The organism is Psychrobacter sp. NPDC078631, from assembly GCF_050268165.1.
GTDB lineage: Bacteria > Pseudomonadota > Gammaproteobacteria > Pseudomonadales > Moraxellaceae > Psychrobacter.
Window position 1 is genome coordinate 369,308 of the sequence record NZ_JBNNGG010000003.1, and the last position, 57,671, is coordinate 426,978.

The 57,671-nt window shown below is 42.3% G+C and carries 51 protein-coding genes, 1 tRNA gene and 1 pseudogene; 25 read left to right on the forward strand and 28 right to left on the reverse strand.

The features are described from left to right. Positions 1-39 precede the first annotated feature (39 nt). Positions 40-114 (reverse strand) — tRNA-Gly (locus tag ACQKCP_RS10360). A 530-nt stretch (positions 115-644) separates the two neighbouring features. Here ACQKCP_RS10360 and ACQKCP_RS10365 point away from each other — a divergent pair. From ACQKCP_RS10365 to ACQKCP_RS10380, 4 genes are all read left to right on the forward strand, one after another. After that, positions 645-1,457, forward strand: coding sequence for a M48 family metallopeptidase (locus ACQKCP_RS10365; protein WP_057761502.1), 813 nt, complete (start codon positions 645-647; stop codon positions 1,455-1,457). Positions 1,458-1,741: 284 nt separating this feature from the next. Beyond that, positions 1,742-2,062, forward strand: a complete 321-nt coding sequence (locus ACQKCP_RS10370) for a BolA family protein (protein ID WP_427612264.1) — start codon at positions 1,742-1,744, stop codon at positions 2,060-2,062. A gap of 74 nt (positions 2,063-2,136) precedes the next feature. Beyond that, positions 2,137-2,496, forward strand: coding sequence for a SirB2 family protein (locus tag ACQKCP_RS10375; protein ID WP_057761505.1), 360 nt, complete (start codon positions 2,137-2,139; stop codon positions 2,494-2,496). Positions 2,497-2,661: 165 nt separating this feature from the next. Continuing rightward, positions 2,662-3,057: a hypothetical protein gene (locus ACQKCP_RS10380; protein WP_057761508.1), complete on the forward strand. Its 396-nt coding sequence runs from the start codon at positions 2,662-2,664 to the stop codon at positions 3,055-3,057. A gap of 187 nt (positions 3,058-3,244) precedes the next feature. On the opposite strand, the gene trxC is transcribed toward ACQKCP_RS10380, so the two are convergent. The 3 genes from trxC to ACQKCP_RS10395 form a co-directional block, all read right to left on the reverse strand. Continuing rightward, positions 3,245-3,682: a thioredoxin TrxC gene (gene trxC, locus ACQKCP_RS10385; RefSeq protein ID WP_427612265.1), complete on the reverse strand. Its 438-nt coding sequence runs from the start codon at positions 3,680-3,682 to the stop codon at positions 3,245-3,247. A 148-nt stretch (positions 3,683-3,830) separates the two neighbouring features. Continuing rightward, positions 3,831-4,451, reverse strand: a complete 621-nt coding sequence (locus tag ACQKCP_RS10390; protein WP_427612266.1) for a class I SAM-dependent methyltransferase — start codon at positions 4,449-4,451, stop codon at positions 3,831-3,833. A 159-nt stretch (positions 4,452-4,610) separates the two neighbouring features. After that, complete coding sequence (locus ACQKCP_RS10395) at positions 4,611-5,483, reverse strand: MBL fold metallo-hydrolase (protein ID WP_427612267.1); 873 nt, start codon at positions 5,481-5,483, stop codon at positions 4,611-4,613. A gap of 378 nt (positions 5,484-5,861) precedes the next feature. Here ACQKCP_RS10395 and ACQKCP_RS10400 point away from each other — a divergent pair, with 378 nt between their 5' ends. The 6 genes from ACQKCP_RS10400 to ACQKCP_RS10425 all read left to right on the forward strand — a co-directional run bounded on the left by ACQKCP_RS10400 (position 5,862) and on the right by ACQKCP_RS10425 (position 11,052). Beyond that, positions 5,862-6,149: an ArsR/SmtB family transcription factor gene (locus ACQKCP_RS10400; RefSeq protein WP_057761516.1), complete on the forward strand. Its 288-nt coding sequence runs from the start codon at positions 5,862-5,864 to the stop codon at positions 6,147-6,149. A 46-nt stretch (positions 6,150-6,195) separates the two neighbouring features. Then, the gene (locus tag ACQKCP_RS10405) at positions 6,196-7,899 is read left to right on the forward strand and encodes a SulP family inorganic anion transporter (RefSeq protein WP_427612268.1); all 1,704 of its coding nucleotides are present in this window, start codon (positions 6,196-6,198) and stop codon (positions 7,897-7,899) included. A 236-nt stretch (positions 7,900-8,135) separates the two neighbouring features. Further along, a complete protein-coding gene (locus ACQKCP_RS10410) occupies positions 8,136-8,462 on the forward strand; it encodes a beta-lactamase hydrolase domain-containing protein (protein WP_427612269.1) in 327 nt (108 codons plus the stop codon). A gap of 63 nt (positions 8,463-8,525) precedes the next feature. Then, positions 8,526-8,858, forward strand: a complete 333-nt coding sequence (locus ACQKCP_RS10415) for a TIGR01244 family sulfur transferase (protein ID WP_057761521.1) — start codon at positions 8,526-8,528, stop codon at positions 8,856-8,858. A 379-nt stretch (positions 8,859-9,237) separates the two neighbouring features. After that, positions 9,238-10,095 (forward strand): bile acid:sodium symporter family protein, encoded by an 858-nt coding sequence (locus tag ACQKCP_RS10420; protein WP_427567007.1) that lies wholly within the window; start codon positions 9,238-9,240, stop codon positions 10,093-10,095. 198 nt (positions 10,096-10,293) lie between these two features. Then, positions 10,294-11,052 (forward strand): glutathione S-transferase family protein, encoded by a 759-nt coding sequence (locus tag ACQKCP_RS10425; RefSeq protein ID WP_427612270.1) that lies wholly within the window; start codon positions 10,294-10,296, stop codon positions 11,050-11,052. 84 nt (positions 11,053-11,136) lie between these two features. Here ACQKCP_RS10425 and ACQKCP_RS10430 read toward each other — a convergent pair whose 3' ends face one another. Beyond that, entirely contained in the window at positions 11,137-12,585 is a 1,449-nt protein-coding gene (locus ACQKCP_RS10430) for an alanine/glycine:cation symporter family protein (RefSeq protein ID WP_427612271.1), read from the reverse strand. Positions 12,586-12,842: 257 nt separating this feature from the next. Beyond that, positions 12,843-14,420, reverse strand: coding sequence for an alkyl hydroperoxide reductase subunit F (gene ahpF, locus ACQKCP_RS10435; protein ID WP_427612272.1), 1,578 nt, complete (start codon positions 14,418-14,420; stop codon positions 12,843-12,845). 439 nt (positions 14,421-14,859) lie between these two features. Between ahpF and ACQKCP_RS10440 the strand changes: the two genes are divergently transcribed. Then, on the forward strand, positions 14,860-15,108 hold the full coding sequence (locus ACQKCP_RS10440; RefSeq protein ID WP_057761532.1) for a YdcH family protein: 249 nt from the start codon (positions 14,860-14,862) through the stop codon (positions 15,106-15,108). Positions 15,109-15,277: 169 nt separating this feature from the next. Here the strand turns inward: ACQKCP_RS10440 and ahpC are convergent, their stop codons facing one another. Further along, on the reverse strand, positions 15,278-15,844 hold the full coding sequence (ahpC, locus tag ACQKCP_RS10445) for an alkyl hydroperoxide reductase subunit C (RefSeq protein ID WP_057761534.1): 567 nt from the start codon (positions 15,842-15,844) through the stop codon (positions 15,278-15,280). A gap of 267 nt (positions 15,845-16,111) precedes the next feature. Between ahpC and ACQKCP_RS10450 the strand changes: the two genes are divergently transcribed. Beyond that, positions 16,112-17,023: a hydrogen peroxide-inducible genes activator gene (locus tag ACQKCP_RS10450; RefSeq protein ID WP_201568716.1), complete on the forward strand. Its 912-nt coding sequence runs from the start codon at positions 16,112-16,114 to the stop codon at positions 17,021-17,023. 40 nt (positions 17,024-17,063) lie between these two features. Beyond that, entirely contained in the window at positions 17,064-17,735 is a 672-nt protein-coding gene (locus ACQKCP_RS10455; protein WP_427612273.1) for an HD domain-containing protein, read from the forward strand. On the opposite strand, the gene ACQKCP_RS10460 is transcribed toward ACQKCP_RS10455, so the two are convergent. The 7 genes from ACQKCP_RS10460 to ACQKCP_RS10490 form a co-directional block, all read right to left on the reverse strand. Beyond that, the gene (locus tag ACQKCP_RS10460) at positions 17,713-18,315 is read right to left on the reverse strand and encodes a methyltransferase domain-containing protein (RefSeq protein ID WP_427612274.1); all 603 of its coding nucleotides are present in this window, start codon (positions 18,313-18,315) and stop codon (positions 17,713-17,715) included. The genes ACQKCP_RS10455 and ACQKCP_RS10460 overlap by 23 nt on opposite strands. Before the next feature lie 204 nt (positions 18,316-18,519). Next, positions 18,520-19,053, reverse strand: a complete 534-nt coding sequence (locus ACQKCP_RS10465; protein WP_427612360.1) for a M48 family metallopeptidase — start codon at positions 19,051-19,053, stop codon at positions 18,520-18,522. 215 nt (positions 19,054-19,268) lie between these two features. Continuing rightward, complete coding sequence (locus ACQKCP_RS10470; RefSeq protein WP_427612275.1) at positions 19,269-20,825, reverse strand: DUF1513 domain-containing protein; 1,557 nt, start codon at positions 20,823-20,825, stop codon at positions 19,269-19,271. A 3-nt stretch (positions 20,826-20,828) separates the two neighbouring features. Further along, positions 20,829-21,980 (reverse strand): imelysin family protein, encoded by a 1,152-nt coding sequence (locus ACQKCP_RS10475; RefSeq protein ID WP_427612276.1) that lies wholly within the window; start codon positions 21,978-21,980, stop codon positions 20,829-20,831. 83 nt (positions 21,981-22,063) lie between these two features. After that, positions 22,064-23,632: a di-heme oxidoredictase family protein gene (locus ACQKCP_RS10480; protein ID WP_427612361.1), complete on the reverse strand. Its 1,569-nt coding sequence runs from the start codon at positions 23,630-23,632 to the stop codon at positions 22,064-22,066. 381 nt (positions 23,633-24,013) lie between these two features. Beyond that, positions 24,014-25,474, reverse strand: coding sequence for an imelysin family protein (locus ACQKCP_RS10485; protein WP_427612277.1), 1,461 nt, complete (start codon positions 25,472-25,474; stop codon positions 24,014-24,016). Between the two features lie 354 nt (positions 25,475-25,828). After that, entirely contained in the window at positions 25,829-26,485 is a 657-nt protein-coding gene (locus ACQKCP_RS10490; RefSeq protein WP_057761553.1) for an OmpA family protein, read from the reverse strand. 375 nt (positions 26,486-26,860) lie between these two features. Between ACQKCP_RS10490 and ACQKCP_RS10495 the strand changes: the two genes are divergently transcribed. The 5 genes from ACQKCP_RS10495 (at position 26,861) to minE (ending at position 31,593) form a co-directional block, all read left to right on the forward strand. Continuing rightward, positions 26,861-27,823, forward strand: coding sequence for an acyltransferase (locus ACQKCP_RS10495; protein WP_427612278.1), 963 nt, complete (start codon positions 26,861-26,863; stop codon positions 27,821-27,823). A gap of 381 nt (positions 27,824-28,204) precedes the next feature. Further along, the gene (locus ACQKCP_RS10500) at positions 28,205-29,302 is read left to right on the forward strand and encodes a hypothetical protein (protein ID WP_427612279.1); all 1,098 of its coding nucleotides are present in this window, start codon (positions 28,205-28,207) and stop codon (positions 29,300-29,302) included. Between the two features lie 71 nt (positions 29,303-29,373). After that, positions 29,374-30,198 carry a septum site-determining protein MinC gene (minC, locus tag ACQKCP_RS10505; RefSeq protein WP_427612280.1) on the forward strand — a complete coding sequence of 275 codons (825 nt, stop codon included), beginning with the start codon at positions 29,374-29,376 and terminating at the stop codon, positions 30,196-30,198. A 289-nt stretch (positions 30,199-30,487) separates the two neighbouring features. Beyond that, complete coding sequence (gene minD / locus ACQKCP_RS10510) at positions 30,488-31,300, forward strand: septum site-determining protein MinD (RefSeq protein WP_057761560.1); 813 nt, start codon at positions 30,488-30,490, stop codon at positions 31,298-31,300. Positions 31,301-31,302: 2 nt separating this feature from the next. Beyond that, the gene (gene minE, locus ACQKCP_RS10515) at positions 31,303-31,593 is read left to right on the forward strand and encodes a cell division topological specificity factor MinE (protein ID WP_057762631.1); all 291 of its coding nucleotides are present in this window, start codon (positions 31,303-31,305) and stop codon (positions 31,591-31,593) included. A 78-nt stretch (positions 31,594-31,671) separates the two neighbouring features. Here minE and ACQKCP_RS10520 read toward each other — a convergent pair whose 3' ends face one another. The 9 genes and pseudogenes from ACQKCP_RS10520 to pilG form a co-directional block, all read right to left on the reverse strand. Continuing rightward, positions 31,672-32,199: a cytochrome b gene (locus ACQKCP_RS10520; RefSeq protein ID WP_427612281.1), complete on the reverse strand. Its 528-nt coding sequence runs from the start codon at positions 32,197-32,199 to the stop codon at positions 31,672-31,674. Between the two features lie 138 nt (positions 32,200-32,337). After that, entirely contained in the window at positions 32,338-32,835 is a 498-nt protein-coding gene (locus ACQKCP_RS10525; RefSeq protein ID WP_427612282.1) for a hypothetical protein, read from the reverse strand. A gap of 17 nt (positions 32,836-32,852) precedes the next feature. Beyond that, on the reverse strand, positions 32,853-33,848 hold the full coding sequence (locus tag ACQKCP_RS10530) for a chemotaxis protein CheB (RefSeq protein WP_427612283.1): 996 nt from the start codon (positions 33,846-33,848) through the stop codon (positions 32,853-32,855). Continuing rightward, positions 33,838-40,701, reverse strand: coding sequence for an Hpt domain-containing protein (locus tag ACQKCP_RS10535; protein ID WP_427612284.1), 6,864 nt, complete (start codon positions 40,699-40,701; stop codon positions 33,838-33,840). Before ACQKCP_RS10535 ends, ACQKCP_RS10530 begins: the two co-directional genes overlap by 11 nt. 30 nt (positions 40,702-40,731) lie before the next feature. Further along, a complete protein-coding gene (locus ACQKCP_RS10540; RefSeq protein ID WP_427612285.1) occupies positions 40,732-41,667 on the reverse strand; it encodes a CheR family methyltransferase in 936 nt (311 codons plus the stop codon). A gap of 70 nt (positions 41,668-41,737) precedes the next feature. Beyond that, positions 41,738-43,012: pseudogene (locus tag ACQKCP_RS10545) on the reverse strand (methyl-accepting chemotaxis protein); the annotation flags it as partial. Between the two features lie 315 nt (positions 43,013-43,327). Next, the gene (locus ACQKCP_RS10550) at positions 43,328-43,858 is read right to left on the reverse strand and encodes a chemotaxis protein CheW (RefSeq protein ID WP_427612286.1); all 531 of its coding nucleotides are present in this window, start codon (positions 43,856-43,858) and stop codon (positions 43,328-43,330) included. 3 nt (positions 43,859-43,861) lie between these two features. After that, positions 43,862-44,224, reverse strand: a complete 363-nt coding sequence (locus ACQKCP_RS10555) for a response regulator (protein ID WP_296208133.1) — start codon at positions 44,222-44,224, stop codon at positions 43,862-43,864. A 179-nt stretch (positions 44,225-44,403) separates the two neighbouring features. After that, positions 44,404-44,781, reverse strand: coding sequence for a twitching motility response regulator PilG (gene pilG, locus ACQKCP_RS10560; RefSeq protein ID WP_114701589.1), 378 nt, complete (start codon positions 44,779-44,781; stop codon positions 44,404-44,406). Between the two features lie 679 nt (positions 44,782-45,460). Between pilG and ACQKCP_RS10565 the strand changes: the two genes are divergently transcribed. From ACQKCP_RS10565 to ACQKCP_RS10595, 7 genes are all read left to right on the forward strand, one after another. Further along, complete coding sequence (locus tag ACQKCP_RS10565; RefSeq protein ID WP_427612287.1) at positions 45,461-46,684, forward strand: efflux RND transporter periplasmic adaptor subunit; 1,224 nt, start codon at positions 45,461-45,463, stop codon at positions 46,682-46,684. 260 nt (positions 46,685-46,944) lie between these two features. After that, complete coding sequence (locus tag ACQKCP_RS10570) at positions 46,945-47,667, forward strand: response regulator transcription factor (RefSeq protein ID WP_057761578.1); 723 nt, start codon at positions 46,945-46,947, stop codon at positions 47,665-47,667. Positions 47,668-47,752: 85 nt separating this feature from the next. Then, positions 47,753-49,882 carry an ATP-binding protein gene (locus ACQKCP_RS10575; protein ID WP_427612288.1) on the forward strand — a complete coding sequence of 710 codons (2,130 nt, stop codon included), beginning with the start codon at positions 47,753-47,755 and terminating at the stop codon, positions 49,880-49,882. 256 nt (positions 49,883-50,138) lie between these two features. Beyond that, complete coding sequence (locus tag ACQKCP_RS10580; protein WP_057761581.1) at positions 50,139-50,909, forward strand: methionine ABC transporter ATP-binding protein; 771 nt, start codon at positions 50,139-50,141, stop codon at positions 50,907-50,909. 19 nt (positions 50,910-50,928) lie between these two features. Then, complete coding sequence (locus tag ACQKCP_RS10585; protein WP_057761583.1) at positions 50,929-51,615, forward strand: methionine ABC transporter permease; 687 nt, start codon at positions 50,929-50,931, stop codon at positions 51,613-51,615. Positions 51,616-51,785: 170 nt separating this feature from the next. After that, positions 51,786-52,763 carry a MetQ/NlpA family ABC transporter substrate-binding protein gene (locus ACQKCP_RS10590; protein ID WP_427612289.1) on the forward strand — a complete coding sequence of 326 codons (978 nt, stop codon included), beginning with the start codon at positions 51,786-51,788 and terminating at the stop codon, positions 52,761-52,763. 326 nt (positions 52,764-53,089) lie between these two features. Further along, positions 53,090-53,938, forward strand: coding sequence for an aldo/keto reductase (locus tag ACQKCP_RS10595; RefSeq protein WP_427612290.1), 849 nt, complete (start codon positions 53,090-53,092; stop codon positions 53,936-53,938). Positions 53,939-54,038: 100 nt separating this feature from the next. Here the strand turns inward: ACQKCP_RS10595 and ccmE are convergent, their stop codons facing one another. The 5 genes from ccmE to ccmA all read right to left on the reverse strand — a co-directional run bounded on the left by ccmE (position 54,039) and on the right by ccmA (position 57,503). Continuing rightward, positions 54,039-54,539: a cytochrome c maturation protein CcmE gene (gene ccmE, locus ACQKCP_RS10600; protein ID WP_427612291.1), complete on the reverse strand. Its 501-nt coding sequence runs from the start codon at positions 54,537-54,539 to the stop codon at positions 54,039-54,041. 243 nt (positions 54,540-54,782) lie between these two features. Then, the gene (gene ccmD / locus ACQKCP_RS10605; RefSeq protein WP_427612292.1) at positions 54,783-55,004 is read right to left on the reverse strand and encodes a heme exporter protein CcmD; all 222 of its coding nucleotides are present in this window, start codon (positions 55,002-55,004) and stop codon (positions 54,783-54,785) included. A gap of 16 nt (positions 55,005-55,020) precedes the next feature. Next, positions 55,021-55,809, reverse strand: a complete 789-nt coding sequence (gene ccmC / locus ACQKCP_RS10610) for a heme ABC transporter permease CcmC (RefSeq protein WP_057761594.1) — start codon at positions 55,807-55,809, stop codon at positions 55,021-55,023. Between the two features lie 272 nt (positions 55,810-56,081). Beyond that, complete coding sequence (locus ACQKCP_RS10615) at positions 56,082-56,789, reverse strand: heme exporter protein CcmB (protein WP_427612362.1); 708 nt, start codon at positions 56,787-56,789, stop codon at positions 56,082-56,084. An 84-nt stretch (positions 56,790-56,873) separates the two neighbouring features. Further along, positions 56,874-57,503: a heme ABC exporter ATP-binding protein CcmA gene (gene ccmA / locus ACQKCP_RS10620; protein WP_427612293.1), complete on the reverse strand. Its 630-nt coding sequence runs from the start codon at positions 57,501-57,503 to the stop codon at positions 56,874-56,876. Positions 57,504-57,671 lie beyond the last annotated feature (168 nt).

Sequence of the window (57,671 nt, forward strand, 5' to 3'; positions counted from 1 at the left end):
CTGTGAAGTGAGGCTTTTTGCGCTTTTTCAAGCCATATTTGGAGCGGGAAAAGAGATTCGAACTCTCGACCCCAACCTTGGCAAGGTTATGCTCTACCACTGAGCTATTCCCGCTTAGTATCAATCCGTAGCGTTGTTAACAACTACTCCGTCTCGATAGGCTGGCTATTTTAGCAAATATTCTGTGGGTGTCAACACCTTTTTTAGAATTTATTTTTAATATTTTTAGCTAAATGCCCTTTTTATTAGATAAATCAACATAAGCAATTGATTTAAAAACAAGAATTAATTTTAGCTAAATAAAAAATATTTCACATTAATTATAGAACTTTAAGTCTGAGATCTACTTCCCTTAGCTTTATAACGGTCATAAGAAAATCGATAAAAGAAAAACGCACTATTTTCACTCTAGTAAAAACATATCGCACTTACAATCATACGCTTTATTGTTACTTTTCCTATCTTGGTTTTAGGTGGTTAACATTATTATACTTATGTCCAATGGCAGTTAAGGTAAACTTTTACTGTTTAAGCGGATGGATGAGCACTACTAAAAGATCAATAAATACGGCTCCAACATTTGCTGCACTATTTTTCAACTTGTTTGACTTTACGTTTTTCCATCTTATAGAGAGGATATTTTTATGAAGAAGTTATTAACCACGACAGTGATGGCCGCTTCGTTGTCAGCACTGACTTTAACTGGTTGTACCAGCACTACCAATTCTGGCGCAGTTGGTGTTGATCGTCAGCAGTTACTATTAGTGTCTAGTGAGCAAGTATTGGCGCTATCTGCCCAAAGCTATGCCAAAACAATACAAGACGCAAAATCAAAAGGTGTGCTAGATACCAATACCGCTCAGCTAAACCGCTTAAAAAATATTGCGAACCGTTTGGTTGGTCAAGTTGGCGTCTACCGCGCAGATGCAGCCAAATGGCAATGGGAAGTACACACCATCAAGTCTAACGATTTGAATGCCTTTGTGGTGCCGGGTGGTAAGATTATGTTTTATTCAGGCATCATCGATCGTTTGAACCTCACTGATGATGAGATTGCTGCCATCATGGGTCATGAAATCTCTCATGCACTACGTGAGCATTCACGCGAGCGTCTGTCACGCGAGTATGCAACCCAAACTGGTATTGGTCTGGCTGCTAGTATATTTGGCTTATCACAAGGACAGGCTGAGTTAGCTGGTACTGCGGGTAATTTAGGCTTGAGCCTACCCCACAGTCGCACTCAAGAAAGCGAAGCTGATCAGATCGGTCTTGAGCTGATGGCACGTGCAGGTTATAACCCTCAGGCGGCTGTTACGCTTTGGCAAAAAATGCAAAAAGCAAGCCAAGGTGAGCCACCACAATTCCTTAGCACTCACCCAACGAGCAGCAGCCGTATCGCAGAGTTACAGTCATTGATGCCAAAAGTTACGCCTCTATATCAACAGTCGCGCCGCTAATAAGTAGCTAATTAGCTACTTTTAGGTTTTAGCAGTGCCTGTTTAAATATCATAGAAGCAAAGTGCAGCCAAAGCGTTGTGCTTTGCTTTTTTAGTTATAGCCAGACATTACAGGCTTTATCATTGATAAGCATTGCAGTTGATAAGCATTGTAATCAGCAGGGTTTGCAATTGTTCGATTTGGCAATCGCACTCTATCCCGCCTACCGTGTCTGTTATAATGCTGATAAATATTATTTGCAGATTGCTCAATCAAATTGCGCAAAATACATTGAAGGATTGTTATGAGTACCACACCTACTGCCGACACACTTCATACCGAATTACAAGCACTTGCGCCGCAGCATATCGAACTGATCAATGAGTCGATGTCGCATGCCGGTTACTTTGAAGGTAAGGAAAGCCACTTTAAGCTCACTATCGTTAGCGATGCATTTGAAGGCAAAAGACTGGTCGGGCGTCATCAGCTGATATATGGCTTAGTCACGCCTTTGCTCACTTCGAAAGGCGGCCAAGTACATGCCCTCGCTATCCATGCCTATACTCCGACAGAATGGCAAGGTCAAAGTCCTGCGAGTCCCTTATGTGCTGGTCAAAACAAATAGCCGATGATGTTTGAATCGCAACTACATATTTTAAATTAGCCTATATACTGCAGTTTTAGAGGGAGCAATATTCAATGAAACATCTACATATGCTGATGGCAGCGCTGACTGTTGCGCTATTTTTATATCAAAGCTACTTAGTACTCAGCGCAGATAGACGCGCACCACGAGCAGTCAAAATAGCCACACATATTATCTATGCCCTGCTTATCCTGTCAGGTGCGATGATGCTAATGCAATTGATGGGTGCCAATGCTCCTGTACAGTGGGTGTTTGCCAAAATCATCTTACTTATCGCTGCTATTAGCTCAAGCATTAAAGCGTTTAAGGTTGATGCGACACCTGTGCAAAGAAAAACAGGTATCCTTATCGCTGCCGTTGCCTATATCGGGATCGTAATACTTGCCTTTGCCAAGCCAGCAAACTTATTTTAATAAGCGATTTTCTATTTTAATAAGCAAACGTTTTAGAAAGCTGTCGATATTTTGATGACATGATGCGAAAATTTTTCATCATCGATGGATTTTCAATATCTTAATTGCGCTATTTTTGCTATCTTAAATAGATATAAATACAATCACTTAGCCACTGGAGCCATTATGAAAACGTTTACGACAGCGACACTACTAGCTGGCATTTTTGCGCTCTCAGGCTGTGCCTCTACTGGTAACATCACCCCGCAATATGTACCGCCAAGTACTTATCAAAATTATAATTGCCAAGCACTTAGCCAAGAGTACACTCGCGTCAACCGCTATGTCGAAGCGGCTCGCAACGAGCAATCTACCCTATCGGCATCAGGCGTCGGTGTTGGTGTCTCTGCAGGACGCTGGGGTATCTCGCCGAATATCAGTTTTGGTCTAGGCAAGAGCAACAATACCAAAGCACGTGATGCAAAATTATCACGTCTCTACGGTGAGCGTGATGCAATTGTCCAGTCAGCACGCATTCAGCGTTGTAGCTTTGCCAATGGTATCAAGATTTATGGTGAATAAGCTTAAGCAAGTGCAAAGCTATCTAAACGACTAAGATAGTACATGACACCATAAAGTAGTACATGAAATAGCAAAAAAGCCAATATGCAGATCGCGTATTGGCTTTTTTATTGCTACGGTTTTCTGTAAGAAAACATAAGTATTTGGATAAATAGCCTGGATGATAAGCAGTCTTATATAACTAGTACTACGACTGTAAGCTTTGTACCCACTGAATGATTTGATGACTTGGTAATGCGCCCGACTGTCGCGCAACTTCTTTACCATTTCTAAAAGCAACCATCGTTGGTAAGCTGCGAATATTGTAAGGAGCGGCTGCCTGCTCGTATTTATCCGTTTGTACCTTAGCGAAGACCACCTGCGGTAATTGGCTAGCAGCGCTCTTGAACTCTGGCGCCATCATGATGCAAGGTTGACACCAACTCGCCCAAAAATCCACGATAGTCAGCACATCGTTCTTTTGGATGACCTTATTGACTGTTTGCGCATTAAGCTCATGCGGACTGGCAGTCAATAATGGCTGACCACATTTACCGCACTTTGGCGCAGCGCTTAATCGTGCAGCAGGTACACGGTTGGTTGCTTGGCAATGTGGGCATACTAGATGAAAATTTTGCTCACTCATTATTTAATTCCTATTCTAATTATTTTGTCATTTCAAATACTGTTCATGAACGCTCTTATCTAAAGGCTAGTTGCGTTGCTTGTTGTAGTTATAGTCGTCATCGCGTTGATTGGTAAATAATTTTAGCATAGTTAATTGGGCTTATCCTTTATGCGAGTTGCTGTGCCACACCGCTATACACATAGCTCATCGGTCGTGGACCAGGCAAATACGCTTCGCTCAACTCATCAATAGCAAACCCACCTTCTCTAATAAGCGCCGGAATATCGCGATCTAAATGACACCCACCTGCTATAGGCTTCCAAAAAGGTGTCAATCGATGCTGCCAACGCTCAACAGAAAAATCTGGTGCCAGTCCATGCTCACAAAATAGTAAGCGACCGCTAGGTCTTAGCACGCGCGCCATTTCTCGGAGCGCGGCTACTGGGTCATCAATACTGCACAAGGTAAAAGTCATTACAATCGTATCAAATTGATCTGTATCAGCATGAATACCTTGTACATCGACAGCTATCACTTCAACCGGAATGCCAATGCCAGCCGCACGCTCACGAGCCAGCGACTGCATTTGAGCCGCTGGATCCACACCAATAATAGAAGAGACTTTATTAATATCATAAAACTGTAAATTCAGACCGCTGCCAATGCCAATCTCCAGTACTTTACCGAGCGCTTGCGGAACAATTTTAGAACGTGCTTTCATTACATTACCCGTACTACAGGCAATATCTATCATCTTTGGCAACACATAGCGCTCGTAAGGGTTCATTGCTCTCTCCAGTTATTGCCGCCCTTAGCGCTTGCAGTTGGTCATACATAGCATCTAAAAACGGACAGTCTACAGGTTAGCATTCTTATAGATATCAATCATACGATACTTGCGTAGTGCTGCATCAGGTAATGATCTTCAGTTATTAAACTGTTTAACTTATCCACCAAGGACATTGATCGGTACTTTTAGATAACGTGTACCATTGTCTTCTGGCTCGGGGAAATGTCCTGCATCAATATTGATTTGTACAGCAGGAATGATAAGGCGAGGCATATCTAAAGTCGCATCACGGCGCTCACGCATCTGTACAAACTCTGCTTCGTTTATACTGTCTTTGACGTGGATATTTTCTAGTTTTTGTGCGGCTACTGTCGTCGTTGGACAATGCTGACGACCTTTGCTTGGATAATCATGACACAGATACATGACCGTATCTCCAGGAAGTGCTAGCAGCTTTTGAATAGACTGATAAAGCGTTTTGGCATCTCCACCAGGGAAATCGCAGCGTGCTGTACCGACATCAGGCGCAAACAACGTATCCCCAACGAATACCACTGTTTTCTCATCATCAGCGGCTAGATAGGCCATATCGGCACGCGTATGACCGGGTACATACATCGCAGTGATAGTAATGTTACCAAGCTCTAAGGTCTCGCCTTCGTCTGTCAAAATATCAAACTGGCTGGCATCAGTGCGGAAGCTAGTGTCAAAGTTAAAAATTTGCTTAAAGATTTTTTGTACTTCGGTGATATGCTGACCGATGACTAACTGTCCGCCAAGGCTTTCTTTTACATGGATGGCCGCTGATAAATGATCTGCATGCGCATGAGTTTCAATAATGTACTTGAGCGTCCAATCCTGCTCACGTACAAACTCAATCACTTCATCGACACTACTGGTATTGGTTCGGCCTGACTTAGCATCGAAGTTCAATACAGGATCGACAATGGCGCATAATTTTTGCTCAGTATCAGCAAGTACGTGGGTATAGGTTTCTGTATCGCTATCTAAAAAAGAATGAACTTGCATGGTGGCCTCTTTAATTATTTATACATAAGTTATTTATACATATTTTGGTCATAGGGATTTTTATCTTTAATTAACCCTTAAGTATGATATTCAGTCGTATATAATGCGTTCCTACGACTTGTCTGATGCCACCAATATAACAACCACCATACAATTTATCAATTTATATAATGTAATTAATGATAACTTGCTATGTGGCGTGATATCATTGATAATCAACTATATATTGTTCAAAACATCATGGTATTTGTTACCCTCTAATGTAAGGAATTTGTTCTGACTATTTCTATTTCAGCCGAAGGTACACCTACTCGCAGTACCACTGACGATGGGTCATCTGATACTGCAGATTTAGTACCTGCCGATCTTGCCAAGCAAATGCAGCAAGCATCGCTACAAGCCAGCCAACTATTAAAGTCGCTATCGCACCCTGATCGCCTACTTCTTCTTTGTCAATTGACCCAAGGTGAATATTGTGTCGGTGAGCTTGAGGATTTGGTCGGGGTTGGACAGCCGAGCTTATCGCAGCAACTGGGTATATTGCGTAAAGACGAGCTGGTCGCCACACGCCGCGAAGGTAAGCAAATTTACTATAGTATCGCAAGCGAAGATGCGCTAGCTGTACTCGATCTGCTGTATCAACGTTTTTGTGCCAAAGCAGAATAACGCTGCTCTCGCCTAATTATTTGTACTATCTACTGTGGTGATTGATATGTCCTCTATCGTCGCTCGTCTGATTCCAGCTTGGCTGCGTCAATACCAGCTCTCAGCGTTGCCGACTGATCTCGTCGCAGGTATAGTGGTGGGCGTGTTGGTCATACCGCAGAGCCTAGGTTACGCGGTGCTTGCAGGACTGCCGCCTGTCTATGGCCTATATGCAGCGATCGTACCTGTCCTCGTTTATGCTTGGCTCGGCTCTAGCAACGTGCAAGCCGTAGGACCTGTTGCCATTACCGCCATCATGACCGCCAGTGGCTTACTGCCTTATGCCGAGCAAGGCACTGAACAGTATGCACTGATGGCCAGCCTATTGGCACTAATGGTAGGTGCACTGCTGTGGATTGCAGGACGGTTAAAACTTGGCTGGATCATGCAGTTTATCAGTCGCGGTGTGTCTGCAGGGTTTGTCAGCGGTGCAGCAGTACTTATATTTGTCAGTCAGCTCAAATATCTGACCGACATTCCAGTCACCGGCAATAGTTTGATTGGGTATCTATCTACCATGCAACGCTATGCCAGCCAGCTGCATCCATTAACCTTAGCTATCGGTATTACCGCATTTGCGCTATTGGTTGCCAATCGCTATGCAAGTGAATGGATATGGCAGACGTGGCTATCATCGTCGTATGCCAAATGGGCAGAGCGCTTATTTCCGCTTATTTTACTTGGTGTCGCTATTGTACTCAGTATGGCACTGCATTGGAGCACATATGGTGTCGCGACCATCGGTCGTATTCCACAAGGGCTGCCGAGCTTTACGTTACCGCATATCTCAGACCTACAAGAAGCGCTAAAGCTATTACCGACAGCAGGACTGATGGCACTGATCGTATTTGTGTCGAGCAGTTCAGTCGCCAGTACTTATGCTCGCTTGCGTGGCGAGAGCTTTGATGCCAATCGTGAACTGACTGGACTTGGGCTGGCCAACCTGTCTGGTGGACTGTTCCAAAGTTTTGCGGTTGCGGGTGGCTTTTCGCGTACGGCTATCAATGCCGATTCAGGTGCGAAGACACCACTTGCCAGTCTCGTCACCGTACTGGTAATGATTGCCGCACTCATAGCCTTTAGCAATGCGCTTGCTCCACTACCCTATGCACTACTGGGCGCAACTATCATGGCCTCTATCATTGGCCTGATAGATATTGCGACGTTGAAATCTGCATGGCAGCGTGATCGCTTAGATGGTGCTAGCTTTTTGGCCGCGTTCGTCGGTGTGCTTATATTCGGGCTCAACACAGGTCTGGTCATTGGTTTAATGGTGTCATTCGCTAGTCTCATCTGGCAGTCGAGTAAGCCGCACGTGGCTGTCGTTGGGCAATTGGGCGGTACAGGACATTTTCGTAATATCAATCGCCATGACGTCGTAACTTTTAGCAATTTATTGATGTTGCGTATCGATGAGAGCCTGTTCTTTGGTAATAGTGAATCTGTCCATCGACGCATCCTCAATGCCATGCAGCAATATCCCGATGCCAATGAAATCATATTGATTATGGCCGCCGTCAACCATATAGATCTGACCGCTCAAGAAATGCTTTGTACCTTAAACCACGAATTGGCGTTACAAAACAAGCGCTTACACTTTAGCTTTATCAAAGGTCCTGTGATGGACATCATCGGTCACACCCCATTGATTAGCGAGCTATCAGGGCAAGTCTATCTGAGTACTTTAGATGCTGTAGATGCGTTAAAATAATCTATAGTTTGACCACAATGAAATCGCTGCGACATTAACTTCTGTCAACCTCAATTACTATTGTCGCCTACAACACAATATCGCTATGATAGTGCCTGTGTTATGCTAGACGCACTAAATAGGAAATCAATTAACCTAGAAATCAGCCTAAAGAATGCTGATTTCTAGTCCTTTGATATTCTTGGCCCAACCATCAATAATAAATATACTTTAACAAATATAACTGAACCTATTTTATGACCGATGATTTAACGATTTATAAGCAAATATACCCAAGCCAATGCGTTAAGATTGCCGAGCTTGGTTATCGCTCAGTGCTTAACATTCGGCCAGATGCCGAAATTGAAACACAGCCTAATAGCTGTGATTTGGCAACGGCTACCGAACAGGCAAACCTAGCGTATCATCATCTACCGTTTGATGATGAGCGCCTAAGTATGCTGACGGTCGAGCAGTTTGCCGAGTTCTATCACTCAATGCCCAAGCCTATATTAATGTTTTGTGGCACTGGGGCACGCGCCAAACTACTCTACCAAAGCGCATTGATGCAAGGTCTGTTATAACAACCATAGCTCGAACTACCACGTTTTATAAACCCAACAACACCAATAAAAAAAGGAGCTCTTATGAGCCATGAAGTTAGCTTTACCGGACAAATCACGCCTGACCAAGTGCCTATGATTGCCGAAAATGGTTTCAAAACCATTATTAATAACCGTCCTGATGGTGAAGAGCCAAATCAACCAACCAGTGCCGAAATCGAAGCAGCAGCCAAAGAAGCTGGACTTGCTTATAAAGAGATTTCTTTTGCAGGTAATGAGCTGAATCAAACTCACGTTGAAACGTTTGCAGATTTCTTTAATCAAGCTGAGCAGCCAATGCTGATTTTTTGCCGCACAGGTAACCGCTCAAACGGTATCTATGAAGCCGCTAAGCAAATGGATTTACTAGACGACTAGTACAGCATTAACAGACTAGACAGTTAGCGTATTTAGCCCACAGAATCTTGTGGGCTTTTTATTGCGCTTATCATTATGCTCGAATTTTCATTAGCCATAAACAGTTCAATCACTACCTAGTCACTGCCTGATCATTTCCCGATAGCTGCACAGCAACCTCAATAGTCACGACAAGTGGGTTACTATACGAGCGTAATACCGCTATTATCATTTGATAGGCTTGATCTAGCTTAGTGGTTAAGACACTTCATTAGCTAGACGATTAAATACCAAAACACATGGAATGTGAGCAGCTGTATAGTGACAAAGGTTGCCCCGCTGCTATTTACTTTCAAAACGCCATCTTGATATGGCATTTTAGTTTTACAAGGAATGTTTGATGAATAATACCGCGCTAGCATTACTGCCACTAGCCCTTGCCTACATTATGTTCACTCTAGGAGCAGGGCTAAAACTGAGTGATTTTAAGGTCATTGCCAAATATCCAAAAGCGTTTTTTGTTGGCTTAATCAATCAAGTTGTGTTGGTACCGTTGGTTGCGCTCGCAGTCGTGTTAGTGACGGCTCCGCCACCAGCGATTGCTTTTGGAATTATGCTGATTAGTTTTTGCCCCGGCGGCGTCACTAGCAACATGCTGACCTACTATGCCAAAGGAAATGTCGCGCTCTCTATCGCGTTGACTGGTGTGGTCAGTATACTATCGGTCATTACATTGCCTATCTTAATTACGTTGGCTTTTGATCATTTTATGAAAGATCAGGCGAACTCTATTAGCGCGATAAAGATTGGCCTAGTCATGTTCTTATTAACCACATTGCCAGTGTCTCTTGGTATGCTTGCTCGCCACAAATTTACTGACTTTATGGTACGTCGCAGCAGTCTTCTAAACGGCTTGGCCAGCGTGTTTTTTGTACTAATTGTCTTCGCTGCTATTGCCTCTAACTGGCAACTACTACAAACACAGTTCACTCAAATTGGTTTAGAGCTTATCTTTATCATTGCTATTTTATTTGCTATTAGCATCTTAATTTCTAGAGTCCTAAAGCTCAGCTGGTATGATACCAAAACCATCTCGATAGAAACCAGTATCCAAAATAGCACGACGGCTATTACCTTAGCTCCTATCATCATGGGTGTGAGCACACTGCCAGTTATAGCACTGCCTGCTGCTTTGTACGGTGTGCTGATGTATGTCGTTGCGCTGCCCGTTATTTTCCTAATCAAAAACAAGAACTGATTGTAGTAAGTATGAGAAATAAAAATCGCCCTTCTAAATAACTGCCCGTCTAAATAAGCGCCCTTCCAAACATTGGATGGGCGTTTTTTTTGAAATAGGATTTAAATGATAGAAATATAGCTCGGGTTATAGACTGGTCAATACTCAACATTGAGTACATAATAAAATGCTACTGTTATCGCTTAATAGGACTCTATGATGCAAAAACCGCTATTAATTATTGGTAATAAAAACTACTCATCTTGGTCGCTACGAGCGTGGCTGTTGCTCAAAGCATTTGATGTTGATTTTGATGAGCAACTTATTGAGTTGTTTCATCCATCAGCACGTCCAACGCTTGAAGCACATTCACCAACGGGTAAGGTGCCTATTTTAGTCTATGGTGAAAAAGATAATAAAGTAACCGTTTGGGACACCTTAGCGATTGCTATGCATGTTAATGAGTACTTTACGGATATTGATATTTGGACAGGTATTGATAAATCTAACGCTGAAAAACGAAATAATAACCAAAGTAGAGTAAATAGTGCCTATTGCCAAAGCATCGTGGCTGAGATGCATTCGGGATTGACAGGCATTCGTAATGAAATGCCGATGAATATACGAGCAACGGCTAAGATACAACCAAGTAATGCTTGTTTGGCTGATATTACTCGTATCGAAGACATCTTTGCCGATTGTTTAAAGAGTCGCTCAGCAGACAGTTTCTTATTCGGAGATTTCACAGCAGCTGATGTGTTTTTTGCTCCAGTGGTGCTGCGATTACAGACTTATGCTGATGCATCTGATATTACTTTGCAGCCACTTACCAAGCAGTATTGCCAAACTATGTTAAATCATCCACACATACAGGCATGGCAACAATCAGCACTGATAGAAACTCGTATTATTGAAGAAGATGAAGCAGGCGAGATCATGTCGTTAGCTGGCGTATTGGCGAATAACCATTCATTTTAGGCATAAATAATATCTTGCATAAAAAAACCACTTCAGCTTAGCTAAAGTGGTTTTTTCTTTCATGACAAGTAAAGCGTACGGTTACTACTGTTTTTGGTCTAACGCTTCTTTTACCGCTTTTTTACCCCATGCGCTCAGATCAAGATCCAGTTTTTCATACTCTTGCGCATCGAACAACGGCTCTTTAATCCCTGATTTTAACTGACTTGCAAAGTCGTCAAGTAGACGCTTAGCTCGTGGAAATAACATTATCAAGGCCAATAAGTTTGCTAGCGCTAGCACGCCCATCAACGGATCCGCAAAGAAGAACACTGCGGTTGCTGCAGGAGCCACTGCGCCCAAGAATAATACCGCAATCACCACAACTCGCAAAACCAGAGTCGCCATTTTGATATTCTTTTTAATCAAGAAATTAATGGCATTTTCACCCATATAATAGTTATACATGATAGAGCTTAGGGCAAATAGCAATATCGATATGGTGAGAATATACTGCGCCCAATCCCCAAGCTGGGTCGTTAGCGCCTGCTGTGCCAGTACAATACCATCGACTTCAGCACCTGGTTGATACACGCCGCTCAGTAAAATCATAAATGCGGTGGCACTACATACGATTATCGTATCAATAAACACAGATAATGACTGTGAGATACCTTGACTAACAGGATGAGTAGCATAAGCGGTGGCGGCAATATTAGGCGCAGAACCTAGACCTGCCTCATTAGAGAATAAACCACGCTTCATACCTTGCTCAATTGCCACACCAATACCACCGCCCACGACAGACTCAATGCCAAAAGCATTTTTGACAATCATTACCATTAGTGCAGGCAGTTCTGTAAAGTTAAATGCAATAATAATAAGTGCCATACTGATATAGATTAATGCCATCACAGGAATGACAACGTCGGCTACCTTTGCAATGCGCTGAATACCGCCAAAGACAATAAATCCACCTGCAATTACCAGTACTACACCCGTTATCCAGCGGTCAATACCAAAGCTTTCAAGAGCTGAGCCTGCTACCGTGTTGCCTTGGAACGCCACAAACCCGATAGAAAAAGACAGTAGTAACGAGATCGCATAGATGACGGCGAGCCAGCGATAGTCTTTACCTAAACCATGTAAAATATAGGTCGCAGGGCCACCGCGAAAGTTACCATCATTGTCTCTACGCTTGTAAAGCTGGGCTAAGCTACACTCGACAATGCTGGTCATCATGCCAATTAAGGCCACAACCCACATCCAGAATACCGCTCCCGGACCTCCTAAAGAGATGGCAACAGCAACGCCAGCAATGTTACCGCCGCCTACACGTCCACCGATAGAAACGAGCAACGCCTGACGGGCAGAAATTCCGTCGTCACCTACCTCATCCGTTTTAAATACGCGGAACATACGTTTAAAATATCTAAACTGGGCAAACCTACCTACGATGGTAAATAATAAACCAAAGATAATTAGCATAGGCACGAGCGCCCAGCCCCACGTTAGATCCCCGATTAGGGCGAAAAAAGCTTCAATGTATTCCATGCCTACTTTCCTTATAGTTCATGACGCTATGTTAGGTTTTATTGCATACATTATTGCATCAACAACACCAGTTTGTAATGCAAATGTCGAATTTGTAACGTAAATACTGATATTTTCTGAGTAAAATCGGGTTATTGGCTCACGCAAATGGCTATTTCCTAAATATCAGGATTTTTTATATAGACGTATTTATGCGATAGCATAAAAAAACCACCTCAACCGAGGTGGCCTTTTATACTGAAACTAAACCGAATAACTTACTGCATGACCAAGTATTCAAACGCTGATAATGCCGCTTTACTACCTTCACCCATCGCAATGTTAATTTGCTTAAATGGCACAGTGGTTACATCACCACATGCAAAGATACCCTTACGATCTGTACGGCAGCGCTCATCGATTTCGATCTCACCAAAGCGGTTTAGATCAACGAAGCCTTTGATGAATCCAGTGTTTGGTACTAAACCAATCTGTACAAACACCCCTGATAAATCACGCTCATGAGTCTCACCTGTGCTGCGATCCTGGTAGACGATAGACGATACTTTACCATCAGTCGCTTTGATCTCTTGTGTTGCTGCACCGGTAATGAACTCGATGTTGGTTTTCTCTTTGGCTTTATTGATCAGTACTTGGTCAGCTTTTAACTCATCTGCGAACTCGAGTACAGTAACGTGATTGACAATACCTGCCAAATCTAGTGCTGCCTCAACGCCTGAGTTACCACCGCCAATCACTGAGATATCTTTACCTTTAAAGAATGGGCCATCACAATGCGCACAGAAAGCCACACCTTTACCGATATTCTCTTCTTCACCCGGTACACCAAGCTTTCTCCACTGTGCACCTGTCGCCAAGATGATACTACGAGTATTAAAACTCTCACCAGTATTTAGGTGAATACTGTAGTTCTCTTCTTCAGTCTCGCCAATTTCTTTAACGCTCACATGCTCTTTTAATGTGATGTTATATTCGGCTAAGTGCTTGACAAAGTTGGTCGATAAATCCGTACCATTGGTTAGCGGCACTGAAATCAAGTTTTCGATATCTTGCGTGTCTTTTACTTGTCCACCGATACGATCAGCAACCATTGTAACTTTCAAGCCTTTACGCGCTGTATAAATGGCAGCAGCCACACCTGCAGGGCCAGCACCGATAATAGTAACGTCTTGCTGCTCTAATTGCTCAGCATCGTCTTCTACTTCTGACAATAAGTCAGGGAACTGCTCTTGCAATTTTCCGATCAATTTAGCAGTGTCGATTAAGCCGTTAGCAAATGGTTTACCATTCAAGAATACAGCTGGTACACCTTGGATTTTGTTCGCTTCTACTTGCTCTTGGAACAATGCACCATCGATCATTTCATTGCTGATACCATCGTTTAATAGCGCGAATTGGTTCAATGCTTGAACGACTTCTGGACAGCTATGGCATGACAATGACACGTAGGTCTGGAACTGTAGCGGCTTATTAAAGCGCTTAACTAGCTTTTGGATACCTTCATCCAACTTTAGCGTATGACCACCCGCTTGCAGAATCGCCAAAATCAATGACGTAAACTCATGACCACCTGGAATACCGCTAAATACAATACCAGTATCATCTGATGCGCCATCAATGTGGCTGACTACTTTAAAGCTAATCGCACTAGGCAAACTATCGTCAGTTGCTTCTGCATCGAAATTGATTTTGTCTGTTGTTCCAGCAATCTTGGTCAAAAAATCTACCAATTCTGCGCGTTTTGCATGCGTACCATTACCTAATACAAAGGTAATTGGGCGTGTCATGTTTTGGCTATAGCTCTTAACGGCATCTAATAAATTCTGATCTATCATGTTTGTTCCTCATTATGACTGAATATGTAACGGCAGCTGTCATGCTACGCGTCTAAATATGAAATAGTTGGTGTTAATAATTTTGTATAAAAGATTATATATAGTGGGCTCTTGCCCTTTGATGTGTCTATTATCAAGCGTTTAGCGAGTTTCGGCAAGCTGAGAAACTCAAACTTTATGTTTTATAAAACCAATCGTTTATTCCTTTAAATAATTAAATACAAATAAACAAACAAATGATAGTGATGGTACATGGTCTATTTTTTCGCTACAATCGAATGGTATTGATAGCAATATGCATTATCAATATCGTGAAGTAACTATCTTTATTACCATTAAACTTTCACCCCTTCCAAATAAAGTCTCACCATCATAAGCGTCTTAACCATAAAGTGCTTACGCTTATTCTAAGCCTGCACTAAATAACAAGGATGACAACATGACAATGACAGACACATGGCAAGATCACAGTGATATTATCGATGAGCTCAAGCAAAAGGACACGCATTTTGCGAGTATCTTCGATGAGCATACGACTCTAGATAGGCAAATTAATAAGCTTGAAAACGATGTAGTCAAGCATGCCAGTCGCGACGAAGAAATCGAACAAATGAAACGACGAAAGCTACAGCTTAAAGACGAGATTTATAAAACCATTGATAAAAATAAAGCACAGTCTCGCGCTTAATATTGCGTCTATACTTAGAGATATGCTGAAAAAAAATACTAACAATACCTATGCTTAAGACGTAAAAAGACCCCATCAACTTATGTTAATGGGGTCTTTACTTGTAGCACTGACTTAAATCAGATGTTTAAGATACAGCGCTACTTTTATCTAAGTATGAAATGTCTACTTAGATTTTACCAACTAGGTCAAGACTTGGCTTCAATGTGTCGCCGCCTTGTTCCCAAGCTGCTGGGCAAACTTCACCGTCATTTTCACGAACATACTGTGCTGCTTTCACTTTACGTAGCATATCTTTTGCACTACGGCCAATGCCGCCAGCATGGATTTCTGCTACTTGGATCAAACCATCAGGATCTACTAAGAACGTACCGCGCTCAGCCAAGCCTGCTTCTTCAATCATGACGTTGAAGCCACGAGTGATTTTACCAGTAGGATCGCCGATCATTGGGTATTGTACTTTACCGATAGCTTCTGAAGAATCATGCCATGCTTTGTGCGTGAAATGCGTATCAGTAGATACTGAATATACTTCAACACCAAGGCCTTTTAGCTCGTCATAATGAGCAGCCATGTCTTCTAGCTCAGTTGGGCAAACAAACGTGAAATCAGCTGGGTAAAATAGGAAAATCGCCCAGTTGCCTTTTACGTCTTCTGAAGTGATGGTTTTGAACTCACCGTTTACGTATGCATCTGCTGAAAATTCTGGGATTTCTTGATTGATAATAGACGCCATGGTTGGCTCCTCTATAGTTAAGTAAATTGGAAATTATTTATATGGTTTTTCAATTAGCCCTTTGGCTCTCTGGGCTACCTGACAAACTATACGCGAATTCTATGGTTAATCCAGTTAAAAGTTTTTAATGTGATGTTTTGTTTTATTAAACTTGTTAAACTATTATCTCTACATTTTATCATTGGTGCTTAATTGGTAATTTGCTACCTTATAAAGGTTGACCGAACATAATAAATTGCATTAAAAACCCACTAAAAGAGAGGTTTTATGATTACTTTACGACAACTTGAGTTTGCCCTAGCCGTCGCCAAACATCGTCACTTTAAACGTGCGGCTGAAGATTGCAATATCTCGCAGTCTGCACTGAGTTTGGGTATCGCAGAATTAGAAAAACAGCTAGATACGCAGATTTTTGAGCGTAATAATAAGCAGGTATTGATTACCCCTATCGGTCAAGACATTCTCACGCGGGCGCAGCGAGTGTTTTCTGAAGTGAGCGATCTGACCACGCGTGCTCATAGCCATCAGACACCGCTTGCCTATCCTATGACTGTCGGTATCATTCCGACGATTGCACCTTATTTGCTGCCAAAAGTACTGCCTGCGCTGCGTGCTCAATATCCAGAGTTCCGTATGACCATCGTCGAACAACAGACAGAGCGTCTGCTTGAGCAAGTACGCTATGGTCATATCGATACGGCTATCATTGCGTTGCCGTATGCGGTAGATGGGCTACATAGTTTTGAGTTTTGGAGTGAAGACTTCTTTGCCGTGTTCCCAAAAGACGACATACATGCCAAGCTTGATACCATCAATGCTGATGAACTGGCGACTGCCAATCTGATGTTACTTGGTGAAGGGCACTGCCTAACCGATCAGACGCTGTCTGTCTGTCATTTCGACCGCGCACAAATGAAATCAAGCTTCTCAGATGCCAGTTTAAATACTTTGATTCAAATGGCGCTTGCCAATATGGGCACAACGCTCGTGCCTGAAATGGCGCTCGATCAGCTACACCTGCAAAACCAAAATGCCGTGGCCATACCATTGGCTGAAGACGGGCCGCATCGCCATATTGCCTTTGTCACCCGTCTGAACTATGCGCGTGTCGATGATGTTAGCTTGCTGGGTGAGGTGTTTAACAAAGCATTTAAAGATGCAGTGGCTAATAAAGAATAACCAAACCATTTTTACCACGGTCATAGTGAAAAAATGACATATGAAAACTGTCTCAAATAAGCATGATGAGCTTGGCAAGTGCTTTGCACAGCATTTGTCAGCTATGACCAGCGATACCCTGCCAAAGCAAGTAGATAGGCTGTGGCAGGATATCGTGACGCGCTATGGTGAACCACAACGTGCCTATCATACGCTCAATCATATTGAGCAGTTGTTGGTAGAGTTTGAGAATATTAAGCAGGTTCTGTCTGAGCCGCATATCATTGCATTAGTACTGTACTATCATGATGTGATATACGACCCAACACGATCCGACAATGAGTTGAAAAGTGCAGAATTTGCGACAGATGCTTTGAGCCCTTATCTCAGTTCAGAGCAATACCAACACATTCACGCTCTCATTATGATGACCGCTAATCATCAGCTAGATACGTTGGTAGATAGTGACAAATATAACGATGCGGCATATCTGTTAGATATGGATTTGAGTATTTTGGGTGCGCCTTGGTCTGCATATGAGCAGTATGCAAAGGCAATACGTCAAGAATATAAGCATATCGCCGATGACGATTACCGTGATGGGCGCACTGCAGTGTTACAAGTATTACTAGCACATCCTAAACTCTATCTGACTGACCATTACTATAATCAGTTAGAAACGCAAGCGCGAGATAATATCAAGCGCGAGCTTACTTCGCTTGCAGCTTTATAAATAGCTCACTACCCTGCCGTGCTGGATGTGAATTATAGCTGGACTCCATAATATCGATATTAAAATAACTTTGAAAACGCTGCTGGTACTCTTCCTTGCCGCCGCCGAATGGTGGTTCTTCTCGTCCAAAATCCGTGTCGAATAGCAACCCAACTAATTTGCCTTGTGGCTTTAACAGCTTTGCCATCTGTTGCACATATTCATCACGGCGCAATGGATTGATCGCACAAAAAAACGTCTGCTCTAGTACCCAATCAAATTGATATTGCTCAGCTGACAAACTAAAAAAATCCGCACAGATCAAATACTCAGAGGGGAAACTAGGATAGCGCTCTGCAAACGTCTCAATCGGTGCAGGGGCAAAGTCAACCAGCGTAACCTTGGTAAAACCTTGCTCATATAAGTAACCCACTTCATAGGCATTGCCTGCACCTGGCACTAGTACCGCCTGACCTTTCGCGCTCTCAGGTAACTGGTCAATATAAGCTTTGAGCGGTGGCGATACCTGCCCCATATCCCAACCGATGCTGTTCTTTTCATAACGCTGCTGCCAAAACTCCGCTTGGTTGACGTTTTCCATATGACATCCCTGTATATAAACCTGCTGATTAAACGAAACGATTTGTACCGTTATTCCTTATCATATCAGGCTTATTCAGGTGTGTCCTTATTTTAAAAATAATGATAAAAATAGGACTTAATGCTCTGCATAATGAAAGTTACATAGATGATATCGAGCTATTTACGAGGGCTATTTAGATGGTTAGATAGTTAGGTAATAGGTTTAATCCAGCTGCCCTGTTTTGCCCGCTAGGATATTATGCCATTGCTGATAATCTGGCATCGCTGTGGCAACCGTTTGCCAAAACGCTCGGCTATGATTGGCATGATGCAAGTGGCACAACTCATGAACGATTACGTATTCGGTGCATTCGATAGGATAGGCAGGAAGATAAACCGATAGCCAAATTCGTTTTGCACGCGTGTTGCAACTGCCCCAACGTGTGTGCATTTTTTTCAATCGTATTTCATTGGCGTAAGCGCCAACGATTGGCTGCCACTTATCAAATAATGCAGGTGCGACTTCGGAGAGTTGTTGCCGATAATAGGTGATTTTTTGATCGGGGCTTAGCGTAAATGACTGCTCTGTACCCCATAATAAAACTGAATTATTAGCAGCTGAAATGTCAGACGGCGTATTCTGTCTACGTTTGTATTGCTCTAATACCTGCGGGTGATTTGCAATAGCCCAAGGCACCCGCTTAGCCGCAGCATGCAACATTTGTGATGCGCTGACATGCATCGGTGCAGAGACCATCAACGTATGGGGCTTTAAGCGAAAATTGATATTTTTAACACGCTTTTTACTAATGTGTAGCTCGATGCCTGCCTGTGCAAGCTGCTGTCTGACAGTATCTAAACTGGTGTCTAAGCTAATGCTCTACTCCTTGGCTGACTATTACTGTCATTCTAGTGATAGTCGTTATTAATAGTCATGCCTGTTCGTCTGTCGCTCTTGCTTAGCGTCACTTATTATAACGCTTGTAAGTGGTTGTCAAAAGACATCATATGCAGTTGACTGTCTTTGATAATCCGCTTATGAGGTTCGATGTCGTTTACGTCAAATTTTACTTCTGGCAAAGCATTTACTCTTAACGCGGTTAACTGCCCTTGACCATCACTGACAATAAATCCTGTCGGTTCGGCATGTTTATCAATTTTACTCATTGAAGCACTAGAACTAGCTAACACCGAAGCCCCTGCACAATCTGGCAGATTTACATCATCAATCAGCTTGCGAGTATGTAAATCATAAATTGCTGCACAGCCGCCAATCGGTGTAGTCACACACAGTAGGTTACGCTCACTATCTACCGCCACGCTAGCGATATATTGGTGAAAGCGTTGCCATTGATTGTTTGGCATAGTGAGTGGTGTAAAGCTGGCGTCACCACGTTTATGAGTCAGCACTAACGGTACATTGATATGTTTTTCACCTTGGAACTGAATACCGATCATCACTGTGCCGTCATCGTGCATGGCTAAGTGGCGCACACTCATCTGATTATGTTCGGGAGTCACTTGCTCAAGCAATGTGCCATCATGACGATTCAGATAAACCAGTGATGGTCGCATGGTATCTAGATTTAGCTCTTCGCGTGAGGCCTGCTCGGTTTTGATACCACCATTTGCAATGACGAGCGTTTCGCTATCAGGATGCATAACTAGTTCATGCGGGCCGATACCATATGAGTCAAATTCTGCTACTTTTTGATAAGCATCATGGGCATCATAGATACCAATTTTACCTGCCAAACTCACCGTGTCATTCTCGGTTACATAGAGCAAGCTGCCATCTAAACTGTAGCAAGCATGACCATAAAAGTGACGGTCTACATCAGCTGTAATCGCATGTTGTACTTGCCCATTTGACGTATTAAGCACCCAGAATCTTTCGCTTGGACGACGACCCATGACGACGACATCACGTCTCTGCTCGACAGTATTATGCTGAGCTTCAGATACATTAACAGATACAGGCTGAACAACGATGTCGTGGACACGCTCAGGCATAGTCGTCTGCCAAACGATTTGTCTGTCAGCATCAATACCTACCACGCCAAAGTCGTGCTCACTCTGGCCTGATGCAGCCTGATCTTTTGGCATGGATGCGACGCCACTGACCCAACTGACTGGTCGTGCCAGCATCGTTGTCGTATGCATGACAGCAAAATCAGGTACATCACTATTATCATCACCTACAGCATGATAAGCCTGCTTCCATGTTGCCGCTGCTTGCTCACAAGCATAGCGCAATCGCGAAAGCTTCGGCATTGAATCAGGGCCAGCTCGTAATACCTGCAACTGTGTACAAATACCGTCCACATAATCTTGCAGACTGGCATCTGGATGCTGCTGCTTACGATAACGATGGTGAATACCGACCAGCGCCGCCGTACCCACTGCTGTCAGCACTGAAGTCGTCAAAAGCTCATGAGCTGACGAAGTTCTCCCAGACCGATTAGACCTGTTCATCTGGTCATGAGTCTGGACTGCTGACACTGCTGTACCCACTTCGATAGTAGACATTGTCTAATCGCCATCAGTGCTATTAAAGCCCACACGGATACCAAGTGCTGGGATTAACTGGCGCTTAATCAGACGAGTGACATCAGTCAGATGATCGTACAACGCTTGTTGATCGTCCTTATCCGCCTCTGATAAATCTTCTGGCATTTGTGCTAATAATGCAGTTGTATCAGCCAATGCAGTTGATAGATTATCCGAAACTTTGTTTTCGTCATTGCTACCAAGAATAGCTGTCAGTACTGGATCAGTCATGGCTTTATTAATCGTATCTAACTTAGCATTGATGATAGCGCGGCTTTGACCAGCAGTAGCAGCAGGCAAATGGCCTTTTGCTTTACCTGTCAGACCGAGTGGCTGATCAATAGCGTTAGACTTCATAGTCTCAATCAATGACAGTAGAGAGTTAATCCACTGATTTAGACCTCTATCGCTTTCTGCTGTTTTGTCTATCGCCAATAAATCAGTCGCATTTTGCTGCCAGTTTTTCTCGATGTCTTTTAAACGCGTGCTCAACGCACTACTGGCGCTAATCACGTAAGCACACTGACTAGCGTCTAGACTTTCATTAGCAAACAAAGCCTCTTCCAACCCTGGCACGCCTTGTACGATAGCACTCTCGCCAGCAAGCTGCTCTGGCGTTAGTTTTGGATTGGCAGCGATTAAATCAGCCACACCACTATGTACGAGTCCGCGCTCGTCAGGATAGTAGTTGATGTATAGATTGCTCATACTAGCAGTTGCAGGACCAAAGTTGACCATCTCAGCACTTGACCATGCTTGTGCCAATAATAGCCACTGCGCACGTAATGCTTGTAGCTCATCGCCACTTACGGGTGCTTGGGTACAATGCTTCTGCGCCAATTCATTCAATAGATCGCTTTGCTTGGCTGCATCAGCATACGCAGGAATCACGATATCGTCTGCCACATGCGTCAAATACGTTTTTGCAGTCTCAGGGCTGATATCTACCGCAACGATTTGCTCAGTACTTTCTTTGCTGTTCTCTATTGAGCTGTCAGTAGCTGCACTGTCTTGCACAACTTTTTGGCTGTCTACATCTGCAGCTTTGTTGTCATCGGCAGGTTTGACACAACTGATCAGCAGTCCAGCACTTAATGCAGATAGCGCCATTGCCAAAGCGTGGTTTATTTTCATAGGTTTCTCGGTAATGTTATAGATAGTAATTTATAGCGTTTTTATACTGATTTTATAATAGCGACTTTATTACAATGATTTTATTATAGCGACTTTAGGAACGCATTAAGCTCTGCGCGACCTTGTTTGTCTAACTTTAATACTTGTTGCTTTTGCTTTTCGGCTTCTCCGCCATGCCATAAAACAGCTTCCATCAACGTACGGGCACGGCCATCATGCAAAAACGTTGCTTGAGGATCGACTGTCTGCGCAAGCCCCACGCCCCAAAGTGCTGGCGTACGCCATTCATAAGAGTTGGCTAAAAATTCAACTTGGGCACTTTTCGGTGGTAGTTTGCCAGCAATCGTACGATCAGCGAGATCATCGCCCATATCGTGCAATAGCAAATCTGTGTAAGGATAAATTACTTGTCCATGCTGCTCAAGATGATCATCGTCGGTTTTTGGCAACTGATATCTTGGCGTATGACAGCTTTGACAACCCATGTCATAAAAACGCTTTTTGCCAGCCAGCACGATCTTATCATCTGCATTACGGCGATGCGGCACTGCTAAATTGCGAGTATAAAATTCTACAAATTTAGCGACCTCATCGTTTACTTCAACGGGTGATTTACCATTGCCCTGCTCATCAGCACCTGTCGCTGCATTTAGGCAAGCGGTCTGCGTTGGCATACATGACTCGTTAGGACGGATGTTGGACGTCAGACCCATGTCTTCGTTAAAGGCACTTTGGTTTTGGGTAATCAGCTTGGTTTGACCCGCTTTCCATCCAAATCGTCCAAGCGCACGCTTGCCCGTTTGCGGATCCATGACCCAGTTAAACTTACCACTGATATCGCTATCATTACTGTCGCTAGCTTGTTTCTTAATGTCATCATCAGGTATTTGCTCTAGTAGCCCAAGCCCAATCATTGGTAGCGCCACACGCGGTGATACCATCATGTCATCGTCAAAAGCACCGTAACCAGGTTTGGTCAAATTAAACGTTGGCGCACGCAGCGTCTCGACATATCCGTCAGCAAAGGTAACTGGTTTGTCTGTCCACTGCACCGCAATTCTCGCTTCAGCAGGCACGCCCTGAATACCACGATCTTGTAGCTGTCCGCCATACATAGGATGAGCCACCTTTTCAATCAGCGAATCCTGTAGCTGTTGGCGCTGCTCATCAGTCGTCGCTGGCATAGACAGACGAATCAACAAACTATCAGCATCGTCATCGGCAGTCATCGGCGCATGACCTCGCCCATCTTTGACATGACAAGACTGGCAAGCAGCCACATTGAATAATGCGCCCAGTCCATCACGACTATCAGTACTGGCAGGAGCAACGACCCATGGCTGCTTGAAGAATGCATTACCAATAAAGAACGACCCTTTTCGAGAAGCCGCTAGATTCGATGAAGGCTTCGAGTAGCTCTCAGCACTGCTAATACTAATACCAGAGTCGCCGCCCTGCTTGATCTCTTGAGGGTCAAAGCTCACCAGTTGCTGCATTGGCACGCCTGCCAGTGCTTCTATATTTTTGGCATGTTCGGACAACAGCGATTGGCTGTTTTTATCACTTGAGGCCTGCTCTGAAGTGTTATCAGCAACATTGTTAGAAGTGTCGTCAGAAACGCTATCAGATGGTTGACACGCACTGATAGCCATTGCACTCGCGATAATTAGCACAAGCTTAGAGGGTATATGTCGTAGAGTTTGAGTAGCAAGAGGAGAATCAGAGGGGTTAACATTATTGGCGTTCATAGAAATTAATTGCCTTAGCGCTAGAGTAGAACCATTAAAATTTTGTCATACCATCTCATTATATGTCGTCACAATCATTGCTTATCGACATATAATGAAATGGTACACCGGCCAATTGGCTTATTTAATGCTCGTAAAAATGCGTTGCCAACGGTGGCTGACAACGCACGTATTATATCTAATCTAAGTATCTAATAAACAGCGGTTACTGACCTATAACGACTAATAAAACGTCGCAAAGCCAATGAAAGGCTTTTAAATAAGGGCCGCTAGCTTAAATTTTTCTTAAAACTGTGACCCTGCATCTGCGTCTAGATTATCGATTCCAACTGCTTTTGCAGCGTTCTCGATACTGGCTGTGAGCTCTTGTAAGCTAGTGATGCCCGCTTCAACCCATCCACGACGGACGTTTTGTTCTTCAGCAGAGATACCTTCTTGGCTGGCTTGACCGACAGTTGCAATCATCTGGTCAATCTTGATGCCGTCTTTTTCGCCTTTTTCAACGATAACGTTGAACGCGCCTTCTACTTTGTTGAATTCAGCAGCCAACTTATCAGCGGCTTCTGTGTGGCCGTTATCCGTTAGATAATCTTTGATACCGTAGCCGCCCACTGTTTTACCAGCGACTGTTGTATAGCTACCATTAAAGACGTTTTGGATACCGCGCGCATTATTGGCATAGCTTAAATGAGTCAAGTCACTAAAGCATTCGTGCTCATCTTCAGTAGAGCCAGTAACAAAAGCGACCTGCATACGCTCAGACGCAAGCTCACCTAATGCTAGGCTACCCATTTGATACATAATTTGGCGCAGACCATTGTCATATTTGCGCGCTATCAAATCACTGCGCAAGGTATTCTCAGTATCAGGCTGCCACTGGGCTTCCATCGCTGTCAAATCATCGACCAATAGTTGAGTTGCAGCGGTTAAGAATTCACCACGGCGCTCACAGATACTGGCATCTTCATTGACGGTCTCACCACTAGTACACTGTCCGGCTTCAGTCACATAGTCAGTGACTGGGCGATTACCTGCGCCTTCTTTTACGCCATTGTTGTCTTGACCCCACAGCATAAATTCAATCGCATGATAGCCAGTCGTTACGTTGGCTTCACTACCACCGATTTCATTCATTTCTGCGAGTAGCTCAGGTGTGATCGTACTGGTATCTTGCTTGATACTACCGACAGTAATGCTGTCGCTATTGATGATGTTCTCTTGGCTGTTATATTCGCCTTCGTAGTCATCACCAACATAATCAATTAATGCTTCATCAAGTGGCCAAGCATTGATCTGCCCTTCCCAGCTATCAATACTGTTGATAGCACGTTTATCATTGGCAGTCACAAAGCCTTCATCAAAACGGAAAATCTCAGTTTGTGAATACGGTTGACGTGCTGCTTTATAGGCAGCCTTTGCAGCATCAAGGTTTTCTTCTGTTGGAGTGGCTACGTATGTCTCTACCGCAGTTTGTAGCGCTTTTGCCGTGTCCAACGAATCTTTATAAGCGGCGTGTGCCATATTTGCATAACTGATAATCAATCTATCAATATGTGCTTTTTCGGCAGCAGTCATCTCTGTATTATCAGCTGTCTCTGTGCTTGCTACTTCTGTTTGCGTCTCTGTCGCAGCATTGGTGTCTTCATCGGCTTGCTTTGTACAGCCCGACAACATCAACAATCCTGCAAGTGCAACAGCTAAAGTAGTTGGTAAAAGCTTACGGCTCGTTACTGTGGTAATCGTCATACATATCCTCAAGAAATATAGCAAAAAATTCGTTTTGGTTAAGTAGCCTCAATTATTTTGATAATCAAGCCATGTTACAGCAGGCTATCTTAGCCATGCACATTAAATCTCAGTGCGCACGATAAGACGTTTAATATTGCATCAATAGCAAACACTGACAAATTATAGTGTTATTGATAATCATTATCAATATTTAATTTAATATTAACTATATCTATCAATAATCACTGTTTTATTCAAACTGAAAACATAAAAAAAGAGCCAGCATATCGCTGACTCTTTTTGAATATATGTGCTCAAATATCTAGCACATACTTAATAGCTATATAGCTATTTATTAGTTATAACTATTGATTAGTTTACGCTCTGTGGTGCGTTAACTGTTAATTCAACACGGCGGTTTTGACCACGGCCGTATTCAGTGTTGTTGTCTGCGATTGGACGTGACTCACCGTAAGCAACAACGTTTACACGGTTTGAAGCAACACCGCGAGCTGTTAAATAGTTAGCAACTGAGTAAGCACGATCACGTGACAGACCCATGTTATAAGATGCTGAACCTTTACTATCAGTGTGACCAGCGATAGTAATTGTGTTTTGGTTATACTGGTTCATCGTTGAAGCAAGCTTATCAAGCGTTGGCTTGAATGATGAGCTAAGAGTTGCATCATCAAATGAGAACGTGATGCTACCTGGCATAACCAAATCAATGTTACCAGTGGTTGGGTTCTGCTCAACAGTTACGCCTGTACCAGCCATTTGCTGCTCAAGTTGACGAGCTTGACGCTCCATGTAGTAACCAACGCCTGCACCTAGTGCTGCGCCGATAGCCGCATCACGACCAGTTTTGTCGCCGCCTGTTGCTTTTGAAATAGTTGCACCACCTGCTGCACCAACTAGACCACCTAGAGCAGCTTTGTTTAGACGTTGTTGTCCAGTGTTTGGATCTGTTGTACAACCACTAAGTGCTAGACCTGATGCTACTGCTGCAATCATTAAAGTATTACGCATAATATTTCCTCTTAAGTTTAAAAAATCGTGCTTTTTATAAAGATTGTCCATTAATCTTTTTTAAGTACTTATCTACATTCCCCATTATTATGGCAACTACAACCTATCTCTGTGTAATATTTTGTCATACCTATGTATGAGAAGTGCAGGTTATATTTCAATGGTTTTATAGGTCAAATCTTCGCGCCTTGCTACCACTAGTCACGTTTACAACCGTACACTACAACATGTTTCTGCTAAAATTATATCGCTGAATTTGTCTGCTTTAAATAGTCATGATTTAAAGCTTTACGTTCGTAACATTCCTGACTTGACTAGGACAGATTCAACGACATACGGCTTACTATTAATTAGATAGACTGAAAAGGATTGAGCATGCGATTGACATCTACCATTCGAAAAATGCATAAACGTTCGCCTAAACTGGGCAAAGCTGTGTCGCTTGCAACAGCCACTGGTGTCATCGCCGCCAATAGCTTCGGTGGTAGTATTCCTTTATGGCTAATGGGCGTCGGTAAAGTCATTACTGGCGCCTCTATTGCAGACAAAGCCGTCATTAAAATTGCTACTCACTGGATCAGTAGCAACAGTGCCTTGATCGACAATATGTTGCCTCGCAAAGATTGGCGTATCAATCTACCGGACGATATTCATATCAATGGTAAATACCTACTGGTGAGCAACCACCAATCATGGGTCGATACTAGCATCGTGCAGTATATTGGCGAAAAGCGCTTGCCACTTACGCGATTTTTTACCAAGTTTGAGCTGATTTACATCCCTATCGTTGGTCAAGCTTTTTACTTTTTAGATTTTCCAATGATGCGCCGACACTCAAAAGAAGCCATTGCCAAAAACCCTGCGCTAAAAGGCAAGGACATCGAAGAAGCCAAACGTGCCTGCGCCCTACTAAAAGACAAACCGTTTACCTTATTGAATTATTTGGAAGGTACTCGTTTTACCAAAGCCAAACAAGCTCAGCAAAAATCGCCTTATAAGCACTTACTGAAACCTCGTGCAGGCGGATTATCATTGGCTATTAGCGCACTAGGTGAAGATATCGATGGCATACTAGACATGACCATCGTATACCCTGATGGTGTGCCAAGCTACGGGGATCTTTGGAAAGGCAACATTAAACGTTTGGGCGTTGATTTGCGCTACATCGATATACCAGATACGTTGTTCGAAAGTATCAAGCAAGGTGGCTACGAAAATGATGAAGACACAAAAGCTCAAATGTTCGACTGGGTTGAACAAGTGTGGCGTCAAAAAGATGAACGTATTAGCACTATGTTGGCAGATTTTGAAACCAATCCTAAAGCGCAAGATGCCTAACAATCATGAGCAGCCATATTAAATTGGCTGTCCGTTAAATTTTATCAAATACCAAGCACAGTCTATACAAGCGCACTAAGTAGTAAATATCGATGTAACAAACGTTGATTTAATAAGTATCGAGCACGAGTTGAAAAGCTATTGGACAACAAAGTTACGGGTACGAATGTCACAATAGTCATATCTTACTTATGATGTATGCTTTTAAAACAGCCATGCATCATAAGTAAATTTTAATCAAAGATGGGTTGTTTTTTAGCCTTATTCATTGATAATGTGACTAATCATGAACCCATAGATTTTCGATGTCTACTTTGATAGTAAATGGTAGTAAATATCGAACTCTTACCCATTTTTTGTGCCATTTATCACTTATAAGGTATGACTGTGCCCACCTCTACTACTAGCTCGCCGTTAGCTACCGAATCTGTTTTGAGTCAGCCTCCTTATCCAATAAGTAATGAGCCGCCAAAACCTAACCATCCAAAGCCGAGTCGCTTTAAGCTCACTTACGATATTGTCATGATTATTGCCATCAGTATTGATCTGCTATTGATCAGTATCGACGCTATTTTGATGAGCAATTTTAGTAGTAATGCTGCAGAATGGCTAACCATCAGTGAAGCGCTCAATTGGTATCAGAGCACTCTACATGATCCTCTACGCACTGCTGGAGGATTTTTTACTATCTTTTTGGTCGTTGAGTTGCTATTGCGCTGGGCGATTGCCATCAAACAAAAAGTCTATTATCGCTGGTTCTTTTTCCCATTCGTTCATTGGTACGAAGTATTAGGCTGTTTTCCGCAGCTACGTGCTTTGCGACTGCTGCGAGCGGTCGTTATCGGACGACGTCTATATCAGCTTGGTTATCAAGTACTGCCGCAGTCGTGGATCAACCGAATCAAGTTCTACATTGACCTACTGTTAGAAGAGCTCTCCGATCGCGTTATTTTGACAGCGATACAGAACTTTCGACAAGAGCTAACCAGTTCAGACACGCATAAATCATTCATTGAGTCGACGATTGCAAAAAATCGAAATGAGATTGAAGCGGCCGTATTATCCGTGCTGCGTACAGAGCTTGCACCGAAGCTGCAGGAACTGACTGCCTCATCAGGTGGCGGCAGTATATTGGCGAGCGAAATGGGTAATGCTATTGAGGAAGGATTGGCCAACACACCTGAGTTGCGCCGCTATCTACGCATGATACCTATTGCGGGCAGCCTGATTGAGTCACAGCTACATCACGTCGGGCACAATATCGGTGAGAACGTCGTAAACGCATTAAACAAGCGACTTTTAGACCCTAAGCGCTTGGATATATTGATGATGGAAATTGCTAGCGGTATTGCGCAAATAGATACCAATAATACAGCGCTAGATACTTTAATTTCTAGTATCATTGATGACAGTTTGACTGCGTTTGAAGCGCAGGTAAAAGTGCAGCAATGGAAGCACCAAGATATACTAAATCTATAGTTTAGCTATCTAATAGCATGATGTAAGAAGAGACATAATACCGTGACAGAATTATTTTTAAGGGTTTGTATATGACAGTTTCAGCTAACGATAACCAGACTGCACCAGCGCTAGCTTTCTATGGCAAGATGCTGACGTTTTCACGCGTACAGTTTAGTACAAGCGATCTAGCAGCTATAGAAGCTCAGCTATCTGAAACACTCAGTAATAAATCGAGCAATATCCCTATCCTTATTGATAGTGACGTTGAGCAGGATTTATCAGCACTAGTAGAGCTGTTATGGGCATGGGGATTGCAGCCTATTGGCGTGGTGACAGGTATGCTTGATGCGCAAGCACGTGAGCAGCGCTTAGCGATATTTCCAGCAGATGGTAAGCGTATTGAACGTATATTACCAAGTAAAAAGGCCTCTATCCCTACCCAACTATCAGCAGAGAATGACAACGCTGAAGCAGTTAGTGCTAACAACATCGATAATGCTTCTACCACGAGCGAACCTGCCACTGAAACCACACTATCTAGTCTGCCAACCGAGACATTGGTAAGCACTCAGCATATTACTAGCTTAATCTATGATCAAATGCTGCGTTCAGGACAAAGCCTCAATCACGTTGGCGGCGACTTAATTTTGACCAGTAGTATCAATAGCGGAGCTGAAGCGATTACTGACAATAGCTTACATGTATATGGCCGTGCACAAGGGCGTTTGGTGGCAGGCGCAACAGGGGATAAAGATGCCCGTATATTCTGCCAAGTCTTTAATCCGTCATTGGTGTCAGTAGCAGGAACCTATTGCTTACGAGACAATTTACCTGAGCATGTTATCGACAAATCCGTGCAAGTAAAATTCGTAGAAGGCGAAGGCTTAGTATTTACCGTGATGGATGAAGCTTAAGACGCCATTAAAAATAATACACCGTGAAGTGACTTTATAGAAAACTAAGGTAGTTAAGCTGCTCTATTCGACAAGCCAAAAACCATAGTTATAACCTTACTAATACCACGCAGAGAGGCTAATGGAGCGATACATAGGTTGTTTTTCTGCTTTAGTATCGAGCTGCTATAAATTTTTGTTTATTTATGCTAGGCTAGCTTCGAAGATAGTGTATATATGTTAGGTAAATAACATGTAATTTTGCTATTTATATAAAAGATATCCCATTGATTCATAGGAGTGTGCCATTGTGGCGAAGATAGTTGTAATCACTTCAGGTAAAGGCGGTGTGGGTAAAACCACGACAAGTGCTTCTTTTGCCGCTGGTTTGGCGTTACGTGGCTATAAAACGGTTGTTATCGACTTTGATGTAGGTCTACGTAATCTAGACTTAATCATGGGTTGCGAAAACAGAATTGTTTATGACTTCGTTGATGTCATCACTGGAAACGCGCGCTTGTCGCAAGCACTTGTCAAAGACAAACAGCTTGAAAACCTGTATATCCTGCCAGCCAGTCAGACACGTGATAAAGACGCATTGACTGACGAAGGGGTATCAGAGGTAATGGCTGAGCTCTCTAAACAGTTTGACTACATCATTTGTGACTCACCTGCCGGTATCGAGCGCGGTGCACAGCTAGCGATGTACCATGCGGACGAAGCTATTATTGTCACTAACCCTGAGATCTCTTCAGTGCGTGACTCAGATAGAATCATCGGCATTCTGCAAAGTCAGACGAAAAAAGTAGAAGAGAACCAAGGGACGGTTCGCGAGCATTTGATTATCACTCGTTATAATCCTGAACGTGCGGCTGCCAATGAGATGATGGATATCGATACTATTTCGAACGATATCCTAAAAGTTCCACTACTTGGGGTTGTTCCTGAGAGCCATTCAGTGCTTGAAGCGTCCAACCATGGCGAACCAGTTATTCATTATACCGACTCTGTTGCTGGTCAATGTTATGAAGACATTGTCGCCCGTTTCTTGGGTGAAGAGCGTCCACTACGTCATATTGACGTGAAGAAAAAGAGTCTATTACAGCGCTGGTTTGGGGGATAATGATGACTAAGAAAAAAGGATTTTGGAGTAGCCTATTTGGTACTGACGACAACAGTAACGCAGGTAGCGCGAATTTAGCAACTGAGCGTTTAAAAGTTATCGTTGCTAGCGAAAACCGATTGAACAATCGCTTAACGGTTGATCGTATCGAAAAAATGAAACGTGAAATATTAGAAGTCGTGAACAAATACGTTAACGGTGTACAGATTGATGATGTCAATATTAACCATCGTTCTGAAGACAGCTTAGATGTGTTAGAGATGAATATCAATTTGCCTGAGCATAAGAAATAACATTCTAACAGTACGTATTTTTACAACGAATAAAAAAAGCCCCAAGTTTGATACTTGGGGCTTTTTAATGTTTATCGATTATTTCATACGGGCAATAAGATTGTCTTTTTTGACAAACTGATGATATAACGCGGCTGCTATATGCAAGACCGTAAAACCAATAATCATTGGCCAGATAATCTCAGTATGCAAGTTATTGTAAAAACGAGCCAAACTTCTATCTGGGGTTACGAATACAGGGATCTGAAAGATACCGAAAATATCAACCGGTCGACCGCCATATACTGCCATTAGTAAGCCAACCATTGGCATAGCAATCAGTATGGCATAGAGAGCAAAATGTGACAGCTGAGATACGAGCATTTGCCATTTTGGCATGGCTAACGGTGGTGGCGCCTTAGTAAAAATGCGGTTGATGACTCGGGCAATCATCCAAAATAATAGGCTCACGCCGAACGCTTTATGGTATCCAATAAACACATTGCTATCTAAATTCTCATATAGCAGTATCATTATCCATGTGGCTAACAGTAAGGCTGCACTAATCCAATGAAAAATACGGCTACTAACCGACCACTTTGATACATTCGAGTTGGCATTATTCATGAGTGACTCTACTACCTTTATCAGGAATTATCTCTAATCAATTTTATAAGCCAGCTAATGCTCTTCAAGAGATGAAGTCATTAACGTTACTGGCTTACTATTTATAGAATGGAGAATACCTTAAATAACGATAAGAATCTAGCTATCCGAATCAATCAGGTAATGGGCAATTTTATCCAAATCTGGCACTAAGTAGATTTCGTCATCAATCATCACTGTTTGATATAGGTAGGATGAGACGTCATTTTTATCAAAATACTCTTCCCTACCTTCGGTATTAGCACCACTAAATTGTTCAGGTGTTTCTACATCTTTCACTTCAGAAATTCGTGCTTGCAGCTGACGCAGATCACCTGCCGTCTGTAAGGCAAAACGGTGATCAGTCGTATTACCTTCCAAAACAATCATTTTTTCTGGGGTTTGATCTTGCAGTAGCAAATGAAATACAGCCAAATCTTGCTGTTGCCAGTCGTATCTAGAAACCTGCTGCTGGGACTCATCCACACTCAAAATTAGGCTACTTGGAATGATCCAGTCCGGCTGGTTAACGGCTGGAACAATAGTGACGTCAAGCATACCGTTGTTGGTAGTCAACAGACTCACAGCCTCAAACGAATGTTTTAAAATTTGTGTCATACTTCACTCGCAATAAGTTAATGTGAACGGCTAGCTGCCCTTTCACCAATGTAATCGGTTAGTTTTTTTGCTAAATCGGTAGGGCTACCAACAAAGTTGCAATAGCCTGAGTCAATGATAGCCTGAGGCTGACTTGGACATGCACTCAAGCTCGGATCTTGTGCCCATAATTGACTGTTATTGTCTTGGATTAAGTCTAGATACTGAGAGCCATCATTACCCATACCTGAGAATATAATATTAATAAGCTCGCTACCATGAACATCGCTGGTATTTTTAAGCAGCTGCCCAATTGCAGGCTTATATTCACCATGCCAATCTTGATCCAATAATATCACGCGACCTGTTGAATCACAGACAACCTGCTTATCAATAGGAACTATCAGACACTCTCCTGCACGTAGCCGCTGTGAAGAAGCGATAATCTTACAGCGCCAGTCATTGTGACGGTTAAGTATGCGGGGCAACGTACCAATCATGGCCTGATTGAAATGATGCGCCAATAAAATACAAATTGGCAGTGTGGCTGGCACATTATCTAAAAACTCTTTAACTGCACTAGGGCCACCCATAGAAGCACCCAAAAATACAACATAATGCCAGTCAGTAGCGGCGCTCTTATAATTTGGAGCATCTACTAGTGTTGGTAAATCAAGCAACTGGGCAAATTTACGCTTTAACTTACGTTGCCATTTTGCATATTCTTGCGATTCGTTTAGATATGGAGCCTGACTGAAGCCTACTAATACTGCTGCTGGTTTGGATGCCACCGTCGCTATTGCCACACTGTCATCATAATCACTGTCTATCAGCCAGATATCGATAGCTGAGTTAGAAAGCTCGCCTGTTTCCTGCCACTGTGTTCGTGACACACAGCCGACTAGCATAAAGCCGAAACCACGTACCGTATCTGAAAAAGCCATGCGCTGGCGGTGGTCTTCTGCCACCACCATCACTTTAATATCGTTTCTATTTTTTTTTCGCAGCGCTAAAACACGTGCATTATCCTTCATTAGTCAGGCTGACCCCTTCACCTAGTAATTTTTGCATTTTATCAAGCAGTTCTTTTTCTTGGAATGGTTTGCCCATATAGTCATTTACACCAATCTCTAAGGCACGCTCACGATGCTTTTCGCCAGTACGTGATGTTATCATAATAATCGGAATTTGCTTTAGACGACTATTATGTCGGACTTGAGTGGCGACCTCGAAGCCGTCCATACGAGGCATTTCGATATCAAGCAATATCATGTCTGGTGTCATATCTTGCAATATCTCAATTGCGTCAATACCATCTTTAGCGACTGCCACATTGAACCCTTGGCGCTCTAAGAAACGTGAGGTTACTTTACGTACCGTCACGGAATCATCGACGACTAGAATGGTAGATTTAGATTCTATACGACCTCTTTTAGCATCAGCAGCTTTCGTAATATTCTTGACCAATTGCGCATTACGCATAAGAGCAATCAGATCTAAGATGAGCATGACCGAGCCATCACCCATGATAGTGGCAGCTGAAACTCCTGGAATATTTGATAATTGTTGGCCTAAAGGTTTGACAACAACTTCTATGCGCGAACCTGCAATCTGATCCACTTGCAAAGCAATATTTTGTCCAGTACGGTTTTTAATAATGATAAGCGGTAAGCTGGTATTGGTATTTACGACCAACTCATTTAACTTATTGCCTGATAAAATCTCATTTAGATAGCGTACTCGATACTCAGTGTCTTCAAAATTCAATGTGGCATCATTTGATTGATAATAGTCATAGAGCTTCTCTGGGTTCACTCGAACCACGCGCTCGATCTGTACCAATGGAATCGCGTAGTAGCGATCTGCAGCACGAACAACCAACGCGTCAGACACGGCTACTGTCAGTGGTAAGCGCATCGTAAAACTTGAGCCTTTACCCAACTCTGAAACGACGGATACTGAGCCACCTAGTTGGCGAATTTCACTAATAACAACGTCCATACCAACGCCGCGTCCAGAAATCTGAGTCACTTGCTGACTAGTACTTAATCCAGCGTTGAAGATGTATTGCATAATATCAAGGTCTGACAGACTATTATCGTCTGCATCAATTAGACCCTGAGAGATGGCTTTGCTACGTACTGCTTCAACATCAATGCCTCGCCCATCATCTGTTAATTGAATGACGATCTCACTACCTTCACGATGTACCTCAAGAGTAATACGACCGCTACGCTCTTTGCCTGACTTCAAACGGGTCGATGTGGTTTCAATACCATGGTCGACAGCATTACGTAACATATGCTCAAGCGGTGAAGTAATGCGCTCTAGAATGGTTCTATCCATCTCGTCATCAGCATTGATAATGGTCAGTTCAACAGACTTATTAAGCTCGTTAGCTGTTTGACGTACGATACGTTCAAGACGTGGTGTCAAGCGCGTAAATGGCACCATACGTGAATTCATCAAACCATCTTGTAGCTCAGTCTGGGTACGAGATAACTGCAACAGCAAGCTTTCACTATCACGGGTTTTTTCTAATAATGTATGGTTAATATCAACCAAATCTGAGGCTGACTCTGTTAAAGATTTAGATAGCTGATTCAAAGATGAGTATTGATCCATCTCTAGAGGGTCAAAGTCTTCATTATCGATGAGTTCCTCATCTATCTGAGACAGAATCTGTGCTTCTAGCTCGATCTCCATACGACGTAGCTGATCTGCCAAGCGTTGTACTGTCGTACCCATCTCTTCAATACTGTTTGTTAGACTACTGATACCCATATCGATACGAGCACGGTTAATCGCTGACTCACCAGATAGATTAATCATGTGCTCAATCAAACCACCTGAGATACGAATCATCTCATTGCTACTAGCGCTCTGATCTTCCTCGTGAGTATCTCTAAGCATAGACGGCATTTCACTGATATCTTTTGCAATATACTGCGAATCTTGGTTTTCTTTGGCAATCAAGATTGCTTCACGCTGGGCTTGTAGAGACTCTTTAGGTATCGTTTTTAGGCTATCAGGGTTTTTACCAAACTGCTCCAATGCTTCAATCAACAACGTAGGCGTTGGTGGATTAACATGTTGTTGAAGAATAAATACTGCATCAGCTAGCCAGTCATGACTTGCAACCAGCAACTCTAATACTTTTTTGGTGGCTGGACGTCGATTACTGACAAAGTCTGTATAAACTGATTCCATCTCGTGAGCTAAGTCAGCAATACCAGAGGCAGTGACCATTCTTGCGCCACCCTTTATGGTATGCAAGTCACGTTGGAGCGCTTGCAACGCTGTGGTATTACTCGTGTCTTTTAAGAACAAGTGCAGATACTTATTACGATTGGTAAGCTCTTCTGCCTCTTCCAAAAATACTGCTAATATATCAGGATCAGGAAGTCCGTTAGCCCATGATTGTTTAATCATGCTATCTAAACTTAGTGTACTCAATGCCTCATTATCACTGTCAACAATATTGGCAGCAATGCTACGCTCTGTAGGTTCAAAGTGATTTTTCGGTACTGGTATGACTAGATCGACTACCTCTGGTAACGTTTTTGCTTTTTCAAGCTGGCGCAACTGTTCAATCAGCTCTGGAGTAAAGAAAGATTTCTTATGACTCACAATATGCATCACTTGTAGTGACATCGTGTCTTGCACCATTTGCATGATTTCAAGCCACTGCGCTGTTGGCGCTCTTCGGTTCTCTACAAATGACTCATAGACACTTTCTGCTTCATGGGTTAAATCACCGATACTACGGATACCAGCCATCCGTGCACCACCTTTAATCGTGTGTAAATGACGCTGTAGAACTTTCAGCGCATTAATATTGGTGATATCGGCATGCCATTTATTGAAGCTTTCGTCTAGTGCAGTATCAAGCTCTTGCGCCTCTTCTAAAAATATTTCTAACAGCTCGATATCAGTGTCAATGGTTTCAAACTGTAGCTCAGTTGCTGGAACGGCTCTAACGATGAAACTAACGTCTTCGTTTTCATTCCTTTCTTGATAAATACTTCGTAGCTCATCAATGACTTGTTTATCTATTTTTAAGGAGGTACTTCCGGCTAAAGCATCGAACAAGCCTATCAGCTGAGCGTGACCTGCATGTAATATTGCTTGAATGTCCGTATCTTGAGCCTTATCGATATGATTACTCAAATAACGGTATGTGTTGCCAAGTTCATCAAGAATTGTGACAAATTTTGGAAATGCTTGCGCCTTTTCCATGAGAGAAGCTATTTGTGAAACTTGCTGCTCTACATAGCTCTGGACATGCTCTATTTCAGTATGGTTAAGTGCATTTCCCAATTCCCATTCAGCATCTAACAAGGCATCAATATTACTATCTAATAGCTCTTCTATCGACGGTTTCCTATCTGTCATCATGGTAGTATCACTGACAACATATTGTTCATCTAGCATTGCTTGTAATGATGCTATATCTTGTTGACTTTGCGAATCCTTATTCTCTACTGACACATCATACTGTTCTGTATTTTGTTTATAATTATTTAAATAGCCATCTATTAGTTTCGCTGACTGAGCCAACGCCTCTAGGTGTTGAGCATTCATCCCAGTATCCTGCTGCTGTAACAACTCTAGGCTATGTTCAATAGTTGCACTGACTTCGCTGATAGCGGCCAAAGCACTAGAACCAGAGGCGCCACGCAAAGTATGAAATGCGCGTACGATTTCATCTGTGATTTCTATAAAATTTTGCTCTCTGTTGTCTTTGACAAACTGTTCGATACGATCAAGCAACTCTTCTGCTTCATCAATAAATATCTTACAAAATACTTTCTCTTCCTCGCTTTGAGGGGTAAGAACAACCGCTGCCTCAGCCATTCTTTCGTTAACTGAATGAAAGGTCTGTAAGGTAGAATCTATTGCTTCATTACTGTTGTCATCATAAGCATTGCCAGTCTCAGCCGTATCAGGCCATGGCTTCGTTTCTTCCATCTCATCTATAGAACTATCTACTGATTGTGCAAACAAAGTAGAATAGCTAAATCCATTACCCTGCTGTTTGCTATACGCATCAGCACACGCAATCCACACTGGAACTACAGCTGGATAGTCTTGAGTACCCTGTTCAAATACTACAAGCATCTTGGGGTAAGCTGCCAGTACATCTATAATCAACTGACGCATATCAGCTGAGATAGCGACACTGTTATCCAAAACACGGTTAAGCATGTTTTCTATAGACCATGCTAGTTCAGCTGTATAGTTAGCGCCTACCATGCGACCCGAACCTTTTAAGGTATGGAAACCACGGCGAATATCCTTTAAGCCCTCTAGATCGCTCGGTGTTTTCTGCCAGCTTTCATACAATGGCACAATTTCTGCCAATACTTCATTGGCTTCCTCTATGAATATCTCTTTGATATCAGGATCTGCATCATTGGCATCAGCTGGTAGTTGATCAGTCTCTCTAATAAAAGGTACAAGATTCTCTGGAATATCCAACGTAGATAAATATTCGTTGATATTCGCTTCTTCGTTATTCGAGTCAGTAACCAATTCGGTACTATCGTTATTAGAATTGTTATCAGCATCATCAATTTCTAGTAGAGATTTTTCTAATTCTACATCATCTGACATAACCTCTTCAGGAGCAAGTTCAGCTAGCGTCAGTCCAGTGTTAACCGGCTGCTGGCTCATAAGATTGCTACTTTGTAAGATAGCAATCGCAGGATCAAAGCTTGGTAAGCGCTGCGCTTCAAAATCTGTTACCAGTGTTGGTAAGCTTTTTGTCGTATCAATCACTAGGCTCACAATTTCATCTGTTACAGGCAGCGTCTTGTCCAATAAACGATTGAGTAGGTTTTCGATTGACCATGCTATCTCGCTGATACTAAAAGCACCAACCATACGACCTGAACCTTTTAGAGTATGAAACCCTCTCCGCACTTCGGTCAGTGGTGTCAAATCTTGTGAGTCTTGCTGCCAAATTGGTAAAAAGTCTCTTAGATCCGCAATTACTTCTGTAACTTCTTCAATGAAAATATTATGAATTTCTACATCAGTCTCAAAACTGTCAGGTTTGACTTGCTGACGAGCCTGTTCCAACAAATCACTTTCGATATTATTAGATAAATGCACACTATTTTGACTAGCCACCTGCTCCGCATCTTCATTAACAATAGGTTCAACCTCACCACTATCGTCATAACGCACAACATCGTTCGCTGACAGTTTTTGAGTAGGCACTGTCTGATCAAGCAGCTCTGGTGTTTCAATATAAGTATTTAGAAGCTGTGTTGCTTTGTCTGTATGTTCATTTGCCAATGTAAGTAACTGCTGATCGAAAACCTGCTGTGCGAGGTAATCAAGTAATAGCTCAATAGAGGTTAAGCTCTCAGCCAATGCTTGAACCAAACTCCAACTTGGTGTCGTAATTTGATGAGTGTTCAATCGTTCAAATATGCTACCTATGTCTTCTATTGTTTGACGAATTACTGGCAGCCCCATATCATCAAAAGCTTGACCAATACTAATAAAATCATTATTAGCTGGTATTAATAGAATGTCTTGACGCTGTATATACTCATTGAAACTTTGCTTTATTTCTTCTACTGCGATTCGCAGCTCACGTATGCCATCATCGGTTGGAATAATTTCACTCTTACCTATCGAGTTGCTCTCTTCGCCATCCGTTATATCTGGCACAGTAGTAAAAGAAGTCGTCCCCCCAATTTTGAGTGAAATTGTTTTTTCTGTACTATAAATAGCGTTATATAACTCTTGTAGCTTGCGTTCAATTTGCCATTGCTCTTGCGCAAAGCCCATTTCGGATGAAAAAGCCTGTTCTAAATCTGCAAGAATTGATTCCACTTGAGACACGTAATAAGTCCAGCCTCGGTTTTTAAGTTGGCTCTTGATGCGTTTTAGAGGTATTACCAAAGTATTTGGCTCATCTAGCTTGAAGATAAGTTCTTCAAGTTCATTCAATAATCTTGGTAAAAAACGTGGGGCTGTCGTTGCATTTCGTGTTACTTCATCCAAAATAGATTGAGTGCGTTTGCTACTATAAGTTAGATAGCTTAGTTCTATATATATTTCCGTAGTCAATCTGAAAATCGTACCTGAAGGCAACACATCTGAATAGATATAGGACTCTATAATTTGATCAAGCTGACTCAATAATGGTGAGTAATGCTCAGGTATCGGTGTTTCATTGTGAGTAAGATCACTTAGCAACAGTTCAGTTAAGTACCAAAGTCTCTGTAGTCCCTTATCATATGTAGTCTGCCATAAGTATTGACTAACTTTTTCTAGAGTACTTAGTAAAGATGATTGGTTTGTATTAGTGATCAACAACTCTTGTACTTGTTGACGCCATACGAGTAGCAACTGCTGATACTGTTCATTGGTTAAAGTAGAAGTAGCTTGACCCGTTGGTACGACCACTTCTATACTATTGATAATATTTTCGTTATTAGCATATTCATGCTCAATATCATTAACTTTTATAGGTAAGTTAGTTTCTATATCTCGTTGAGACAAAGCTTGAATCAGTTCATGAGTAGCTTTAGTTACTAAGCCAGTATGGTAACTTCCTGTACGTGCATATTGGTTGATCTCACGTTGCAATAACCGGTGAGAAAACTGGCCTACACGACGCTCTCTGATAGAAAAGTCATCGTTACTTGCTAGTGTTGCAAGTTGACTCAAATTGCTAGCGATACTTGCCAACAAAGGAAGGTTAAGTATGATTAGCGCACCACTAATCTGGTGATAATGTGATGTCAGTTGCTTATGATCAATATTGGACTCACCCAATTGCCAACCATCAGATACCTGTGATAATTGCTGATTAAATAATGGTAGTAACCATTCAAGTGTCACTATGTCATTGGGCTGTTTCTTCATAGGGTTATCCTAACTCGTCTATGCACTAATTTAGGCACTAATTTTTTGCCACACATTAACCTGTGGGTGCGCAATACGGCGCATATTTGAAGGACGCCAGAACAACGCCTCACCTGGAGCCAATATAATATACCCCCCTAACGTACACTGCTCTGCTAGCCGAGTCAAAATATCACGCTGATCGAATTTCCGAAAATATAGCAGCATATTTTGACAAATAATCACATGTTGAGGGTGAGCGGTAGGTGGGGTTTTTTCAATAATATTATGTACAGAAAAACTGACGTGTGGGCGTAATTTAGGCTCTACTTGCCAGTTTGGCTGTATACTATCATTCACTTCTGGCGTAGGAGACAAACTATCATTCGTATTATTAGTCTCACTTTTAGTTAGAAGCGGTTGAATAAATTGCTGACACAGTTGCGGAATTAAGCACTGTTGGCGTTTGTCATACTGCCCAAGACGTGCATTTTTAATTGCCTCTTCACTAACGTCCGTTCCTAGTATTGAATAATTTGAAAATTGCTGTGCTGATAGACTCATAGCTAATGACCAAGCTTCCTGTCCACTTGCACAACCCACACTCCAAATACGGAACAAGGCTTTATTATTGTCTACTGTTCGATACTGCGATGCACATTTTATGACAAAATCTATAGAAGGCTTATGACGGAAAAAACGACTTTCATGAATCAGTACCTTATCTAATAGTCGCTGACGTAGCTCATTGTCCTTCGGTAGCTTATACCATAGCTGCTCAACAGTTAATCCATTCGATTTTGCCACACACTCAATTGCATTAATGAACCACTGTAGCTGTATATCTGGAAGCACAAAACCGATTTCTTTCTCTATGTACTTTTGCCACTTTTGTACGTCAAGATGATCGTATTGCATTAAGGCATTGCTCGATGCAAATTCGACTGTACTCAGTGGCTTTTTATCTGCTTTAGTAAGTTTATTCACGTTACCTACTATAATTTGTGCTGCACATAATTAAACTTCTCACAGCATTACTTTATGGTAAAAGCTAGCATTAGACACTTTCTGATAACTCATGCTCAGTATTTAGCATTTCATCATCTAACAGCTCGTCATCATTCGTTACTTTAAAACCAGTCACTGACTCCTGTAGTGCTGCTGCCATTTCACTTAGCTCACCAATAGAACGGGCTGTTGCCATCGTTCCAGATGAGGTTTGCGAGGTAATATCTTGAATGATATTCATGGTGTGAGAAATATGACCAGCAGACTCAGCTTGTTGTAATGCAGCGTTTGAGATGTTTTGAATCAAGTCAGCCAAAGTATTAGAAACGCTCTGTACTTCTTCTAGTGCTTCACCCGCATCTTTCGCTAAGCGTGCGCCGCGTACAACTTCAGAAGTTGTTGACTCCATTGACATAACCGCTTCGTTGGTATCAGCCTGAATGGTTTTTACCAATGTTTCAATCTGCTTAGTAGCGTTTGCTGAACGCTCAGCCAGACGCTGTACCTCATCAGCAACAACCGCGAAGCCTCGGCCCGCTTCCCCTGCCATCGATGCCTGAATAGCGGCGTTCAATGCTAAAACGTTAGTTTGATCGGCAATATCATTAATTAGTCCAACGATATCACCAATTTCTTGCGAAGACTCACCGAGACGTTTGATACGTTTTGACGTTTCTTGAATCTGATCACGAATAACGTTCATACCTTCAATAGAGCGCTGTACAACTTCTGCCCCATTATGGGAGATAGCAACTGAGCGCTGGGCAACCGTTGCGGATTCTGCAGCATTGTTCGAAACCTGATCAATCGAAACTGTCATTTCGTTAATAGCGGCCGATACACCAGCAATTTCTTGTGCTTGGTGTTCAGAAGCTTCAGCCAATTCAACAGCATTCATCTGCGTTTGATCTGAAGATTGCGATACGCGATCAGCAGTGCTGTTAATAACCAAAACCAACTGACGTAATTGGTCAATTGCAAAGTTGACCGAGTCGGCAATCGCCCCTGTAAAGTCTTCTGATACAGTTGCATTAACGGTCAAATCACCTTCTGCCAAATCACCCAACTCATCAAGCAGACGTAGAATAGCGATCTGATTACGTTCGTTCTCTTCTTGAATTTGGCGAGCTCGTTCAGATTCGGCTTCAGCCTCTTGACGACGACGCAGCGTTTCTTTCTCAATAAGCAATCGCTCTGAACCACCTCGCTGCTTCAATAGCTGATACGAAGCAAATAAAATACCTAACGCCCCAAGGGCGAATATAGCCGCTGGTATGATAACCGACTGATTAAAGCTACTAAAATACTGACTTACTGATGATAGAGAGTTAATCAACCAAATCAGACAGGCCAAACTTAATAAAACAAAAAATCCTAATAATAGTTTCCACGTACCATCAGCATCTTTGCTGTCTGCTGTTGTGTTAGCCATACCAGCTACAGGTTTCTTTATAACATCACTCATCTTGCATATTCCTTTCAAACAATCGTCAAAGTCTAATCGTGACCGACTTTGAAAATCTTGTTGTTATCTAAACAATGATTAGCAAAGCCTGTATAAATGCTGACATCAAACTGTATTTTGTCAGTTGCTATTATTCTGTCGTTACTTAAAAGACAGGTATTCTATTATCGACAATTATATTGCAGCATCTGAATACTGAGTATCCTGCGCAAGCAAGCTTGGCATAAAAACATACCAGTCTTGGCCATTTTTAAAAAACTTACCATGATTATAAGGCGCAAATGGCGAGTCATGATCGATGGCTTCTGGACGGTATTGGTCATGAGTAAACTGTTCAATACCCAGTACTTGATCAACCAGCAGTCCTGAAAAAATATTGTCATAATCGATAACAATAACCTTTCGTTGGCTCATTTGTGTCAAGCGACTAGGTACTTGCAAAAAATGTGATAAGTCCGTTAGAGGCAGTAGGCGTCCACGAATATTAGCTATACCTAGCATCCATGGCTTGACTAGAGGTAAGCTAGTATATTCTGGCATAGTTAATACCTCTGATACTTGACCCATAGGAGCAACTAAGCGCTGACCCCCTATTTCAAATACCACACCTTGCCAGTCAAACTCTTGTCCACCACGGCGGCCACTTTTACGTGCACGTGCCAAGTCTGCTAGACGCAGAAGCTCAATAAACCCTCTAGAAGCCACAAGTTACTCCATCACTTTGCGAATCATATTGACCAATCCACTTTCATCAACTGGCTTGTTCATATACTCTTTAGCGCCTTGACGCTTGCCCCAAACTCTATCTGTCTCTTGATTTTTGGTGCTAATCATAATGACAGGAATATGAGCAGTAGTTTTACCACGAGTAATCTTACGCGTGGCTTGAAAACCATTCATTTCAGGCATTACCACGTCCATCAAAATAACATCTGGTAAATGATCAGCTGCCATTTGGCAGCCTTGCTCACCGTTTGTCGCTTCCAGTACTTGGAAGTTGTTTTTGGCAAGCATATCGCGAAATTTCGCCATTTCTGATGGCGAGTCGTCAATGACTAAAACGGTAGCCATAGGAGTTTCCTTTATTTTCTAAGATACCACGAGGATATATTGTTCAATTAAAACGATTAAAACGATTAAAACGATTACCTAAAATTTTATTGTTAGCAATTTCTTAATCATGATTCCTCAGTATTGAGCAATCTATGTCAATAATAACAACTAACGTATTTAAGTCTATATTTAATCGATTAGCGGTATTGATTAATGGCATCAAAAAGCTCATCTTTGCTGAACGGCTTAGTTAAGTATTCATCAGAGCCAACAATACGGCCACGTGCTTTGTCAAACAATCCATCTTTGGATGAAAGCATAATCACTGGCTTATTTGCGTAATCAGGGTTGTTTTTTATTAATGCACAAGTCTGATAACCATCTAAACGTGGCATCATGATGTCAACAAAAATGATATCTGGATTGTTATCTACAATCTTTGCTAATGCATCGAAACCATCTATAGCGGTTACTACTTCACAGCCCGCTTTTTGTAATAAGGTTTCTGCAGTACGGCGGATGGTTTTTGAATCATCAATCACCATTACTTTCAAACCATCAAAATTATTTTCCATTCTCATTGTCCTATAAACGGCTATTTATTCGTAACGCTATCTACTAATATAAATTTTAAATAACTATCCTAAACTGCTATATCACATATTATTAGACAAATATGAGTGATTGGATTTACATTAAAATTCACCACAACAGCGAGTATTTGCTTTTAGTATCTGCCTACTAAGCACAGTGTAAACATGAGCTACTATACGCACTTTATTATTTGTAAACTCAAAAAATCAGGTTTTGAGCCTATAGTTTTGGACATAATACTCTACATTCATAAACCTCAAGTGAAATAATATTGACGTTGAACATATTCAAAGTACTTTCAAAACAACCTTCGTTAAAGATAAAAGGTTCAATTAACGAGACAAACAACTATATGATATTTCTGCATTATATATAAACGATGAAAACATTGCAGGATAATTTTCATTTGTAATAAAAATGTATCAAGATATTTTATAGTGTTTGTTTTAGCACAGTTACTTTCACTTTGCCAGTGATTAGTAAAATTATGTTCGAACTCGTTAGTATCACAAATAGCTATTCTTGTATATCGAAGGTGTAACTGCAACTCTGCCTAGAGTTTAGATCATCAGCTTTCTTAAGTTTAGTAAATATTTTACAGTCGTTCCACCACATTGCAATTCACTATATAATGATATGACGATTACAATGGTGACTGCTATGACAACTTCTAGACATTTAAGAAAAAGCCTCTATTTATTCAGCGTGCTATTTATCGCTGCTTGTCAGCCGTCACCTATAAACGAATCAGCCGTTACTGATACTGAAGAAGAAACCGCAGACACGCCTCTTATCATCACAAGTGACAGTGTCACAATGACGCCAGAACATATCTTGAGTATTAAACCTTCAAGGTATCAGCCGAGTCTCGGATTACAAGGTAATATCGAACCTATCAAGCAGACCACATTTGTTGCAGTACATCCCATTCGTATAGAAGAGACACTGGTTAGTGAAGGTCAATGGGTAGAAAAAGGCACGCCATTGCTCGTATTTAGGCGTGTAGGTACTGCTAGCAAAACTGAAGGTTTGAAAAATCCTGAACAAGGTAATGTAGAATCAGGGGATGCTAATCAGAACAATCCAGAAAATACGCAAAACTCCGATGCTAAATCTGCACAAGCTGCGCCAGACGCAGATATCGCTGTTGTAAGAAAGAGTAATAGTGATAAAACGTTAGAAGCAAACTCTGCGATAGATACTGATAGCAACCCCTCTACTAGTCAGGATGCAAAAGTCAATACTGCTAAACAAGATGCACCGTATAATTCGATTACCATTCATGCCAGCTTTTCGGGTCGAGTAGAAAGCTTATCTGCTAATGCAGGACAACAGTTAGCGGCGCGCGAACCTCTACTACAGATCAGTGACGAGACCAAACTGCACTTTATGGCTACCCTGCCTATACAAGCCAAACCACAGCTTTCCGTTGGCCAAACAGTCAATTTTACCGCCGAAGGTATTTCAGATAAGTTTACGGGACAGGTCAGCAAACTGGTATCGACCAGTCAGCCCAAAAAACTTTTGGTCTATGTTAATGTCATCGACAACGAGGTTAGTCGCGATAAGTTATTGCCAAATATGAAAGTCACAGGGCGCGTCAACTATGGTCAAATAGATGTAGGCACTATCGTACCTAAGCGCGCGCTACATGATGTAGACCTAACAGAGTTGCAAACTCCTCCTTATATGCCACTACAACCATTGACTGCAAATGTTTGGATAATCGGACAAGATCAGCGTTTAACACGCCAACCTATTGAGGTAGTTGAATACGACCCTACTACGCAGCAGTATTTGATAGCAGGTGTAAGCAATGATAGCTTAATTTGTTTGGCTGACTTACCTGTTGATTCTAAAGGTAAAAAAGTCATTGTGTCATAATAGCTTATGCTGACAGTTACATTGCGTAGAAACATTAACAAAGCTTCTCTTGTTTTGTAACAGCATAATTAGGCAATATGACCCTACTATATATAGCATTATCCGAGTATTGAGATACTACTCACATTTAATTATGCGCTATTCTGTATATTTGAAAACGTAGGGGCTTAAGAGTTTAACTATTTATCATTACCAACAGCTCATCATTACCAGAAACGTTATACTTTTTATAAATCACAATAACAATTAGAGGACATCCCATGAGTAAACAGATTTTATTGATTGAAGACGATCCAGATTTGGCTGAGCTGATCAGCGATTATTTGACCATGAACTATTATGATGTGCATCATGCTGGTCTTGGCCAAGAAGGCCTCGATTTATTGGACACCAAAGAGCGCGATATTGACTTGGTTGTATTGGATCTTATGCTGCCTGATATGGATGGTATGCAAGTATGTCAAAAGATTCGTGGCAACAAGAACAACATGACCAATAAAGTACCTATTATTATGCTGACCGCAAAAGGCGACACAACCGATCGCGTGTTGGGGCTAGAGATGGGTGCTGACGATTATATCGCCAAGCCTTTTGAGCCACGTGAGCTTTTAGCTCGTATTCGTGCAGTTATTCGTCGTCATGAGCAACCAAATCAAGCCGATAGCCAATCAGACAGCTTAACCTTTGGTCGTTTGAGTGTGTTCCCTGATAGTCATGAAGTCACTATCGATGACCAACCAGTACGTCTCACCACGCATCAGTTTCAGTTGTTACACTACTTTGCCACTCATTCTGGCAAGGTGTTGAATCGTGAGCAACTCTGGCAAGCGATGCCAAATGATGACAGCTCAGACAATATTGACCGTGCAATTGATGTACATATTTCGCGTTTACGTGCTTTAATCGAAGACAATCCACGCCAGCCAAAGCGTATTATTACCGTACGCGGCGTCGGCTATCAATTTGCTACTGATCAGGTGTAATCGTAAAGGATACCTAATTAGCTGACTCATGGTGTAAACTCTATACCATGAGTTGGTACAAGCGTTTAATAATAGAGATCGTTTAATGCAGCAATTGGGTTTTCGTTCCGTATTTGCCAAACTATTTGCCAGCGTTATGCTGGCACTTACGTTATTTGCTGTAGCAATGGTGCTGTTGACCCAACTTGTTCATGACAAAGACGCTGGTATTCGCTCAGAAATATTAGCCACACAGATCTTGGGGCAAATTGATCCATTCTTGCACGAATTGAATATTTCTATCAGCAAAGACAATCGTTTGCAGTCGCGTTTTATGCTGGCGGTCGTTAAGAAAAGTTTCGATATTTTTGATGAGTCACTGCAAGCAAAAATGGGATTGTATGACAGCGAAGGTCGACTGCTTATGCAAACTGACAATAGCGACCTACCCCTAGAGCTTCCCCCTACTCCGTCTTTATTCTCACGTGTTTTTCCATCACTTGCAGATACATCACCTACCAAGCAAGCTCAAGTGTATAGCAGTACAGGTTATACCTTACTGTATGAATCACGTCTCACACCTAAAAAACCTGTCCTTTCTGCAGCCTTGAACTTGTTCACTGGTACGCTACTACTCTTGCTCATTATGGCAGGTGTACTATGGCTGATTGCACGGACGATGACATGGCGTATTGACCAGTTAAGCCAACAAATGACTCAATTGGGTGATGGTGATTTTACTGTCCGAGTAAACGCGCGTGGTAATGATGAAATCGCTGCACTAGCACGTGGATTCAACCAAGCAGCACAAAAAATTGAACACTTAATTGATGCCAATAACTTGCTACTGGCACATGCTTCTCATGAGTTGCGTACACCGATTACACGTATCCGTCTACAGATTGAAATGATGGATATGTTGGCTGGTGCGCTACCAACTGATACCAAAGCAAAGTTCGATAAGCGGGCACAGGCTATCAATAGAGACTTGTCAGGTCTTAATGACTTAGTAGAAAGCATATTACTGGTTAGCCGTTTGGATGCGGGACATGCCCTACAGCAAGTTGAAAACCTAGATTTATACGATTTGGTAAACCAAGAACGTCAGCACTATCCTGAAGCCACGCTCATTGGTGAGCACATTGTGATAGATGGTCAATCATCAATGTTGACTCATTTGATTCGTAATTTACTTACCAACGCTATGCTACATGGCAAGCCACCTGTTACGGTATTGCTATACGGTGTTCAGAGCATAGAAGAAGCTGGAACTGTACCTGACTATCTATTACAAACAGTGCTATGCAGCAGCTTTGTCGATTACAACAGTTTAGACTTCGACGATTATGAAGAAAATGCTGATGCCAAAGTAGTTGAGCACCAAGCTTCTAAGCATGAAGCTACTAGTTCAGTTGATAAAAATAAATCAGACACAACTGACTCAATAGCAGAGCTACCAACGCCGACTATCTATAAAAACGGTGAAGATATAGCTGCTAACAATGAGGATAACGAGACTGATGATAATGCCAGACTTGATAACGGCCTTTCAGATGAAAGCTTAATAGACAGTGCTAGCAAACGCCAACCTGCTACTGGCGAATCATCACTACTTGCTGACTACTACAGCTTTACCAGTGAGTTGACCGACAGAATTAAGAAAGTTATTTGGAGAGCTGTTCCAGACTCTACTGAACCTACTAACCACGCCGATAATGCTAACAATGCTGGCTTGGTTGAAGTAGCATCAAGAAACTCTATAAGCAACGTAGAAAGCGAGAATACTGGCACTCTCGTCGATAATAGTGCTCAAAAATCAGACAAATCTATTACTGATACCGCTACTAAAAATAATGGCTCAAATAATACGAAAGATGACGCTAAATCTAATAGCTCAAACAATGAGAACTCAGGTGCAGTAGTGCGTAAAGAAGGCTTATTTGCTAAGCATATGAAGAAAGCCAAAACTGAACCCGAACGTCGACTGCCAAAATATGCCGTGCTGGCTGTAATCGACGAAGGCACTGGTATCCCTGAAGGTAAACGAGAAGAAGTCTTTAGCCCATTTGTACGTCTACAGCAAAAAAACAAAGGCTCTGGATTAGGGTTATCCCTAGTCTCACAAATCGTTACCGCCCATCAAGGACGTATTATTACAGATACGCTAAATGGTCATACTAGATTTTTGGTGACTATTCCCATTCATCATGACCCTCATTACAACTATCACGAGTAATCAATTCCCATCATTATATAGATAGCTATCACGCTGTCACCTTCACACTTGCCATTTTAACTGCTTATTCTTAATAGCTATTAATCATAAGCCGGACACGTATGTGCATATCCAAAGTGCCTGATAATATGCTATATTACCGCCCCTTATTATACGGTTATTGACTGTTGTCGTTTTGACAAGCTTCTTACATATTAAAAGAGGCCTGATGACGGGTTTTTAACCATTAAAAAATTTATTAAATTTTGAGCCCTCCATGAATGACATGATTGTCTTAAACGATGTGACCAAAAGTTTTTTAAGCGACCGATCAATCAAAGACAAAGACGGCAAACCACATTGGTTTACCGCTGTTGAGCCGACATCTCTGACTATCAAACAAGGCGAAATCTTTGGTCTAATGGGCTATTCAGGTGCAGGTAAATCTACCTTATTGCGCCTAATCAACATGCTTGAACGTCCAGATTCGGGTCAAGTCGTGATAGACGGTACTGACCTAACCACGCTGTCTGCCAGTGAGCTGCGCATTGCCCGTCACAATATCGGTATGATTTTTCAGCAGTTTAATCTGATGTCTAACCAAACGGTCTTTGACAACGTGGCATTTAACTTAAAAATCTCAGGTTATCCAAGTCGCGACATTCATAAGCGCGTCATGGATTGTCTTGCGATTGTTGATTTGACCGATCGTGCTGGTCACTATCCTGCGCAGCTATCAGGCGGACAAAAACAGCGTGTGGGTATTGCCCGCGCGATTGCCCCTAGTCCAAAAGTATTGTTGGCCGATGAGCCAACCAGTGCGCTTGACCCTGCAACGACCCGTAGTTTGCTGACTTGTCTGCGCGATATCAATGAGCAACTTGGCGTAACTATCGTCATCGTGACCCATGAGATGAGTGTGATTCGTAGACTTTGTGATCGCGCAGCGTTATTGCATCAAGGACAACTATTAGAAGTTGCGGATGTGCGAGACGGTCTGATTCAAGCAACCACCCCGATTGGCAAAGGCCTAGTCGTCGAGGACTAATGAGGCAGGAGAAATAGATATGTTAACTGGTACTGAATTATCCGCCTCTATAGACAAGCTACTTGTGTTACGCAAAGAGATCGTGAGCGCATTTATTGATACGTTTGTGATGCTCGGTATTTCGACTACAGTCGCAATCGTCATCGGTGGACTGTTTGGCGTATTCTTGTTTTTGTCTAGTGATCGACAGTTTTTGCAAAACAAGACGTTGTATGGTGTGCTTGGCGGTATTACCAACTTTATGCGTGCCTTCCCTTTCGTGATTTTGATGATTGCGATGAGTCCGTTTACCAAGGCCATCGTTGGTACGGGTATCGGACCAATTGCTGCATCATTGGTACTTGCTATCGCCGGTTCGTTTTATTTTGCGCGTTTGGTCGAGCAAAATTTGCGTGAAGTGCCGCGCGGTATTATCGAAGCCACTGAATCAATGGGTGCACGACCTTTTACCATTATTAAAGTACTACTTAATGAAGCTCGCTCAGGTTTAGTATTGTCAGTCACTATTCTTTGTATCAGCTTGCTCTCTTATTCAGCAGCCGCTGGTATGATCGGTGGTGGCGGTTTGGGTGATTTGGCCATTCGTTATGGCTATTATCGCTATCAAACCGAGGTAATGATTTTTATCGTGATTGTATTATCAATCATGGTCGTCTCGATTCAAGCCTCTGGTAACTGGCTCGCCAATCGTTTAGACAAACGTTAAACCGCTTTAGAGAATACTTGACTTTACGAGCGACTAGGTTTATTTTTGGCAACACTCAACCCTTATCTCAGCTCTTACAACAAAAGCAGCATTACTATTTATAATGTTGCTTTTTTAATGTTCAGACGATAAACGTTTTACTCAACCCCATTCATTATTAAGGACATATTATGAAATTAACAGATATTAGCCGTCAGTTAGCTACCGCATTTGCCGCTGTTGGTGTATCAGGCCTAGTTTTAGTTGGTTGCAGCAATTCATCAGCGCCAGAAGCAACTAAAGAGCCAGTAACCGAAGGTACCACTGCAGAAACTGCCGCTAGTGATATCGATCCTGACCATACCAAAATCGTTATTGGTACGACTGAAGGCGATTTTGCTGATATGGTTCGTAACCAAGTAAAGAGCACGCTTGAAGCTCAAGGTTATGAAGTTGAGTTGATTGCTTTTACTGACTATGTCCGTCCTAACCTTGCATTGGCTGAAGGCGATTTGGATATCAACATCTTCCAGCACAAGCCTTATCTTGATAACTTCAAAAAAGAAAACAATCTTGATCTAGTAGAAGCATTCCAAGTACCAACGGCTCCGCTTGGCATTTACTCAGGTAAAAAGACCAGTCTTGATGCTGCATTTAAAGGTATGAGTGTTTCTGCACCAAACGATCCAAGTAACTTTGCACGTGCTTTGGTTATGATGAACGATCTTGGCTGGATCAAATTGAAAGACAACATCGATCCATTGACAGCATCAAAAGCTGATATCGCTGATAATAGCAAATACGATATCGAAATTGTTGAACTAGAAGCTGCTCAATTACCACGCGCGCGTGATGAAGTTGACTTTGCAGTTATCAACGGTAACTATGCTACTGACTCTGGTATCAAATTGACCGAAGCATTGTTCCAAGAGCCAAGCTTTGCTTATGTAAACTGGTCAGCAATCAAATCTGCTGATACTGGCAAAAAATGGGTTGAAGATGTGACCAATGCTTATAACTCGGAAGCTTTCAAAAAGTATGCTCATGAAACGTTCCCTGGCTACAAATACCCAAAAATCTGGGGTACTGATCATAGCGCACACATGGACACTGCTGCTAAAACTGAAAGCGCTGACGCTTCAGAAACTGCAGAAGCTGCTGCTCAGTAAGACTTTAAATCAAAGTACCTAGTTTTTTAGGTGTTATGATTAATAGAAACGCCCATTACTTAGAGTGATGGGCGTTTTTTTGTCTTTGATTTTGGGAGTGCTGTTTTCTAATACCGTTATCAAAAGACTAACTGTGCATTAAATAACTATCAAAAATCACGTTACAGCCTGTTTGCCCTTTGTAGGAAACCGTCACTCACTCTTCCACTTGTCCTTGGTTTTTCTTATAGTGGACGGGCTCAATAGTAATTTACTCGTTAGACCATACTATTGATGACATTTAAAACGAATGAAAATTATAAGATACACATAACAAGGATAATAATATGAGCGCTAAAAACTATAATATTCGTACCGCTGGACAAGCAAATATCCCAATCCTAGGCCTAGGTACTTGGCAGTCAACTGGACAAGATTGCGTGGATGTGGTCAAAAAAGCGTTAGAAATGGGGTATGAGCATATCGATACCGCTCAAGCTTATGGCAATGAAAAAGCGGTTGGCGAAGGCATCAGACAATCAGGCGTGGCTCGTGATAAGTTCTTTTTGACTACCAAGATTTTTCCAGATGATATGAAGTTTGAACCAGAAAAATTGGTCGCAGCAGCGAAACGTTCTTTGGAAGATTTGGGTACAGATTATGTCGATCTATTGCTGTTGCACTGGCCTGATGACCGCGTGCCATTATCTGAGACCATTCCTGCGCTGTGTGAACTCCAAAAGCAAGGTTTGACGCGTCATATTGGTGTTTCAAACTTCAATATCGCTAATATCATTGAAGCCAAGAAATATGCTGATGTGCCTATCGTCGTCAACCAAGTAGAGTTTCATCCGTTCATTAAACAAAACACATTGCAGGCCTTCTTGAATAATCATCACATTCTACTAGAAGCCTACTCACCATTAGCGCGTGGTGATGTATTCGATAACGAAGTAATTAAAGAGATTGCAGATAAGCACAACGTAACACCAGCACAAATCTCACTAGCTTGGATCTTGTCAGACAAGCATCGTGTGGCCATTCCAAAAACGTCTAATCCTGATCACTTGCAAGGCAATCTAGATGCCATCAAGGTTGAGTTAAGTGCAGATGAGTTAGAAAAAATCGGTAACCTAGCCAGCTCTGACGGTCGTAAAATTGAACATCCTGACTATAGCCCAGTATGGGATGACTAACAGGGTTAATAAGTACGATTAGCTGATTAGCTAAACAAAGCTCAATAAAAAGCCACCGATAATCGGTGGCTTTTTTATATGGTATGAAAGCTCAAAATCATTACTGTTGCAGCGTTTCAGTCTCATGAATTTTTTCAGCAGGATTATACTGTTCAGAAGTAGGTATCGCTCCAGTACGATTATTTTCTTTCATAGATTTAGCAACTTCTGGTGGCATATAGTTTTCGTCATGCTTAGCCAGTACTTCCCCAGCGACAAAAGTATCGCCCTGCATTTTACCCGTAGCTACGACGCCTGAGTTTTCAGCAAATAGGTCTGGCAGAATACCTTGGTAAGTTACTGGCACGGTTGACTGAAAATCAGTAATCGCAAACTCAACATTTAATGGATTGTCTGCTGCACGCTGCACACTACCGGCAACCACCATACCGCCAGCACGAATACGTTTGTCTTGAGGCGCTTCACCTTGGGCAATAGCGGTTGCATCAAAGTAGTAATCAGTTTGCTGTCCAATAGCATAGATAACCAACATAACTGCTACTGCCGCACCTACCAGCGTAAACATAACCCACGTCAGTTTTTTCCGACGAACTGCATTCATACCACTACCCCATTAATGAGCCACTGTTTTATAAACCATAATCAATCTACAAAACAGAAAAATTTGAAGAAACTACCATTAGAAAAACGTTCTAAAAATGTCTTTCTAATCGTACTCTTCTAATCGCTATATGGTAGCATTTTTCAGACAAATCAATAAGCCTCATCATTGCCTATAAGGTCATATTTTTGTCAGTGTAAGGATACGGCTTCTTACGCTAAAACCCTGATATTAAGATGATTTTTATTCAGCTTGTTTGGTTACAGGCGTTGAGGTTTTGGTGGTGCGTTGTGCTTGACGAGCTTGCTGGATGGTCAGCTGTTTGATAAGTGACTGTCGTTGTTTGCGGCTATAGATAATAAATGCCAACATCATGCCAATCGTTATCGCCCAGCACGACCACACAAAAACCCCATGCTTACCCATGGCGAAAAACTCAGATACGCTATAAAAGTAAGGCTGCATAGTATTTTCCTAGCCGTTATTTGTGTTGACCACGAATGTATTCTTTGACCCACGCTTTGCCTTGATCACGGTATAAAATCAGCGTGTTGGTACGATAAATTGCTAATGTCGCAACCAGTAAATAGCTGCCGATAATCATCAGTAGCAAAGGCATCCACATATCTGCCGACATCTTCGGTGCAGCGGTCAAGCTAAAGGTTGCGCCTTGATGCAAGGTATTCCACCACTCTACTGAGTACTTGATAATAGGCAGATTCACTGCGCCCACAATAGATAAAATAGCAGCCGCTTTACCACGATTGGCCGTATGCTCAAAAGCGGCAAACAACGCCATCACGCCCGCGTACAAAAACGCCAATATCAACATTGACGTAAGGCGTGCGTCCCATACCCAGTAAGTACCCCATGTTGGCTTTGCCCAGATAGAGCCTGTAAGCAAACTGATGACACACAGCAAAAACCCCATCGGAGCAAGTGCCTGTGCGACCAGACTGGCCGTCTTAATCTTCCATACCAAATAGATTACCCCTAGAACTGCAAGGGAAAAATAGATAGAAATGGCAAGACTGGCCGCTGGAACATGGATAAATATAATGCGATAGCTATTGCCCTGAAGATAATCAGGCGGTGCAAAAGCAAGGCCCCATACGCTACCAATGAGCAAACAGAGACTGGCTAATATCGCTAACCACTTGACCCAAGGGCTAAAGATACGAAAAAACTGCTTGGTACCCACAGTGGTCAAGAAACCCTGCCAAATGCGCTGCCACAAGCTAGGGGATGAGACGTTATTCAGGTTGGGCATGGGAAGAAACCTATTACACAGCTTACTGGCGATAAAGGATGCGGTCTACCAAAGCACCACTATCAACTCACCTGCTGGCGTTAAACACTGGATAGAATCTACAAAGAGCTGTTTACGTATTCAATTGACTATTATAGCAAAATTGCCAGTTTTCACCACGATGTTAATACATGTGGTACAGATAACTAGATTTCGATGGCTAGGTTTATATAACTGGGTTTAGATAACCAAATTTCGATAACTGGACTTTAGGATTGCAACAAGCAAATCGTTTAATTAAGCCATGACATTTTTAAAGTGGTAGCAATCACCCATGGCATGACTAAGACAGAAATAATACTTCCTGCCAGCAATAAAGCCAAGATTGGCAAACCGTTCAGCCCAGAAGCGAATAAATCAACCGCACCTGTAGCAAAAATCAATACTGGCAACTGCATCGGTAAAGCAATCAAAGGCACCAATACTGCCCCATTCTTTAACGATAGCGTCAAGCTACTGGCAATCGCGGATAGCATTAGGAGCATTGGGCTACCTGTCACGATAGAAGCCATCAAGATCCACGCTTCAAACCAGCTAAGCTGAAATAACGGCACGGCAAGCAAGCTAAGCGCTGCCACAATACCACTACTAAAAATCCAGTGAATGACCAGTCTAATAAGAACCCATAGCGGTAATGACGCTTTAGCCACGACCAATTGCGCAAGCGTACCATTATCAAGCGCAGGCTTGAATAATCCATCAACGCCCATTACCAGTGACAGCAACGCAGCAATCCACACTGCTGATACACCCAGACGCTGCAATAGCGCAGGCTCACTACCGACTGCCAGCGGAAACAAAGTAATAATCACTAAGAACAATACTAATGGATACAACCATTGTACCGCTCCTTGCTGCTTGACTTGCCATTCGCGCCGCCATAGCTGCAGGAAGCCAACACTGCGAGGCACTGCGACAATAGCATTTGGACTTTTATTCATGGCTGCTACTGACCCTACTTGTATTGGACTGTCTGTCATTATTTGACCTTGCACATATATTAATGGTACTGATATCAATCAAACTTATACCATGTAATCTGACAAATCGAGCACTTGATTGGCGACACCGACTGCTTGATGGCTGGTCATTAGTATCGACCCGCCAGCCTGTGCAAATTCGCATAACCGCTCTTCCATACGTGCCACCATATCAACATCCAGTGCCGTGAAAGGCTCATCAAGTAACCAGAGCGGTGTTAAATCAGGAGTTAGTAGGTACAATCTGGCCAGCGTGATGCGCCGCGTTTGCCCAGCGGACAGGTGGCTTGAGCTGATCGTCTCAAACCCTTGCAGTCCAACCCATGTGAGCGCATCATCAATATCAGCAGCGCTTGGCGTGATGCCATATAAGTTCAGTAGAAACGTCAGGTTTTGTGCCACTGTCAAATTCGGATGAATGCCCAACTGGTGCGAGACATATAAAGGTTGAACTGGCAGACTCGACTGTCCTTGATAAGCGACCTCACCTGACAAAACAGGTAACAATCCAGCCAACTGCATGAGTAACGTGGTCTTTCCCGTCCCATTTGCTCCGATGAGATGGCAAATACTGCCAGCAGATAGCTGCAACGCAACGCCTTCGCACAGCGGTATCTCACCGCGCTGAACCGTCAGCTCCTCAAGTGCAAGTAAAGGCGTATCCAAAACCGTCATCAAAACCTCTGGTTATTTATCAAGCAGCAGTCAATATTCATCACAAACAAAGGTAATGTTCGTGGCATAATACCCTATGCTCGCTACAAACACACAGTATAACAAATTGTCGATTACTCTGACTTCAAAAAGTACGACCTTAAAAAAATACGACTTTAAAATATGACT

Excerpts from the sequence above, each read along its gene's own strand:
- ACQKCP_RS10365 (WP_057761502.1), top strand. The coding sequence starts at position 645 with ATGAAGAAGTTATTAACCACGACAGTGATGGCCGCTTCGTTGTCAGCA.
- ACQKCP_RS10370 (WP_427612264.1), top strand. The coding sequence starts at position 1,742 with ATGAGTACCACACCTACTGCCGACACACTTCATACCGAATTACAAGCA.
- ACQKCP_RS10375 (WP_057761505.1), top strand. The coding sequence starts at position 2,137 with ATGAAACATCTACATATGCTGATGGCAGCGCTGACTGTTGCGCTATTT.
- ACQKCP_RS10380 (WP_057761508.1), top strand. The coding sequence starts at position 2,662 with ATGAAAACGTTTACGACAGCGACACTACTAGCTGGCATTTTTGCGCTC.
- trxC (WP_427612265.1), bottom strand. The coding sequence starts at position 3,682 with ATGAGTGAGCAAAATTTTCATCTAGTATGCCCACATTGCCAAGCAACC.
- ACQKCP_RS10390 (WP_427612266.1), bottom strand. The coding sequence starts at position 4,451 with ATGAACCCTTACGAGCGCTATGTGTTGCCAAAGATGATAGATATTGCC.
- ACQKCP_RS10395 (WP_427612267.1), bottom strand. The coding sequence starts at position 5,483 with ATGCAAGTTCATTCTTTTTTAGATAGCGATACAGAAACCTATACCCAC.
- ACQKCP_RS10400 (WP_057761516.1), top strand. The coding sequence starts at position 5,862 with ATGCAGCAAGCATCGCTACAAGCCAGCCAACTATTAAAGTCGCTATCG.
- ACQKCP_RS10405 (WP_427612268.1), top strand. The coding sequence starts at position 6,196 with ATGTCCTCTATCGTCGCTCGTCTGATTCCAGCTTGGCTGCGTCAATAC.
- ACQKCP_RS10410 (WP_427612269.1), top strand. The coding sequence starts at position 8,136 with ATGACCGATGATTTAACGATTTATAAGCAAATATACCCAAGCCAATGC.
- ACQKCP_RS10415 (WP_057761521.1), top strand. The coding sequence starts at position 8,526 with ATGAGCCATGAAGTTAGCTTTACCGGACAAATCACGCCTGACCAAGTG.
- ACQKCP_RS10420 (WP_427567007.1), top strand. The coding sequence starts at position 9,238 with ATGAATAATACCGCGCTAGCATTACTGCCACTAGCCCTTGCCTACATT.
- ACQKCP_RS10425 (WP_427612270.1), top strand. The coding sequence starts at position 10,294 with ATGCAAAAACCGCTATTAATTATTGGTAATAAAAACTACTCATCTTGG.
- ACQKCP_RS10430 (WP_427612271.1), bottom strand. The coding sequence starts at position 12,585 with ATGGAATACATTGAAGCTTTTTTCGCCCTAATCGGGGATCTAACGTGG.
- ahpF (WP_427612272.1), bottom strand. The coding sequence starts at position 14,420 with ATGATAGATCAGAATTTATTAGATGCCGTTAAGAGCTATAGCCAAAAC.
- ACQKCP_RS10440 (WP_057761532.1), top strand. The coding sequence starts at position 14,860 with ATGACAATGACAGACACATGGCAAGATCACAGTGATATTATCGATGAG.
- ahpC (WP_057761534.1), bottom strand. The coding sequence starts at position 15,844 with ATGGCGTCTATTATCAATCAAGAAATCCCAGAATTTTCAGCAGATGCA.
- ACQKCP_RS10450 (WP_201568716.1), top strand. The coding sequence starts at position 16,112 with ATGATTACTTTACGACAACTTGAGTTTGCCCTAGCCGTCGCCAAACAT.
- ACQKCP_RS10455 (WP_427612273.1), top strand. The coding sequence starts at position 17,064 with ATGAAAACTGTCTCAAATAAGCATGATGAGCTTGGCAAGTGCTTTGCA.
- ACQKCP_RS10460 (WP_427612274.1), bottom strand. The coding sequence starts at position 18,315 with ATGGAAAACGTCAACCAAGCGGAGTTTTGGCAGCAGCGTTATGAAAAG.
- ACQKCP_RS10465 (WP_427612360.1), bottom strand. The coding sequence starts at position 19,053 with ATGGTCTCTGCACCGATGCATGTCAGCGCATCACAAATGTTGCATGCT.
- ACQKCP_RS10470 (WP_427612275.1), bottom strand. The coding sequence starts at position 20,825 with ATGTCTACTATCGAAGTGGGTACAGCAGTGTCAGCAGTCCAGACTCAT.
- ACQKCP_RS10475 (WP_427612276.1), bottom strand. The coding sequence starts at position 21,980 with ATGAAAATAAACCACGCTTTGGCAATGGCGCTATCTGCATTAAGTGCT.
- ACQKCP_RS10480 (WP_427612361.1), bottom strand. The coding sequence starts at position 23,632 with ATGGCTATCAGTGCGTGTCAACCATCTGATAGCGTTTCTGACGACACT.
- ACQKCP_RS10485 (WP_427612277.1), bottom strand. The coding sequence starts at position 25,474 with ATGACGATTACCACAGTAACGAGCCGTAAGCTTTTACCAACTACTTTA.
- ACQKCP_RS10490 (WP_057761553.1), bottom strand. The coding sequence starts at position 26,485 with ATGCGTAATACTTTAATGATTGCAGCAGTAGCATCAGGTCTAGCACTT.
- ACQKCP_RS10495 (WP_427612278.1), top strand. The coding sequence starts at position 26,861 with ATGCGATTGACATCTACCATTCGAAAAATGCATAAACGTTCGCCTAAA.
- ACQKCP_RS10500 (WP_427612279.1), top strand. The coding sequence starts at position 28,205 with ATGACTGTGCCCACCTCTACTACTAGCTCGCCGTTAGCTACCGAATCT.
- minC (WP_427612280.1), top strand. The coding sequence starts at position 29,374 with ATGACAGTTTCAGCTAACGATAACCAGACTGCACCAGCGCTAGCTTTC.
- minE (WP_057762631.1), top strand. The coding sequence starts at position 31,303 with ATGACTAAGAAAAAAGGATTTTGGAGTAGCCTATTTGGTACTGACGAC.
- ACQKCP_RS10520 (WP_427612281.1), bottom strand. The coding sequence starts at position 32,199 with ATGAATAATGCCAACTCGAATGTATCAAAGTGGTCGGTTAGTAGCCGT.
- ACQKCP_RS10525 (WP_427612282.1), bottom strand. The coding sequence starts at position 32,835 with ATGACACAAATTTTAAAACATTCGTTTGAGGCTGTGAGTCTGTTGACT.
- ACQKCP_RS10530 (WP_427612283.1), bottom strand. The coding sequence starts at position 33,848 with ATGAAGGATAATGCACGTGTTTTAGCGCTGCGAAAAAAAAATAGAAAC.
- ACQKCP_RS10535 (WP_427612284.1), bottom strand. The coding sequence starts at position 40,701 with ATGAAGAAACAGCCCAATGACATAGTGACACTTGAATGGTTACTACCA.
- ACQKCP_RS10555 (WP_296208133.1), bottom strand. The coding sequence starts at position 44,224 with ATGGCTACCGTTTTAGTCATTGACGACTCGCCATCAGAAATGGCGAAA.
- pilG (WP_114701589.1), bottom strand. The coding sequence starts at position 44,781 with ATGGAAAATAATTTTGATGGTTTGAAAGTAATGGTGATTGATGATTCA.
- ACQKCP_RS10565 (WP_427612287.1), top strand. The coding sequence starts at position 45,461 with ATGACAACTTCTAGACATTTAAGAAAAAGCCTCTATTTATTCAGCGTG.
- ACQKCP_RS10570 (WP_057761578.1), top strand. The coding sequence starts at position 46,945 with ATGAGTAAACAGATTTTATTGATTGAAGACGATCCAGATTTGGCTGAG.
- ACQKCP_RS10575 (WP_427612288.1), top strand. The coding sequence starts at position 47,753 with ATGCAGCAATTGGGTTTTCGTTCCGTATTTGCCAAACTATTTGCCAGC.
- ACQKCP_RS10580 (WP_057761581.1), top strand. The coding sequence starts at position 50,139 with ATGAATGACATGATTGTCTTAAACGATGTGACCAAAAGTTTTTTAAGC.
- ACQKCP_RS10585 (WP_057761583.1), top strand. The coding sequence starts at position 50,929 with ATGTTAACTGGTACTGAATTATCCGCCTCTATAGACAAGCTACTTGTG.
- ACQKCP_RS10590 (WP_427612289.1), top strand. The coding sequence starts at position 51,786 with ATGAAATTAACAGATATTAGCCGTCAGTTAGCTACCGCATTTGCCGCT.
- ACQKCP_RS10595 (WP_427612290.1), top strand. The coding sequence starts at position 53,090 with ATGAGCGCTAAAAACTATAATATTCGTACCGCTGGACAAGCAAATATC.
- ccmE (WP_427612291.1), bottom strand. The coding sequence starts at position 54,539 with ATGAATGCAGTTCGTCGGAAAAAACTGACGTGGGTTATGTTTACGCTG.
- ccmD (WP_427612292.1), bottom strand. The coding sequence starts at position 55,004 with ATGCAGCCTTACTTTTATAGCGTATCTGAGTTTTTCGCCATGGGTAAG.
- ccmC (WP_057761594.1), bottom strand. The coding sequence starts at position 55,809 with ATGCCCAACCTGAATAACGTCTCATCCCCTAGCTTGTGGCAGCGCATT.
- ACQKCP_RS10615 (WP_427612362.1), bottom strand. The coding sequence starts at position 56,789 with ATGAATAAAAGTCCAAATGCTATTGTCGCAGTGCCTCGCAGTGTTGGC.
- ccmA (WP_427612293.1), bottom strand. The coding sequence starts at position 57,503 with ATGACGGTTTTGGATACGCCTTTACTTGCACTTGAGGAGCTGACGGTT.